Annotated in this window: 50 protein-coding genes and 2 tRNA genes (2 of these 52 running past the window's edge); 27 read left to right on the forward strand and 25 right to left on the reverse strand. The window is 34.8% G+C overall.

All coding sequences use genetic code 11. The features are described 5' to 3' along the window. A protein-coding gene (locus FNJ88_RS13570) for a DUF6526 family protein (protein WP_143853765.1) crosses the window boundary here: on the reverse strand, nucleotides 1-331 show its 5' portion. It extends 107 nt beyond the left edge of the window; 331 of the gene's 438 nt are visible here — the first part of the coding sequence; its start codon is at nucleotides 329-331; the stop codon falls past the left edge of the window. A gap of 217 nt (nucleotides 332-548) precedes the next feature. Further along, on the reverse strand, nucleotides 549-2,099 hold the full coding sequence (locus FNJ88_RS13575; protein WP_143853766.1) for a M20/M25/M40 family metallo-hydrolase: 1,551 nt from the start codon (nucleotides 2,097-2,099) through the stop codon (nucleotides 549-551). Nucleotides 2,100-2,227: 128 nt separating this feature from the next. Here FNJ88_RS13575 and FNJ88_RS13580 point away from each other — a divergent pair, with 128 nt between their 5' ends. The 9 genes from FNJ88_RS13580 to FNJ88_RS13620 all read left to right on the forward strand — a co-directional run bounded on the left by FNJ88_RS13580 (nucleotide 2,228) and on the right by FNJ88_RS13620 (nucleotide 12,307). Further along, entirely contained in the window at nucleotides 2,228-2,572 is a 345-nt protein-coding gene (locus tag FNJ88_RS13580; protein WP_143853767.1) for a phage holin family protein, read from the forward strand. An 85-nt stretch (nucleotides 2,573-2,657) separates the two neighbouring features. Then, entirely contained in the window at nucleotides 2,658-4,520 is a 1,863-nt protein-coding gene (locus FNJ88_RS13585) for a M1 family metallopeptidase (protein ID WP_143853768.1), read from the forward strand. A gap of 11 nt (nucleotides 4,521-4,531) precedes the next feature. Then, complete coding sequence (locus FNJ88_RS13590) at nucleotides 4,532-5,014, forward strand: PH domain-containing protein (RefSeq protein ID WP_143853769.1); 483 nt, start codon at nucleotides 4,532-4,534, stop codon at nucleotides 5,012-5,014. 68 nt (nucleotides 5,015-5,082) lie between these two features. Next, a complete protein-coding gene (locus FNJ88_RS13595) occupies nucleotides 5,083-7,080 on the forward strand; it encodes a S9 family peptidase (protein WP_143853770.1) in 1,998 nt (665 codons plus the stop codon). Between the two features lie 232 nt (nucleotides 7,081-7,312). Further along, the gene (queA, locus tag FNJ88_RS13600; protein WP_143853771.1) at nucleotides 7,313-8,362 is read left to right on the forward strand and encodes a tRNA preQ1(34) S-adenosylmethionine ribosyltransferase-isomerase QueA; all 1,050 of its coding nucleotides are present in this window, start codon (nucleotides 7,313-7,315) and stop codon (nucleotides 8,360-8,362) included. Nucleotides 8,363-8,451: 89 nt separating this feature from the next. After that, complete coding sequence (gene rlmN, locus FNJ88_RS13605) at nucleotides 8,452-9,486, forward strand: 23S rRNA (adenine(2503)-C(2))-methyltransferase RlmN (protein WP_143853772.1); 1,035 nt, start codon at nucleotides 8,452-8,454, stop codon at nucleotides 9,484-9,486. Then, nucleotides 9,486-10,205, forward strand: a complete 720-nt coding sequence (locus FNJ88_RS13610; protein ID WP_143853773.1) for a YoaK family protein — start codon at nucleotides 9,486-9,488, stop codon at nucleotides 10,203-10,205. The genes rlmN and FNJ88_RS13610 overlap by 1 nt, the downstream gene beginning before the upstream one ends. 147 nt (nucleotides 10,206-10,352) lie before the next feature. Further along, complete coding sequence (locus FNJ88_RS13615) at nucleotides 10,353-11,237, forward strand: hypothetical protein (RefSeq protein ID WP_143853774.1); 885 nt, start codon at nucleotides 10,353-10,355, stop codon at nucleotides 11,235-11,237. Between the two features lie 92 nt (nucleotides 11,238-11,329). Further along, nucleotides 11,330-12,307 (forward strand): polyprenyl synthetase family protein, encoded by a 978-nt coding sequence (locus FNJ88_RS13620; protein ID WP_143853775.1) that lies wholly within the window; start codon nucleotides 11,330-11,332, stop codon nucleotides 12,305-12,307. A 51-nt stretch (nucleotides 12,308-12,358) separates the two neighbouring features. On the opposite strand, the gene FNJ88_RS13625 is transcribed toward FNJ88_RS13620, so the two are convergent. The 5 genes from FNJ88_RS13625 to FNJ88_RS13645 form a co-directional block, all read right to left on the reverse strand. Beyond that, the gene (locus tag FNJ88_RS13625; protein ID WP_143853776.1) at nucleotides 12,359-14,881 is read right to left on the reverse strand and encodes a copper-transporting P-type ATPase; all 2,523 of its coding nucleotides are present in this window, start codon (nucleotides 14,879-14,881) and stop codon (nucleotides 12,359-12,361) included. Nucleotides 14,882-14,994: 113 nt separating this feature from the next. After that, nucleotides 14,995-15,555, reverse strand: a complete 561-nt coding sequence (locus FNJ88_RS13630; protein ID WP_143853777.1) for a helix-turn-helix domain-containing protein — start codon at nucleotides 15,553-15,555, stop codon at nucleotides 14,995-14,997. Further along, the gene (locus FNJ88_RS13635; protein WP_143853778.1) at nucleotides 15,539-15,946 is read right to left on the reverse strand and encodes an acyl-CoA thioesterase; all 408 of its coding nucleotides are present in this window, start codon (nucleotides 15,944-15,946) and stop codon (nucleotides 15,539-15,541) included. Before FNJ88_RS13635 ends, FNJ88_RS13630 begins: the two co-directional genes overlap by 17 nt. 15 nt (nucleotides 15,947-15,961) lie before the next feature. Next, nucleotides 15,962-16,720, reverse strand: a complete 759-nt coding sequence (yaaA, locus tag FNJ88_RS13640; protein ID WP_143853779.1) for a peroxide stress protein YaaA — start codon at nucleotides 16,718-16,720, stop codon at nucleotides 15,962-15,964. Between the two features lie 114 nt (nucleotides 16,721-16,834). Continuing rightward, nucleotides 16,835-17,446 (reverse strand): L-threonylcarbamoyladenylate synthase, encoded by a 612-nt coding sequence (locus tag FNJ88_RS13645; RefSeq protein ID WP_143853780.1) that lies wholly within the window; start codon nucleotides 17,444-17,446, stop codon nucleotides 16,835-16,837. 88 nt (nucleotides 17,447-17,534) lie between these two features. Between FNJ88_RS13645 and FNJ88_RS13650 the strand changes: the two genes are divergently transcribed. Together FNJ88_RS13650 and FNJ88_RS13655 are read left to right on the forward strand one after the other, a co-directional pair. Beyond that, nucleotides 17,535-17,607 (forward strand) — tRNA-Met (locus FNJ88_RS13650). Nucleotides 17,608-17,825: 218 nt separating this feature from the next. Next, a tRNA-Met gene (locus tag FNJ88_RS13655) sits at nucleotides 17,826-17,898 on the forward strand. Between the two features lie 128 nt (nucleotides 17,899-18,026). On the opposite strand, the gene FNJ88_RS13660 is transcribed toward FNJ88_RS13655, so the two are convergent. Then, complete coding sequence (locus tag FNJ88_RS13660) at nucleotides 18,027-18,587, reverse strand: helix-turn-helix domain-containing protein (protein WP_228414537.1); 561 nt, start codon at nucleotides 18,585-18,587, stop codon at nucleotides 18,027-18,029. A gap of 319 nt (nucleotides 18,588-18,906) precedes the next feature. Between FNJ88_RS13660 and tkt the strand changes: the two genes are divergently transcribed. The 8 genes from tkt (at nucleotide 18,907) to pgi (ending at nucleotide 28,730) form a co-directional block, all read left to right on the forward strand. Next, a complete protein-coding gene (gene tkt, locus FNJ88_RS13665) occupies nucleotides 18,907-20,916 on the forward strand; it encodes a transketolase (RefSeq protein WP_143853781.1) in 2,010 nt (669 codons plus the stop codon). Nucleotides 20,917-20,969: 53 nt separating this feature from the next. Then, complete coding sequence (locus tag FNJ88_RS13670) at nucleotides 20,970-21,431, forward strand: RpiB/LacA/LacB family sugar-phosphate isomerase (RefSeq protein ID WP_143853782.1); 462 nt, start codon at nucleotides 20,970-20,972, stop codon at nucleotides 21,429-21,431. Nucleotides 21,432-21,577: 146 nt separating this feature from the next. After that, nucleotides 21,578-22,666, forward strand: coding sequence for a transaldolase (gene tal / locus FNJ88_RS13675; protein WP_143853783.1), 1,089 nt, complete (start codon nucleotides 21,578-21,580; stop codon nucleotides 22,664-22,666). A 3-nt stretch (nucleotides 22,667-22,669) separates the two neighbouring features. Continuing rightward, nucleotides 22,670-23,155, forward strand: a complete 486-nt coding sequence (locus tag FNJ88_RS13680) for an HAD family hydrolase (protein WP_228414538.1) — start codon at nucleotides 22,670-22,672, stop codon at nucleotides 23,153-23,155. 139 nt (nucleotides 23,156-23,294) lie between these two features. After that, nucleotides 23,295-24,731 carry an NADP-dependent phosphogluconate dehydrogenase gene (gene gndA, locus FNJ88_RS13685; protein WP_143853784.1) on the forward strand — a complete coding sequence of 479 codons (1,437 nt, stop codon included), beginning with the start codon at nucleotides 23,295-23,297 and terminating at the stop codon, nucleotides 24,729-24,731. A gap of 33 nt (nucleotides 24,732-24,764) precedes the next feature. Continuing rightward, nucleotides 24,765-26,276 carry a glucose-6-phosphate dehydrogenase gene (gene zwf, locus FNJ88_RS13690; RefSeq protein WP_143853785.1) on the forward strand — a complete coding sequence of 504 codons (1,512 nt, stop codon included), beginning with the start codon at nucleotides 24,765-24,767 and terminating at the stop codon, nucleotides 26,274-26,276. A 12-nt stretch (nucleotides 26,277-26,288) separates the two neighbouring features. After that, nucleotides 26,289-27,011 carry a 6-phosphogluconolactonase gene (gene pgl, locus FNJ88_RS13695; RefSeq protein ID WP_143853786.1) on the forward strand — a complete coding sequence of 241 codons (723 nt, stop codon included), beginning with the start codon at nucleotides 26,289-26,291 and terminating at the stop codon, nucleotides 27,009-27,011. Nucleotides 27,012-27,077: 66 nt separating this feature from the next. Next, nucleotides 27,078-28,730 (forward strand): glucose-6-phosphate isomerase, encoded by a 1,653-nt coding sequence (gene pgi, locus FNJ88_RS13700; RefSeq protein ID WP_143853787.1) that lies wholly within the window; start codon nucleotides 27,078-27,080, stop codon nucleotides 28,728-28,730. 349 nt (nucleotides 28,731-29,079) lie between these two features. Here pgi and glk read toward each other — a convergent pair whose 3' ends face one another. The 9 genes from glk to FNJ88_RS13745 form a co-directional block, all read right to left on the reverse strand. Further along, nucleotides 29,080-30,156, reverse strand: coding sequence for a glucokinase (gene glk, locus FNJ88_RS13705; protein WP_143853788.1), 1,077 nt, complete (start codon nucleotides 30,154-30,156; stop codon nucleotides 29,080-29,082). 45 nt (nucleotides 30,157-30,201) lie between these two features. Continuing rightward, the gene (locus tag FNJ88_RS13710) at nucleotides 30,202-31,329 is read right to left on the reverse strand and encodes a hypothetical protein (RefSeq protein WP_143853789.1); all 1,128 of its coding nucleotides are present in this window, start codon (nucleotides 31,327-31,329) and stop codon (nucleotides 30,202-30,204) included. Then, on the reverse strand, nucleotides 31,253-31,951 hold the full coding sequence (locus tag FNJ88_RS13715) for an amidohydrolase family protein (RefSeq protein WP_143853790.1): 699 nt from the start codon (nucleotides 31,949-31,951) through the stop codon (nucleotides 31,253-31,255). The genes FNJ88_RS13710 and FNJ88_RS13715 overlap by 77 nt, the downstream gene beginning before the upstream one ends. Before the next feature lie 401 nt (nucleotides 31,952-32,352). Further along, the gene (locus tag FNJ88_RS13720; protein WP_143853791.1) at nucleotides 32,353-33,921 is read right to left on the reverse strand and encodes a glycoside hydrolase family 10 protein; all 1,569 of its coding nucleotides are present in this window, start codon (nucleotides 33,919-33,921) and stop codon (nucleotides 32,353-32,355) included. Nucleotides 33,922-34,087: 166 nt separating this feature from the next. Beyond that, nucleotides 34,088-35,041 carry an alpha/beta fold hydrolase gene (locus FNJ88_RS13725; RefSeq protein ID WP_143853792.1) on the reverse strand — a complete coding sequence of 318 codons (954 nt, stop codon included), beginning with the start codon at nucleotides 35,039-35,041 and terminating at the stop codon, nucleotides 34,088-34,090. 128 nt (nucleotides 35,042-35,169) lie between these two features. Then, nucleotides 35,170-36,978, reverse strand: a complete 1,809-nt coding sequence (gene typA / locus FNJ88_RS13730) for a translational GTPase TypA (RefSeq protein WP_143853793.1) — start codon at nucleotides 36,976-36,978, stop codon at nucleotides 35,170-35,172. Between the two features lie 502 nt (nucleotides 36,979-37,480). Further along, entirely contained in the window at nucleotides 37,481-38,341 is an 861-nt protein-coding gene (locus tag FNJ88_RS13735; protein WP_143853794.1) for a GLPGLI family protein, read from the reverse strand. Nucleotides 38,342-38,418: 77 nt separating this feature from the next. After that, the gene (locus tag FNJ88_RS13740; RefSeq protein ID WP_143853795.1) at nucleotides 38,419-40,209 is read right to left on the reverse strand and encodes a M56 family metallopeptidase; all 1,791 of its coding nucleotides are present in this window, start codon (nucleotides 40,207-40,209) and stop codon (nucleotides 38,419-38,421) included. Further along, on the reverse strand, nucleotides 40,209-40,574 hold the full coding sequence (locus FNJ88_RS13745) for a BlaI/MecI/CopY family transcriptional regulator (protein ID WP_143853796.1): 366 nt from the start codon (nucleotides 40,572-40,574) through the stop codon (nucleotides 40,209-40,211). Before FNJ88_RS13745 ends, FNJ88_RS13740 begins: the two co-directional genes overlap by 1 nt. A gap of 256 nt (nucleotides 40,575-40,830) precedes the next feature. Between FNJ88_RS13745 and FNJ88_RS13750 the strand changes: the two genes are divergently transcribed. From FNJ88_RS13750 to FNJ88_RS13775, 6 genes are all read left to right on the forward strand, one after another. After that, nucleotides 40,831-41,382, forward strand: coding sequence for a ferritin (locus FNJ88_RS13750; protein WP_143853797.1), 552 nt, complete (start codon nucleotides 40,831-40,833; stop codon nucleotides 41,380-41,382). A gap of 347 nt (nucleotides 41,383-41,729) precedes the next feature. Next, nucleotides 41,730-42,821, forward strand: coding sequence for a redox-regulated ATPase YchF (gene ychF, locus FNJ88_RS13755; protein WP_143853798.1), 1,092 nt, complete (start codon nucleotides 41,730-41,732; stop codon nucleotides 42,819-42,821). A gap of 176 nt (nucleotides 42,822-42,997) precedes the next feature. Continuing rightward, nucleotides 42,998-43,549 (forward strand): NADPH-dependent FMN reductase, encoded by a 552-nt coding sequence (locus FNJ88_RS13760; protein WP_143853799.1) that lies wholly within the window; start codon nucleotides 42,998-43,000, stop codon nucleotides 43,547-43,549. 128 nt (nucleotides 43,550-43,677) lie between these two features. Then, nucleotides 43,678-45,570, forward strand: coding sequence for a DNA topoisomerase IV subunit B (locus FNJ88_RS13765; protein WP_143853800.1), 1,893 nt, complete (start codon nucleotides 43,678-43,680; stop codon nucleotides 45,568-45,570). 32 nt (nucleotides 45,571-45,602) lie between these two features. After that, nucleotides 45,603-46,091 carry a hypothetical protein gene (locus FNJ88_RS13770; protein ID WP_143853801.1) on the forward strand — a complete coding sequence of 163 codons (489 nt, stop codon included), beginning with the start codon at nucleotides 45,603-45,605 and terminating at the stop codon, nucleotides 46,089-46,091. Beyond that, nucleotides 46,091-48,703, forward strand: a complete 2,613-nt coding sequence (locus tag FNJ88_RS13775) for a DNA gyrase/topoisomerase IV subunit A (protein WP_143853802.1) — start codon at nucleotides 46,091-46,093, stop codon at nucleotides 48,701-48,703. Before FNJ88_RS13770 ends, FNJ88_RS13775 begins: the two co-directional genes overlap by 1 nt. Before the next feature lie 222 nt (nucleotides 48,704-48,925). Here FNJ88_RS13775 and FNJ88_RS13780 read toward each other — a convergent pair whose 3' ends face one another. After that, nucleotides 48,926-51,493 (reverse strand): BamA/TamA family outer membrane protein, encoded by a 2,568-nt coding sequence (locus FNJ88_RS13780; protein ID WP_143853803.1) that lies wholly within the window; start codon nucleotides 51,491-51,493, stop codon nucleotides 48,926-48,928. Between FNJ88_RS13780 and FNJ88_RS13785 the strand changes: the two genes are divergently transcribed. Next, nucleotides 51,479-52,207: an RNA methyltransferase gene (locus tag FNJ88_RS13785; RefSeq protein ID WP_143853804.1), complete on the forward strand. Its 729-nt coding sequence runs from the start codon at nucleotides 51,479-51,481 to the stop codon at nucleotides 52,205-52,207. The two genes, FNJ88_RS13780 and FNJ88_RS13785, sit on opposite strands and share 15 nt — an antisense overlap. A 13-nt stretch (nucleotides 52,208-52,220) precedes the next feature. On the opposite strand, the gene FNJ88_RS13790 is transcribed toward FNJ88_RS13785, so the two are convergent. The 4 genes from FNJ88_RS13790 to cmk form a co-directional block, all read right to left on the reverse strand. Further along, entirely contained in the window at nucleotides 52,221-52,718 is a 498-nt protein-coding gene (locus FNJ88_RS13790) for a phosphoribosyl-ATP pyrophosphatase (RefSeq protein ID WP_143853805.1), read from the reverse strand. Nucleotides 52,719-52,722: 4 nt separating this feature from the next. Then, a complete protein-coding gene (locus FNJ88_RS13795) occupies nucleotides 52,723-53,031 on the reverse strand; it encodes a hypothetical protein (protein ID WP_143853806.1) in 309 nt (102 codons plus the stop codon). 77 nt (nucleotides 53,032-53,108) lie between these two features. Then, complete coding sequence (locus tag FNJ88_RS13800; RefSeq protein ID WP_143853807.1) at nucleotides 53,109-53,492, reverse strand: YtxH domain-containing protein; 384 nt, start codon at nucleotides 53,490-53,492, stop codon at nucleotides 53,109-53,111. Nucleotides 53,493-53,598: 106 nt separating this feature from the next. Further along, on the reverse strand, nucleotides 53,599-54,273 hold the full coding sequence (gene cmk, locus FNJ88_RS13805) for a (d)CMP kinase (RefSeq protein WP_143853808.1): 675 nt from the start codon (nucleotides 54,271-54,273) through the stop codon (nucleotides 53,599-53,601). 397 nt (nucleotides 54,274-54,670) lie between these two features. On the opposite strand from cmk, the gene FNJ88_RS13810 reads away from it, so the two are divergent. Further along, entirely contained in the window at nucleotides 54,671-55,975 is a 1,305-nt protein-coding gene (locus tag FNJ88_RS13810) for a DEAD/DEAH box helicase (RefSeq protein ID WP_143853809.1), read from the forward strand. A 109-nt stretch (nucleotides 55,976-56,084) separates the two neighbouring features. Here the strand turns inward: FNJ88_RS13810 and FNJ88_RS13815 are convergent, their stop codons facing one another. The 3 genes from FNJ88_RS13815 to porQ form a co-directional block, all read right to left on the reverse strand. Next, nucleotides 56,085-56,423, reverse strand: coding sequence for a cupin domain-containing protein (locus FNJ88_RS13815; protein ID WP_143853810.1), 339 nt, complete (start codon nucleotides 56,421-56,423; stop codon nucleotides 56,085-56,087). Nucleotides 56,424-56,585: 162 nt separating this feature from the next. After that, nucleotides 56,586-56,771, reverse strand: a complete 186-nt coding sequence (locus FNJ88_RS13820) for a hypothetical protein (RefSeq protein WP_143853811.1) — start codon at nucleotides 56,769-56,771, stop codon at nucleotides 56,586-56,588. Nucleotides 56,772-56,847: 76 nt separating this feature from the next. After that, on the reverse strand, nucleotides 56,848-57,671 hold the 3' portion of the coding sequence (porQ, locus tag FNJ88_RS13825; RefSeq protein ID WP_143853812.1) for a type IX secretion system protein PorQ. Its footprint extends 175 nt past the window's final position; only the last 824 of its 999 coding nucleotides appear in the window; its start codon lies beyond the right edge, outside the window; it ends in the stop codon at nucleotides 56,848-56,850.

Genomic DNA, 57,671 nt, shown 5'->3' on the forward strand with positions numbered 1-57,671 from the left:
CATACGCAAACCTAAGTGCAGCGATTTGGTCAAATTTAAGTTGGTTTTCCACTTCATCAGAACGCTTACCAAATAGTTCAAAATATCTTTGTTTAAATTCTAAACGAACAATTCGATTTTGATTTCCTAATGCATAATGCTGCCGAAGCATCAACGTTAAATATAAAATTAGGAAAGTTAAAATTGAAAATAAAATCCAAATCAACTGATGGGCTTCGTCAGAGAAAATCTTCCAAATTCCAGTCACTTGCAGGATCATAAGCAAGGGCAGATAAATGAAATGATGAGGAGGATAAAATTTAATATGATTTTTATAGTTCTGAGTTTTCATATTTAATCCTTATCAAATAATTAACCAATCTTTAAAATTTTAGCGATTAAAAGATAATTAATGTCTTTTTATTAGTTGTTTTAAGCGTTAAAAAAATATTTAAAAATGAAGGGAATTAAAAAAAAAGCCGGTATATTCGAAACATGTTTACTTAAAATAAGTTACCATTTCGAACGTACCGACTTAACTTTACGAATTAGAAAATAAATTCTATTTTTTACTCAAGGCCACCTTTTCTTGTGGGCTCTTTAACTTCTGGCCATTTCATAGCTTCGCCACTTCTATTATCTATTGGCATTTTAATTCTTTCAGAGGAAGTTTTTTCTGGGTCTTCACTAGCCATATATGTTAAGATTGCAATCGTTGCAACATTACTTTTTAAGTCATCAAAAACTATTTTGTCATACGTATCGCGGTTGGTATGCCAAGTGTAATTAAAATAACTCCAGTTCAATGAACTCAGCATAAATGCCGGAGCTCCTGCTGCAATAAACGACGCATGGTCTGATCCTCCACCGCCTGGAAATCCGGGATAGGATGTTTTAATATCTTTTGTTAATTCTTTTGGAACTGCATTTAACCATCTTCCCATATAATCATAAGAGTTCAGAAAACCTTGACCGCTAATATTTGCGATTCTTCCGGTTCCATTATCTTGATTGAAAACGGCCTGCACATTGGCCATTTGGTCTTTATGATCCCAAACATAACCTCTTGAACCATTCAAACCCTGCTCTTCACTCCCCCAAAGACCAATTACAATCGTTCTTTTAGGATTTGGATAATATTTTTTAAGAATTCTGGCAACTTCCATCATAGTAACGGATCCTGTGCCGTTATCGGTAGCACCTGTTCCTCCGTCCCACGAATCCAAATGTGCAGAAAGGATCACGTACTCATTTGGCTTTTCAGAACCTTTAATCGTCGCAACCGTATTAAAAGTAGGAGCAATTCCCAGGTCTTTTGAATTTGCTTGAATTTTAACTTTTGGAGTAGTTCCATGCTTTATCATTCTGTATAATTGACCATAATCTTCTAAAGCTACGTCAAAAACAGGAATCTTCTTAGTTCCAGCAGCAAATATCTTATTCACACCAAAACCTTGAGACCAATAAGAAGACAAAATTCCCGAAGCTCCTGCCTGTTCTAACTTCTCATTTAAAGTTCTGGATGTTTCACCCGTTGCCTGCATTGATTTTCTCCAGGTCTGTGCATTTTCTTGAGCTTCTTTTTTCATTTTTTCCAAAGATTCCGGCGTTGCAAACTCTTTCCAGTTATACTCAGGCCTTCCAGTTGGTTGATATTGAGAAACCATTACGATCTTACCCTTGATGGTTGTTAACCATTTGGTAAATTCATCTTTGGTATTGAATAATGGCAACATCATAACCTCTGCGGTCAAACCTTTGGATGGAGTAGAAGGGCTCCACGCCAGTTGCATTCCTTCCAGCGATTTTGCGTAAGGGTAAACCATCTCAACAGATGATGTCCCTCTTTCCCAAGATTTCCATTCTCCCCATTTCTCATTTTTAGCAGATATTCCCCAGTTTTCAAAACGCTTCACTGCCCAGTCATGAGCCTGTTGCATTTTTGGACTTCCTACTAATCTTGGTCCGATACCATCCATCAACTCATAAGAAAGGGTTTCCAACTGTGAATTGTTGTAAGTTTCATCCATGATGGATTTTACTACTTGATCTTGGGTTTGCGCATTTAAGCTGACCGCAAAAATGGTAGTGACCATCAATAATTTAGCGTAATTCTTCATTAAGTATAAATTTTGCGATGAAGATAATAAATTTTTAACGATAACCTCCCGTGTTTAGGGCTAAAAAGAAAATCGCGTATATTATTGTTAAATCGTAATATTTTTATAATTTTATAAAAAAATAGATTATGAATTTACTTATTAGACTACTTGTTACCGCAATTGTCGCCTTTCTTCTTACTAAAATTTTGACGGGAGTTCATATTGATGGATTCGCTACAGCTTTGGTATTTGCTTTAATTTTGGGTGTACTCAATTTAATTGTAACTCCCATTCTTAAAATTTTGGGACTACCTCTCACCATTTTAACATTAGGGCTTTTTTCTTTAGTGATTAATGCTCTGGTTGTATTATTGGCTGCAAACTTCGTTAGCGGAATGGCTATAGATGGCTTTTGGTGGGCATTTATTTTCAGTATTTCGCTGTCATTAATAACCTCGTTATTTAACGGACTTATTACTTCTGATAAATAAAAAGTTTTTACGATTGAATTTATAGCGGTTCTGATTTTTTCTGAACCGCTTTTTAATTAAATGATATCTCTTAAAAAAAATAGTCATGTATAAAATTACAAGTTCTTTATTATTCGTCCTCTTTACCACTTTTGCTTTTTGTCAGGAATTATATATGCCTAGAAATATTGTTCAGGCGTACGAAAATAATACAAGATCTTTAGATGGAAAACCGGGAAAGAATTATTGGCAAAACTCGGGCGATTATAAAATTGCGTTTCACGTAGATCCAGTTACCAAAATAGTTTCTGGTACCGAGAATATTGTTTATGAAAACAATTCACCAGATGCACTGAAATCGATTGTTATAAAATTTGTGAACAACGTCCACAAACCTACCTCCCCACGAGCTGCAAAAGCTTCTGCTGATTTTCTTAGTAAAGGATTATCTGTTAAGTCGCTTTCAATTAATGGAAAAAGTTATGAAGTGGACTCAGAAGACTGGGAGACTTTCTATGAACTACCATTAAGCGCAGTCATTCTACCAAAATCTAAAAATATCATCAAGATAGAATGGGATTTTCCCTTATCAAAAGAAAGTGGGAGAGAAGGACAGGTAGACGAAAATACTTTTTTTGTTGCTTATGCTTATCCAAGAATTGCAGTGTATGATGATTACAATGGCTGGGATAAATTGCCACACAATGGTCGTCAAGAATTTTACAATAATTTCAATAATTATGATGTCTCAATTACCGTTGCTAAAAATTATGTGGTATATGCGACTGGAGTATTACAAAATCCAGAAGAAGTTCTACAGCCAAATGTTTTAAATAAATTTAGATCTTCTTTAACTTCCGATCAACTAATACATGTTGCGACGAAAGAAGAAATTGAGAATAATAAAGTCACTAAGCAAGAAGCCTTTAATACTTGGAAATTTAAAGCGGATCATATTACCGATTTTACTTTTGGACTTAGTTCTACTTATGTTTGGGATGCATCAAGCGTACAATTAAAATCCAAGCGGGTGAGCACTCAGGCAACTTATAACGCGGGAACTGCAGACTTTGAAAAATACGTGGACTGGGAAAGATACAGCATCAAATGGTTTTCTGAAAACTGGCCGGGAATTGAATATCCCTTTCCGACAATGATCGGCTTTCAAGGGTTTGCAGATATGGAATATCCAATGATGGTAAATGATACCGCTATTCCTGATAATTTTGAAGATTCCCGCCAGACTGTCGACCATGAAATTGCGCATACCTATTTCCCATTTATGATGGGGACCAATGAAACCCGTTATGCGTTTATGGACGAAGGGTGGGTAACTGCTTTTGAGTACTTAATTGGGGAAGCTGAAAATGGAAAAGAGTTTAACGATAAAATGTATACGGATTTCCGAGTGAAAAGATATATTAATGATCGATCTGCCGAGCAGGATCAGCCTATTATTTCAATGAGCAGTCAGCTGTCCGGAATTGGGTATGGCAGCAATGCCTACATAAAACCGGCGTTTGCTTATTTGGCTTTGAAAGATATGCTTGGTGATGATCTTTTCAAAAAAACGCTTCATCATTATATGGATACCTGGTCAGGTAAACATCCTACGCCATGGGACTTTTTTTACAGCATGAATCTTGGCAGTGGGCAAAATTTAAATTGGTTTTGGAACAATTGGTTTTTCACCAATAATTACATTGATTTAAAAGTGACTGCGTTAAATGATGTAGGTGATAAAGTCAGTGTAGTGATCGAAAATGTAGGTGGTTTTGCAATACCTTTTGAAATGGAAGTAACTTATCAGAATGGAAAAGTTACTAAAAAACACTTTACTCCCAACGTCTGGAAAAACGGTAATCATTATCAACCGGAAATGGAACTGAGCGATAAAGTAAAATCCGTTAAAATTAATGGTGGAATTTTTATGGATTATACTCCAGCCGATAATTTTTGTGAATTATAAAAGATGAAATTATGAATGAATTTAAGACTGCCTCAATGGACGGTACAACAAAAATGATTACGATCGTTATTGTACTTTTCCTTATTATATTTCCGATTTTATCATTTTCTTTTGATCCTCCAAAACCAATAATTTCTATAACAAGTATGATCCTGATGTATGGCGTAATCATCATTTCGTATTGTTTTGTACCTAAAAGAATCGCTTTATCCGACAATCAGGTTTTAATTAAAAATTTATATGGTTCAGTTATCATCAACCTGAGCGATATACAATCATTTGGTAAAATTGAAAAAACGGGTTTAAACTTGCGAACTTTTGGGGTCGGAGGATTATTTGGTTATTTTGGATATTTTAATGGTGGAGATGTTTGGTATGTAACTAATACGCATAAAAAAGTAAAAATCATTTTAAATTCCGGCAAAGTTTATATGATCAGTCCAGAAAGCCCCGATGATTTTTTAACTCACCTTAAACAAAGAATGGAAGAATGATTTTAGGGAAATCATCTTCAATGAAAATCCTATATTTGTATTATGCTAAAAATTAAAATTAAATTCTAATGAAAATAAAAAATACTTTAGTCGCTCTTGCGGCACCTTTTCTTATGAATGCACAAAATGTGATGACGCCCGAGACGTTATGGACCTTGAATAAGATTGGAGTTTCTGCAGTTTCGCCTGACCAGAATTCACTGATCTACAGTATAGGAAAAACGGATTTAAAGACTGAAAAAAACAATAAAAAGAACTACCTCTTTAATATCAAAAATTCCGCAGCAACTGCTTTGGACTTAGGCAAGAAATCTTTAATTCAGTGGGATGATAATGGAATCTATGCACTAGAAGGTGAACAGATTTATCTTTCAAAAGATGCTGGAAGAACCTGGTCCGAATTTTACAAAATCGGAAAAGCAGACAATATCGTGATTTCCCCAGATGGTAAAAAAGTTGCGTTCAGTAAAGAGGTTTTGGTGGAGAAAGTGATGGGTAAAGATAAATATGAAGACACTCCTAAAACCACTGCTCATATCTATACGGACTTGAATCACCGTCATTGGGATTATTTTAACGAAGGAAAATATAATCATGTTTTCTTGGTTGATGTAGCTGCAAACGTAGAAAGCGCAAAAGATTTATTGAAAGGAAAACCTTGGGATTCCCCACAAAGACCTTTTGGTGGAACTGAAGATTTTATTTGGACGCCCGATTCCTCTCAACTGTTATATGTTACTAAGCCATTTAGCGGGGCAGAATATGCTTTCTCTACGAATACTGATGTTTTTGCCTACGATGTCGCTTCTGGGACCATCAAAAACCTTACTGAAAGCAATAAAGGTTATGATGTTTCACCTCGTTTCTCACCGGATGGTAAATATCTTTATTGGTTGTCAATGGAAAGAGATGGATATGAAGCAGATAAAAACGATTTGAAAATCATGGATTGGAAATCGGGTAAAATAACGAATCTTACTAAAAATTGGGATGAAAGTGTAACCGGTTCCGTATTTTGGTCAAAAGATTCTAAGAATATTTATTTCACCAGCGCTTGGAAAGGAGTGAAGCAGTTGTTTGCTTTGGATCCTAAAACGAGTAAAATCCAACAAATTACCAAAGGTGATGTTGATCTTAATGATATTTATGCACTCAACAAAAATTCGCTTTTGGTATCCAGAACAGATATGAATCACAACGCGGATCTATTTAACGTTGATGTGAAAAAGGGTTCTATGGTACAGGTCACGGATGTAAATAAAAAAAATTATGAACATATAAAGCCGTCCAAAACAGAACTTAAAATGGTGAAAACAACGGATGGAAAGGAAATGGGAGTTTGGTTTATTTATCCGCCTAACTTTGATCCTGCTAAAAAATACCCGACGTTACTATACTGTCAGGGTGGACCGCAATCTGCTCTAACTCAAACTTTCAGTACACGGTGGAATTTTGCTTTAATGGCAGCGAATGGTTATGTTGTAGTGGCACCTAACCGCCGTGGAATGCCAGGCTGGGGAACCGAATGGAATGAAGCAATTTCTAAAGATTGGGGTGGACAGGTGATGAAAGATTACTTATCGGCAGCAGATTATGCAAAAACACTTTCTTATGTAGATGGTGACAGAATGGGAGTAGTTGGTGCAAGTTATGGTGGATACAGCGCTATGATGTTAGCTGGTATTCACGAAAACCGTTTCAAAACATTTATCGCCCATGATGGACTTTTCGATATGAAATCCTGGTATTTAACAACAGAGGAATTATTTTTCGCAAAATGGGACCTAGGTGGTTCACCATATGATGAACCAACACCAAAAGCATATACAGAGTTTAATCCATCCAATTATGTAAATAAATGGAATAAACCCATGATGATTATTCAGGGTGGCATTGATTACAGAGTTCCTTACGAACAAGGTCAAGAAGCTTTTCAAGCTGCTAAATTAAAAGGGTTGAAAACTAAATTCCTATATTTCCCAAATGAAAATCATTGGGTATTACAACCACAAAATGGTATTGTTTGGCAAAGAGAATTCTTTGAATGGTTAAAAGAAACCTTATAAATTATGGAAGTTCAGAGTTATCTGGACTTCTTTTTTTTGTAGTAAAATGACAATTCATAATCTACATCCCTTTTTCTTGCTAGTTTAAATTTTTTCTCTAATCAAAAAGTTCCTTAAAAGTCAACATTGTTTTAAAGTGCCTATTTACTTGACTTTGCCTTTTCAATGTCGTATATTTGCAAACCGAAATTTCACGCGTTCGGACTAATTTTTAAACCGTAATTTAAAAAGAATGAAAACATCCCATTTTGACTTTGATCTGCCAGAAGAACTTTTAGCAGAACATCCATCAGAACATAGAGACGATGCGAAACTCATGGTTCTTAACCGTAAGACGCAAACGATTGAACATAAACTTTTCAAAGATGTCGTAGATTATTTTGATGAGAAAGATCTCTTCATCTTCAATAACACGAAAGTATTTCCTGCAAGATTGTATGGAAACAAAGAAAAAACTGGTGCAAAAATCGAAGTTTTCTTATTAAGAGAATTAGATAAAGAAACCCGAGTTTGGGATGTACTGGTAGATCCAGCAAGAAAAATCAGAATCGGAAATAAATTATTTTTCACTGAAGATGAAGGTTTAGTTGCAGAGGTTATAGATAATACTACTTCAAGAGGGAGAACTTTAAGATTCTTATATGATGGCTCCTACGAAGAATTTCGTACCAAATTGAAAGAACTGGGTGAAACTCCACTTCCGAAATATTTCAAAAGAGAAGTTGAACCAGAAGATGCAGAGCGTTACCAAACGATTTATGCAAAACATGAAGGTGCTGTTGCAGCTCCAACTGCAGGTTTACACTTTTCAAGACACTTGATGAAAAAACTTGAAATCAAAGGAATTGATTTTGCAGAAATTACGCTTCATGTTGGTTTAGGGACATTTAATCCAATAGAAGTGGAAGATTTATCGAAACACAAAATGGAATCGGAAGAGGCTATTATTGATCAGAAAAATGCCGATATCATTAACAAGGCTGTGGCAGAAGGTAGAAGAGTTTGCGCCGTTGGAACTACAACCATGAGAACGATAGAAACTTCAGTATCATCAAACAAAAAAATTGGACCTTACCACGGGTGGACCAATAAGTTTATTTTCCCTCCTCATGATTTTGGAGTTGCGAATTGTATGATTACCAACTTTCATATGCCAAAATCTACTTTGATGATGATGGTTGCCGCATTTGCAGGAAAAGATTTCTTGATGGAAGCTTACGCAGAAGCAATTAAGCATAAATACAAATTCTATTCTTACGGTGACGCCATGTTGATCATCTAAGAAATTATAAATGAAAGATTTTAAATTTTAGATTAAACTCACTTCCGTGTTTTTAATCTAAAATTTATCATTTAAAATCTAAAATTATTTTGAAGGACATCCGAACTTTATCACTCGAGCAACTGCAGGAATATTTCGTCTCTTTAGGCGAGAAACCTTTTCGTGCAAAACAGGTCTATGAATGGCTCTGGAGCAAAAATCTGCACTCGATCGAGGAGATGACGAATCTTTCGAAAGATTTACGGGACCGTATTTCAAAAGAATATATCATCAATCCGATTTCGGTAGATCAACTTCAAAAATCAACAGACGGGACTATTAAAAACGGAGTAAAATTACACGACGGACTTTTAGTAGAATCTGTTTTAATTCCAACCGAAACAAGAACTACGGCTTGTGTTTCTTCTCAAGTTGGTTGTTCTCTTAATTGCGAGTTCTGTGCAACAGCACGACTCAAAAGGATGCGAAATTTAGAAGTCGCAGAGATCGTAGATCAAGTGGCACTTATCGATAAGCAAAGTAAATTGTACTTCGACCGACCTCTTTCAAACATCGTGTTTATGGGGATGGGAGAGCCAATGATGAATTATAAAAACGTTGTTGAATCCATAAGAAAAATTACCGAACCTTCAGGTTTAGGAATGTCACCAAGACGAATTACCGTTTCAACATCCGGTATTCCCAAAATGATAAAAATGCTGGCTGATGAAGATATCAAAGTCAAATTAGCACTTTCTTTACATTCTGCTATCGAGAAAAAAAGGAATGACATCATGCCTTTTTCTGATAAATTTCCATTGACGGACATCATGGATTCTCTAAAATACTGGTATGAAAAAACCGGAAATATTATCACTTTCGAATACTGTGTGTGGAAAGGCATTAATGATGAAGATGAAGATATAAAAGCGTTGATACGATACTGTAAGCAGATTCCAAGTAAGGTGAATTTAATACAGTATAACCCGATCGGAGATGGCAAATATGACCAATGTAATAAGGCAGCGGAAGAAAACTATGTTCGACAACTGGAAAAAGCCGGAATTACGGTTCTTATCCGAAGAAGTCGGGGTGGAGATATCGATGCAGCTTGTGGCCAACTTGCTAATAAAAGCAGTGAGTAATGTTTTCTCACGTCGGGAAAACCAGAACTCCAGAACATAATCTTGGCATTGCGTCCTTACTTTCATTTGTTGCAGGATTAGTCAATGTAGTAGGTTTTTTCTCTGTTCAGAAATTAACTACCAACGTTACCGGTCATTTCGCTTTTTTCGTGGATGAAGTTTTTAAACTTAATTTCGAAAATGCTTTTCACGTAGCACTGTTTGTAATTTTCTTTTTCTTGGGAGCTTTCTTTGCCAATTTCATGGTAGAAACCTATTCCCGAATTCGCGAAAGTGAAACCTATATTTTCCCAATCATCACCGAAGTAGTAATTCTTGCAATTGTTGCTATTTTTGGAAACTATCTAATCAAAGAAAACCCTGATGTGATCGCCTACAGTTTACTTTTTGCCATGGGAATGCAAAACTCACTAGTTACCAGTATTTCGAAGTCTATTGTTCGTACAACACACTTAACCGGACTTTTCACCGATATGGGAATTGAATTTTCTCAGCTCTTCTTTTATAAAGATCAGTTTCATAAAAGACGATTAATCAAGTCCATCAAATTAAGACTTACTATTATTTTTATGTTCTTTGTCGGCGGCGTTTCTGGCGGAATTTTGTTTGAACATTTCGGCATAAAAAGTTTAATTTTAGGTTCGGTCATATTATTGGGTGGGTTATTTTATGATTTCATGAAAATTCAGTTTCTACTTTTAAAAAGGCGAAGGAAATAGAGAATTTCAGATTTTATTTGGGCAGACATTTCCGCCTTCCACTCCCGCTTTTTTGTTCCGCTTCGCTACACAAAAAGAGCTCCGCTTAAGTCGGGCTGCGATTTTCGCTTTTTAATAAAGTGATTGCTAATTAATTAAAAATAGTAAATGAATAAGTTTTTCCTTTTAATTTTGATGTTTATTTCATTGGGCTTTTCTGCTCAGCAGGACTACAATTGGTTCAAAATCAATAAATACCGGAGCGCAGTTTTAAATGATTCCATCGGTGAAAATTCTGGACTGGATTTTTTCAATAATCGCTTGTTCACAATTAATGACAGTGGGAATAGTTCCGAAATATTTGAGATCAGTAAGGAAACGGGGAAAATAGACAAGGTTTTTAAAACCGATTTGATCAATAAAGATTGGGAAGCAATTACTTCAGATTCTACCAGTTTATATATTGGTGATTTTGGAAATAATGTTGGTACAAGGAAAGATCTAATAATTTACAAAATCCCTTTTGACTCTGCGTTAGTGGCTCCGAAATCGACTGATACTCAGAATATTTCATTCTATTATCCTGAGCAAAAGGATTTTATACCGAGAAATATTAATAATAATTTTGATGCCGAAGCGATGATTTTCCTTCATGGAAAGATTCACGTTTTTACCAAAGAATGGACTTCAAAATCAACCACTCATTACACGATCGATCCCAATATTGAAGAGAATCAACCAGCTCAAAAGATCGAAACCTATAGAACGGGTTACGTTGTTACCGATGCAGCATTCTTTGACCGTAAATTGTATTTAATTGGTTATACCAAAAAGGCAGAAGTTTTTTTAACAGTTTTTTTCGAATCTGAGTCGGGTCTTTTCTTTAATGTAGCACCCAAAAAGTATTATCTTGGAAGTGTTACAAAGGTCGGCCAGATCGAAGGTATTGCTGTAAACCAAGAAGGAATTTATCTGACTGGTGAAAAATTTCAGCGTTCGATTATTAAAGTAAGACCCTATTTATACCTTATTCCAGCCACAAACCTCAAATAAAAGCACATTCAGAATCTAATCGTTCCAAGATATTCTTTTTTTATAATTATATTTGTGTCTGTTTATCCATTATCATCACCTATAACAAATCCGTGGCAAATATTGTAGAAGAAATAAAGAGACCGATTAATGCTGAAATGAAACTTTTTGAACAAAAGTTTTATGAATCCATGCAGAGCAATGTAGCACTTTTGGATAAGGTTACTCGATTTATTGTGACTACAAAAGGGAAGCAGATGCGGCCCATGTTTGTATTTCTCTGTGCAAAATTGGTTGGTAATGTGAACGAGAAAACATTTCGTGGAGCTTCCATGATTGAACTGATCCATACGGCTACTTTGGTGCATGATGATGTAGTGGATGAAAGCTTCAAACGTCGTAACTTTTTTTCAATCAATGCTTTGTGGAAAAATAAAATTGCAGTTCTTGTAGGTGATTACTTGCTTTCAAAGGCAGTTCTGCTTTCTACTGATCATAAAGATTATGATTTGCTCGCTGTGATTTCCAGAACGATTCGCGAAATGGCTGAAGGAGAATTATTGCAATTGGAGAAAGCGCGAAAATTAGATATTACTGAAGAGGTTTACTACGAGATCATCCGGCAGAAGACTGCGACCTTAATTGCAGCATGTTGTGAAATCGGCGTGCTTTCCGCGAGTGCAGATGAGACTTTAGCCAAGAAAATGATGGAATTTGGTACGCTTACTGGAATAGCTTTTCAAATTAAAGATGATCTGTTCGATTATCTAACTTCTAATATTATTGGCAAACCCGTCGGAATTGATATTAAAGAAAAAAAGATGACTTTGCCTTTAATCCATGCCTTAAAAAATGCCAACGAAAAAGACCGCAAATATTATTTCAATACCATTAAGCGTTATAACAACGACAAAGCTCGTGTAAAAGAACTTATCGAATTTGTCAAGAATTCTGGTGGATTGGATTACGCGATCAGCAGAATGAAAGATTACCAACAGAAAGCCAAGAATATTTTGGATAATTTTCCCGATTCCGAAGCAAAAACATCTCTGCAATTAATGTTGGATTACGTAATCGAAAGAAAGTTCTAGTTTTTTATATCAGTCTTTTTTCATCAAACTAGAACTTTTGTTCCTTAACTTTTATTCTATCTTCAAATTGGTGTTGTTCAATCTCAATGAATTTAAGATCACAGAAACAGAACTGAAGCTCATCGCCGCTGCCGCAATCATTGGACTCGTTAAAATCCCAAAGAAAGGGTAGAGCAGTCCTGCAGCGATCGGAATTCCCAAAATATTATAGATAAAAGCAAAGAAGAGATTTTCTTTAATGTTTTTGAGCAATTTTTCACTTAGTATTTTCGCTTTTGCAACCCCTAACAAATCTCCTTTCAATAATGTAAAGTCCGCACTTTCAATGGCAATATCAGTACCCGTTCCCATAGCGATTCCCACATTTGATTGGGCTAAAGCGGGTGCATCATTAATCCCATCGCCCGTCATCGCAACTATTTTTCCTTCGCTCTGTAATTTTTTAATTTCTGCTAGTTTATCCTGTGGAAGACAGTTTGCAAAATATTTTTCAATTCCCAACTCCTGAGCAACGGCTTTGGCAGTGTGTTCGTTATCACCCGTCATCATCACGACTTCTATCTTGTTTTCTTGCAGGTATTTGATTGCACGTTTGGAGCTTTCCTTGATATTATCCGAAAAAGTAAGCATTCCCAGTACCTGATTTCCTTTGGCTAAATAAGAAATTGTTTTTGCTCTATTTTCATTTTCTTCAATGGCCTGTTTTAAAGAACCCGGTAATTCGATATTAAATTGTTTCAGAAGAGAAGCATTTCCGAGCAAAACAGTTTCACTACCAATCGTTCCTTTTACTCCTTTTCCGGAAATATTTTCAAAATTTTCTACTTTTTTAAAATCCTGATTTTCTTTTTTAAATTCAGTTAAAACGGCATTCGAAAGCGGATGTTCAGAATTTTGATTTAGAGACGCTGCTAATTTTAAAACTAATAATTTGTCACTATGGTCGGCTGGAATCACTTCATCCAATTTTGGCTTTCCTTCTGTTAGAGTTCCTGTCTTGTCGGTAATTACAACATCTACTTTATGCATCTGTTCAAGTGCTTCAGCATTTTTTATCAGGATCCCATTTTTTGCTCCTTTCGCAATTCCTACGGTTAAAGCCATGGGCGTTGCCAAACCCAGTGCGCATGGACAAGCCACAATCAAAACTGCAACTGCGTTGACTAACGCGTAAATCAAAGCATTTTCCCCACCAAATATTCTCCATAAAATAAAGGTAAGAATTGAAATTCCAATCACGGTTGGAACAAATATTTTCGAAATTTTATCTGCTAACTTTTGGATGGGTGCTTTACTTCGGCTTGCGTCGTTGACCATCTTGATGATTTGCGAGAGTAGGGTGTCAGAACCTACTTTTTCAGCTTTCATTAAAAAAGTTCCGTTTCCGTTAATAGTGCCGGAGGTGACTTTCATATCAACGTTTTTCTCAACTGAAATTGGTTCTCCAGTAATCATGCTTTCGTCTATGTTTGAATTCCCTTCCATTATTTTTCCATCAACTGGAATTTTTTCGCCTGGTTTTACCCTTAATAGATTTCCGATTTTTACTTCCGAAAGTGGAATTTTCTTTTCTACATTATCAGTAATTAAATTGGCTTCATCAGGGGAGAGATTCATTAATTCTTCGATCGCTTTTCCAGTTTTTTGATGGGCTCTGGCTTCGAGCATTTGCCCCATGATGACCAAAGTTAAAATAACAGATACCGACTCGAAGTAGAGCGGAATTTTACCACCGTGTGTAATTTCATGTGGCAAAATTTCAGGAAATATTAGGGCAATGATACTAAACAGAAAAGCTGCGGCTGAGCCTAGGGCGATCAAAGAAAACATATTAAGATTCCAGGTTTTAAAGGAAACCCAGCCACGTTTTAGTAAAAACCATCCTGCATAGAAAATCACCGGAATTGAAAGAACCAATTCTAAAATCCCCTGTACTTTATTAGAAAAAGGAAATTCGAACCACATTCCACCCATTGATAAAATGAAAACGGGAATAGTAAATATTAAAGCAATAAGGAATTTATTCCTCAACAATTTATAGGTGTCTTCACCAGAATTATCTTCTCCTTTTTCTGGAATTTTAACCAAATCCATTCCGCACACCGGACAACCAACATTTGAATCATAGACTTTGTCGCCTTCGCAAAACATGGGACAGTAATATTTTCCTGCGTTCTGTGACTGGTCAATAACTGGTTCTGATTTGTTATAATGCAAATGATCGTGATGATGATGGCTGGATGCCGCCACTAAATCCTTGGTTATTTCTTCCAAATGCATTTGGCAAACCGGACATCCTACATCAGAAGGATAAGTTTTATCACTTTCGCAAAACATGGGACAAAAATAATCACCGATTTTATTTTCGAAACTTTCAGGGAGATTCGTCATGGAATAAGTCTGCGGTTTATTTTTGTAATCGGCTCTTTCCTCGATGGGAACGAGATACATATTACATACAGGACACCTTTTCCCCTGCGTGAAATATACTTTTTCACCTTCGCATTCCATGGGGCAATAGTAAACGGAACTTGGTGAGATTCTTTCGGACGGAGGTATATTATTTTGAGACATTTTGTGTAAATTTTATTTACAAATTTCCTGCTTTTTCTTTGAAAGCTGTTATAAAGATAAGGAAGTTTGTTATAAAATTTAGAATAAAATAAGGCGCCGGAAGTTGAGGAAAGCTAAATCTTATCAAGCGAGATCCTGTTTTTGGATTTCAAATTTTTAAAAGAGGTTGGGGTGTAACCTGTAGTATTTTTGAACTGAGTAGAAAGATGCTGTACGCTTCTATAGCCTAATTTTTGAGAAATTTCTGTCAAAGAGAATTCATTATACAGGAGAAGTTCTTTGGCTTTTTCAACTTTTTGTAAAATAAAATACTGTTCCAACGTCATATTTTCGTTCACCGAAAAAATTTTCGAGAGCGAACTGTAGTCTTTTGACAAATTCTCAGCAATGAATTTTGATAAAATAAAATCCTCGGCAATATCTAAATCATTAATCTTTAGAATGATAAGTGTTTTAATCTTTTCAATCTGCATCTTTGTTACATCTTCGAGAATTTGGAATCCTAACTTAGTTAAATGATGATCAAGAATATTGATCTCGTTTTTACTGAGATCATGTTGGGTCACTATTTCACCTAATTCCAGAGTTATTAACGGGATTTTTAAATTATCAAAAATATTTTGAACGGCTGAAATACAGCGGTTACAGACCATATTTTTAATGTTGATTTTCATTTTTGTCTTTCAACCGGTTGGCCACAAATTCTATCTGCGTTTTTCCGTGTTTGGTTGGTTTTCCTTGCTCATCAACACCTACGAAAACTATTTTATCAATATTTAGGATTGTTTGATGCGTCATTTTATTTCGAACATTACATGTTAAAGTGATAGAAGTATTTCCAAATTCTGTCGCTTCGATGCCTATTTCGATGATATCGCCTTGTCTTGCCGAGCTGATGAAGTTGATCTCTGAAATAAATTTAGTCACGCATCTCGGCGTTTCCAACTGAATAATTGCGTAGAGTGCAGATTCTTCGTCAATCCACTGTAGCAATCTTCCACCAAATAAGGTTTGATTAGGATTAAGATCTTCTGGTTTAATCCATTTTCTGGTATGATAGTTCATTTTTATATTTTTAATTTATCTTGTGAAAACAAGTTTTGTTTCCGTACAAAGGCTTTCATCGATGCGATAATTTTCGAGATTGAAACCTTTCACTTCATTTAAAGTTTTTACTTGATTTTGCGCACAATATCTCGCGACTAATCCTCTCGCATGTTTTGTGTAAACCACTATAGTCTTTAGTTTTCCTTCTTTATAATCGTAAAATTCAAAGTCGATGATCGGTGCTTTAACTTTGGTCTTATCAATGACTTTAAAATATTCTTTACTCGCTAAATTGAGAACCAAATCATTAGTTTTCAGTTCATTATTAAGTTGTGCGGTAACTTTGTCTTTCCAGAACTCATAGAGATCTTTATGACCATCGAATTTAAATTTCCTTCCCATTTCCAAACGATAGAGCATGATTCGATCCGAGGGTTTTAGCAATCCATACAGGCCAGAAAGCATTCGGTAATTTCTCTGAAGATATTTAACTGCGTTTTTGTCCAATGATTTTGCATCCAAGCCACGGTAAACTTCTCCTGAGAAAGCCATTAAAGCTGGAGCTGATTCTTTGGAAGAAGGTTTTGATTTCCAGTTTTGATTTCTTTCCCAGTTTTCATCCGCCAGTTTGATGGAAATTTCCATGAGTTCTGAGAGGTATTTTGGTGATTTCTTTTTTAAGGTTGTTTGAATTAAGTCGGCTTCCTCAATAAAATGAGGTTGAGTTAGTTTTAAAAACTCGGTTGAGTTTTCGATATTCATGAGTTTTGCAGGAGAAGAAATGATTTTCATTGGTGAAATTTCAGATAAACAAATTAAACTAAAAAAGGTACTGAATTTAGGGCTTGCTGAAGATGTTAACAGATAGGTTTAGGCTATCACTAAAATATAATATTAAAAAATAATTTATAATTGTCCCTTACCTTGACGTAATATTTCAGGTTCACCGCTTGAGAGATCAACGATTGTGGAAGCAATATTATCACCATAACCTGAGTCAATAACGATATCTACAAAATGATCATATTTTTCTGCTATTAATTCAGGATCAGTAGAATATTCGATTACTTCATCATCATCCTTAATAGAAGTGGATGCAATCGGGTGACCTAGCTTCTCAACAATTAACTGTGGGATGATATGCTCAGGGACACGAATACCAACAGTCTTTTTGCCTTTATAAGCGAGTGGTAAATTCTTGTTGGCTTCTAAAATAAAAGTAAATGGTCCTGGTATATTATTCTTTAAATATCGAAAAATACTGGTGTCGATTGGTTTTGTAAATTCAGAAAGATGGCTTAAATCATTACAAATAATAGAGAAGTGTGCCTTATCTAATTTAATTTTTTTTATTTGAGCCAGTTTTTCCATCGCTCGGATATCAAAAATATTACAGCCTAAAGCATAAACGGTGTCGGAAGGATAAATAATTATTCCGCCATTTTTCAAGGTGCGAACAACCTCATCTATAAGGTTTTCCTGTGGATTGTCAGGATATATTTTTAAAATTTTTGCCATATACAAATTTAGCGAAAATAGATGAATTAATATTTTTTAGAAACAATTTGGAGGTTTAGAGAAAAGTTGTATATTTGCACCACAATAACGCGGGGTAGAGCAGTAGGTAGCTCGTCGGGCTCATAACCCGGAGGTCGCACGTTCGAGTCGTGTCTCCGCTACTAAGTAAAGAGAATCATTTTATATGGTTCTCTTTTTTTGTGGAGTTTAATCGGTTTTTTGGGGAAATTTTTTTTCAATAGGGATTTGGGAATTGATTAAATAACTCAGATAACTTATTCATATAGAGTCCAGAACAGTGTGCTGTTTAAATTATTTGATCATAACAAATATTTTCAAGCTATTTACATAAAATTGTTGTATATTTGCACCATAATAACGCGGGGTAGAGCAGTAGGTAGCTCGTCGGGCTCATAACCCGGAGGTCGCACGTTCGAGTCGTGTCTCCGCTACTAAGTAAAGAGAATCAAGAAATTGGTTCTCTTTTTTTGTGCTCCAATATGGTAGGGATATTAATACCTTCAGCAACACACTAAAGTCTTAATTCGCATACAAGGTTAATCTGTGATCTTCTAATATACTACAAATCCTCCAGGTTTCTCAGGCGTTTCTTTTTTAAACCCTTAAAATAAGTTGGCGTGAGTCCAGTGATCTTTTTAAATTGATTAGATAAATGGGCGACGCTGCTATAATGTAGTTTATATGATATTTCTGTGAGATTCAACTCATTATACATGAGAAGTTCTTTCGCTCTTTCAATTTTGTTGAGAATGATATATTGCTGAATCGTGATTCCTCTCACTTCGGAAAATGTATTGGCAAGATAAGTATAGTCATATCCTACTTTCTCACTAATGTAATCTGAGTAGTTTACTTTGGGTACTTCATCGGAATAATGAACCATTTCGATAATAAGCGCCTTTATTTTTTCGATGATAATATTACGTTTATTATCAAGAATTTCTAATCCGTAAGATCTTAAATTCGCATCAAGCTTCTCCTTTTGGGATTCGGTAATATTCTCTAAGATTTCAATTGTTCCCAGATCTACATTTAAATAATGTAAACCTAGTTTTTGAAGTTCTTGCTTTACAACCATCTTACAGCGCAAGCTAACCATGTATTTAACGTATATAAACATTGGTTTCGTCGATCTACTTTTATAAATTAAAAGAAAGGTAAATATCTTAAATGTGATTTATATAAGTCTTTCTCTACCAGGTATAAAAAAATTAAAGAAAATATTATTACCTTTTGTTAATCCTTAAGGCACATCAGTTTGTGAAATAAAAAATACGGTAAAAAAGCTTATAACAGATATTTTTTTTGGTCTTTCTCTATTTTATAGACTTTTTAAACATACAAAAATCTATCCAATAGTATTATTAGGGATAATTTGTTTAGCTATAAATGAACAAATAATTTGAGAATAAAGTTGATATATTAAAAAGCTATAGAAAATGGAAAATAAAAATTTAATTCAGAAAAGTATTGATACCGTAAGAGTTTTATCCGCCGATGCCGTTCAGAAAGCCAATTCCGGACATCCTGGAACACCAATGGCTTTAGCTCCTTTAGGTCATGTTCTTTGGTCAGAGGTGATGAAGTACAATCCGAAAAATCCTGACTGGGTAAATCGTGATCGGTTTATTCTATCTTGCGGTCACGCCTGTATGTTGCAGTACAGTTATTTACATTTAACCGGTTACGAAATTTATTTAAAGGATATCGAAAATTTCCGTCAGATTCATAGTATTACGGCGGGACATCCAGAATACGGACTCACTCCTGGAATCGAAGTTACCACCGGACCTTTGGGACAAGGATTTGCCAATGGAGTAGGAATGGCAATTGCGCAACAATATATGGCGAAACGTTATAATCAACCGGATTTTAATATCTTCGATTATCATATTTATGCGATCTGCAGCGATGGTGATTTAATGGAAGGAGTTTCCGCAGAAGCCGCCTCTCTTGCCGGTCATTTAGGTTTGGGAAATATGATTTATTTCTACGACAGTAATCACATCACGATAGAAGGTGATACCGATTTGGCTTTCGATGAAGATGTCTCCAAACGTTTTGAAGCTTACGGATGGCATGTTCAAAACCTTCCAGATATTAATGACTTAGAAGCAATTAATGCCGCAGTTAAAAACGCAAAAGATGAAACAACTCGTCCTTCCTTAATTAAAGTTCGAAGCATTATTGGTTACGGAAGTCCTAACAAACACGACACTGCTGCAGCTCATGGTTCGCCTTTAGGAAAAGATGAAGTTCGTTTGGTAAAAGAAAATTTCGGCTTTGATCCTGACAAAAGCTTCATTATTCCTGAAGAGGTGGCAGATTTTTATCATAAAGCTGGAAAGAAAGCAGCTAAAAATGAAACTGAATGGAACGAACTTTATAATAATTACAAGAAACGTCATCCTGAACTTGCCAAAGAATATGAAAATATAACTTCCGGAAAATTACCTGATGGATGGAAGGAAAAACTTCCTGTATTCCAACCGGGTGAAGAATTAGCCACCAGAAAAGCTTCTGGTAAAACTTTGAACGCCATTGCTGAATATTTCCCACAATTAATTGGGGGTTCCGCCGATTTAGCGCCATCCACAGATACAAATCTCGACGCCTACGCATCTTTTTCACCAAAACACCGCGACGGGAGAAACTTTCATTTTGGAATTCGTGAACATGCGATGGGAGCAGTTTTAAACGGAATGGTGCTCAGCAATTATCTGATTCCATACGGCGCAACATTTCTTATTTTTTCAGATTATATGCGACCTCCACTTCGATTAGCTTCGATTATGAAAATCAGGCCTATTATGGTTTATACCCACGACAGTATTGGTTTGGGTGAAGACGGAACAACGCACCAACCGGTTGAGCAATTAATTGGATTGCGAACAGTTCCAAATATGACTGTCATTCGGCCAGCTGATGCAAATGAAACCGCGCAAGCTTGGCGCGTTGCAATCGAACACAAAGATGGACCGGTTTGTATTGTCTTGACTCGACAGGGAATTCCGATCATTGATCAGAAAAAATATACCAGTGCAAAAAATTTAGAAAAAGGAGCTTATATTCTTTCTGATTGTGAAGGCGAACCAGATCTAATTCTCATTGCGACTGGTTCAGAAGTTCAATTGATTTTGTGCGCTCAAGAAGAATTAAAGAAAAGTAAAATTCGATCACGGGTAGTAAGTATGCCATGTTGGAATTTATTTGATGATCAAAATGCGGCCTATAAAGAAAAGGTTTTCCCAAAAAAAATTAGAAAACGATTGGCTGTAGAAGCCGGCTCACCTGTTGGCTGGATGAAATATACAACTGATGATGGAGACGTTATCGGAATTGAAAAATTTGGTGAATCTGCACCTGCAGAAGAAATATTCAAGGAGTACGGCTTTACGGTAGAAAATGTGGTGAAAAGAGCACGGGATTTGCTTTTAAAGAAAGATTAAGATCTATTTAATTTCTTTTCCTTTCATCATTTCTAACGAATTCAAATAAAAAAATGTCCAACGAAACCCTTAAAATAGGAATTTGTGCAGATCACGGAGGTTTTGAACTCAAAGAGAAAATTGTTTCCTTTTTAATAGAGAATAATTTTCAACCGGTTGATTTTGGTGCAAAGCAACTTGATAATTCGGATGATTTTCCGGATTACGTTATTCCGCTCGCGAAAGCGGTTTCGGCTGGAGAAGTTTTTCGTGGAATTGCCATTTGCGGAAGTGGAGTCGGTGCCTGTGTTGCAGCAAATAAAATATCCGGCGTAAGAGCGGCTTTAATTACCGATTATTTTTCGTCGCATCAAGGCGTGGAAGATGATGACATGAATTTAATTTGTCTCGGTGGTCGCGTAACAGGATATGCAAGTGCCGAAGAGTTGGTTTTGGCTTTTTTAAACGCAAAATTTATAGGTGCTGATAGACATTTACGGCGTCTCAAGAAAATTGAAAGCATAGAAAAAAAGTAAGACTTAGTTACAGTTTCCTTTACGAAGTGTAACGCCTTTGCCGACTTAATTAAGCACAATGTTTAAAAAATCTTTGCGAAACTTTGAGTTAAAAGACATTTATAGAAGTTGAGCAAACTCATATAATAATTTTTAAAACAAACAAAATGAATCCTTTAAATCAAATACGAAATTTAGATCAAAGTATATGGCTCGATTTATTAGATCGGGAAATCATGACTTCCGGCAAATTGCAAAGTCTTATTGATAATGACGATCTGGGTGGACTTACTTCCAATCCTTCTATTTTCGAAAAAGCCATCAGCGGAAGTTCAGATTACAACGAAGATATTGGAAATCTGGCGCAAACCAAAACGGATAATTCAGCGATATTTTTCGATTTAGCGATTGCAGATATTCAGAAAGCTGCTGATATTTTTAAACCCGTTTACGATAAAACGAATGGGAAAGATGGTTTCGTAAGTTTGGAAGTTTCGCCTTATCTCGCACGGGATACCGACGGAACGATCGAACAGGCAAGAGAACTTTGGATAAGAGTGGATCGTAAAAATGTGATGATCAAAATCCCGGGAACAAAAGAAGGTTTAATCGCCATTCGGGAATGTTTGCGCGAAGGAATTAACATCAATGTCACCCTGCTTTTCGGACTTCCACGTTATCGGGAAATTACCGAAGCTTTTATGGGCGGCCTGGAAGATCGCCTCGCAGAAGGAAATTCTATTAAAGACGTAGCCTCTGTTGCAAGTTTCTTTTTAAGCAGAATTGATGTCATGGTCGATCCAATGTTAAAAGAAAAAGGCGCAGAAAATTTAAATGGAAAGATCGCGATTGCTTCTGCAAAACAAGCGTATCAGATCTATCTGGAAATGATTTCCTCTGATCGTTTTAAAAAGCTTGAAGAAAATGGTGCCCAAAAACAACGCGTACTTTATGCAAGTACGGGAACAAAAGATCCTTCCTTCAGTGATGTGCTTTATGTAGAGAGTATTATCGGAAAAGATACCATCAACACGCTTCCGATTGAGACGATCGACGCTTTCCGTGATCATGGAAAAGCAGAAGAAACTCTGACAACCAATCTGGAGGAGGCGAAAAAAGCCATGGCTGAATTGAAAGAGAAAGGAATCGACATTGATAAAATTACGCAGAAACTGGAAGATGAAGGAATTGAAAAATTCAATCAAGCTTATGAAAAACTCATCAAAAGTATCGATAATCAAAAACGTAAACTATAAACAATGATTGATTTTGATGTTTCGAAAATTAAGGTAGTTTTCATGGATATCGGCGGAGTTTTGCTCACCAATGGTTGGGATCACGAATCTCGGGAAAAAGCTTCGAAAGTTTTTGGCTTTGATTATACCGAAATGAACATTCTCCACAATTTCATTTATAATGTTTTTGAAATTGGCAGTATTTCTCTTGAAGAGTATTTGGATACCGTTTTATTTCATCAACCCAGAGATTTTTCAAAAGTCGATTTCAAACAGTTTATGCTCGCTGAATCTCTGGAATTACCCGAAATGCTCGAGTGGTCAAAATCCTGGAAAGAGCAAACTAATTTAGCCCTGTTTGCGCTAAGTAATGAAAGCGAGGAACTTAATGATTACCGAATTAAGACATTTAAATTACACGATCTCTTCGACGGATTTTTTTCCTCCTGTTATTTAAAAATGCGAAAACCTGACCCCAGAATTTACAAAAGAGCGATGGAAATTGCATAGGTTAAACCCGAAGAATGTGTTTATTTAGATGACAGACCCATGTTGATCGCTGCAGCTCAAAAATTAGGCATGAATTCTATCCTTCATCAGGATTTTGAATCATCAAAAAATGTTTTAGAAAACTTTATAAGAAAATAAAATGATGAACGAAAATAAAAACCAAAACGCTTTTGGAATGATCGGTTTGGGAACAATGGGTTCTAACCTTTTACAAAATATTGCAGACCACGGCTATCGCTGTGCTGGATACGATAATAATACGAAAACCGTTGACAATCTCAACAATTTAAAAAATGAAAACATCTATGGATTTTCGAATTTAAAGGAATTTACAGAAAGTCTTAAAAGTCCGAAAGTTGTCATGATGTTGGTTCCAGCCGGCGAAATAGTAGACAGCGTGATCAAAGATTTACTCACCGTTTTAGATAAAGGAGATATCATTATCGATGGTGGAAATTCACATTTTACCGATACTGAAAGACGGTATTTGGAACTGGAAAAAGAAGGTTATCATTTCGTTGGAATGGGAGTTTCTGGTGGTGAAGAAGGTGCGAGAAGAGGTCCAAGCATGATGCCGGGTGGAGATAAAGATGCCTATGAAGTTTTGAGGCCGATCCTTGAAAAAATTGCCGCTCATGTCAATGGAGAACCAACTGTTGCTTTTATGGGAGAACGTTCTGCCGGACATTTTGTAAAAATGGTTCACAACGGAATTGAATATGCGATCATGCAACTGATTTCTGAAACGTACGAGATCATGAAGAATGGGCTTGGAATGGAGAATGATGAAATTCAAAAAGTGTATAAAAAATGGAATGAAGGCAAATTAAAATCCTATTTAGTAGAAATTACGAGTGATATTTTCGACTACAGAAATGAAGGTGAAAAAGATCTATTATTAGACAGTATTCGTGATCAGGCGAAAGCAAAAGGAACGGGTAAATGGACTTCTCAGGCAGCGATGGATTTACATCTTCCGACTCCGATTATCGATATTGCGGTTTCCATGCGGGATCTTTCGAGCTTAAAAGAGTTACGTCTAGAAGCTTCCAAAATATATCCGGATTCTACGGAAATGCATTACAAAACGAACAACGGGGATTATTGCAAAAAGTTGGAAGAGGCGTTCTATTTTGCCACGGTATCAGCTTATGCACAAGGAATGCATTTGCTTTATCAGGCGAATATTGAATTTAAATATAATTTGAATTTAGATATCATTGCAAAAATTTGGCGTGGTGGCTGTATTATCCGGTCTGAATTTTTAGAAGATATTTACGCAGCTTATAATAGAAACCCCGAATTAAAACATTTGCTTTTAGATGATAAAGTTGCACAGGACGTTAATTCCACTATTCCAGCGGTTCGTGCTATCGTTTCAGATGCAGTGATTCATGGGATCTCAACTCCTGCATTTTCTGCGGCCTTAAGTTATTTTGATGATTTTAGAAATGAAAATATGCCGACCAATTTGATTCAGGCACAACGCGATTATTTCGGATCTCATACCTATGAACTGAAAGCGAAAGAGGGCGTTTTTCACACCAAATGGATGATGGAAAACATCAAGGAGTAAATTCTTTTTTAATATTTAGATAAACATTAAACAATGCCAAACACAATCAACATACAACATCCGACCGTTCTCATTATTTTTGGAGGTAACGGAGATTTAACAAAAAGGAAGATTATCCCAGCTTTATATAATCTTTTTCTTGAAAAGCGATTGCCTGACAAATTTGCGATTATTGGAACTTCAAGAACGAAATTCACCGATGAAAAGTATCGCAGTATGCTATTGGCAGGAATCAATGAATTTTCCCGAACAGGTAAAGCAAAGAAAGAAGATTGGGCAATATTTTCTGCGAATATTTCTTACCAGGCGGCGAATATTAAAGACGTTGCTTCCTACAATGATTTTGAAGCAAGCATCACTAAACTCAAAGAAGAGTGGAAAGAAGATCCTGCTATTTTATATTACTGCGCAGTTTCGCCCGATTTATTTTGCACCATCGCAGAGAATGTTTCAAAAAGTAAATTAGAAAATAATAAAGAAACAACACGCATCATCATCGAGAAACCATTTGGTCGTGATCTCGAATCTGCAAAAACTTTAAACGCCAAATTGCTTACTATTTTTGATGAAAAGCAGATCTACAGAATCGATCATTATCTAGGAAAAGAAGTCGTTCAAAATGTAATGGCTTTCCGTTTTGCAAATACAATTATGGAACCTTTGTGGAACCGTACTCATATTGAACATGTGCAGATTTCGGTTACGGAACAAATCGGTGTTGAAGATCGCGGAAGTTATTTTGATCATGCCGGAATTTTGCGCGATATGATTCAAAATCACTTGCTTCAATTGTTGTGTATTATCGCGATGGAACCACCTGTGAACTTTGATGCAGATCTCGTACGTGATAAAAAAGTGGAAGTGTTAAAAGCGATTCGCAAAATTATTCCGGGAATGATCGATAAGATTGCAGTTCGTGGTCAGTATGGTGCTGGTTGGGTAGAAGGAAAAGAAGTTCCGGGTTATCGAGTCGAAGTTGATGTTGATCCAAATTCCAATACAGAAACGTACGCCGCTATGAAATTTTATGTTGATAATTGGCGTTGGCAAGGAGTTCCGTTCTATTTGCGTACTGGGAAAAGATTATTTAAGTCGGCTTCTCATATTATCATTCAGTTTCGGGAAGTTCCACATAATATGTTCAATCACAAAGAAGAAAATCTGCCAAAACAAAATCGATTGATTATCAGTATTCAACCCGATATGGCGATCAAATTTCAACTGGAAAGTAAAACGCCAGGTTTGGAAATGACGTTGAATACGGTAGATATGGTTTTTGATTATTCCGGAAAAACAAAAATAGATTCGCCCGAAGCGTACGAAACGCTTTTACTGGATGTAATTTCGGGAGATCAAACATTATTTATGCGGGCAGATCAGGTAGAAGCTGCCTGGGAAGTGGTGATGCCGGTTCTTGATTATTGGGAAAATAATAAGATGCCCGATTTTCCTAATTATCCTGCCAATTCCTGGGGTCCGGAAAATGCCGAAGCTTTGATTGCAAAAGATGGTTTTCACTGGATAAATTTACCCGATAAAAATTAAAAAAAAGTAAGGATGAATTTGAGAATTTATAAGAATATTGACGACGTAATATCTGCTTTGGCAGAAAATATTTGCGAAGTTGCCAAGGAATCAATTCAAGCGAGAGGACAATTTAATTTTGTACTTTCAGGTGGAAGTTCACCCAAGAAATTATACGAGTTACTCGCTTCCGATTCTTTTAAAAATAAAATCGATTGGGATAAAACCTATTTTTTCTTTGGTGATGAACGGTTTGTTCCTGCCGATGATTCTCAAAGGAATTCTGTCATGGTGGAAGAAGCTTTATTTAAACCTTTAAAAATTAATAAATCGAATATTTTTAAAATTGATACCACTGGTTCGCCCGAAGAATCTGCGCAGAAATACTGGCAATCAATTTTGAAACATTTTGATGGGAAACCGGTGAAATTTGATTTCAATCTTTTAGGTTTGGGTGATAATTCCCATACCGCTTCACTTTTCCCAAATACCTCAGTTCTAAAGGAAACTGAAGCGACCATTAAATCTATTTTTGTAGAAGAAGTTGATATGGATCGAATTACGATGACGGCACCTTTAATTAATGATTCCAGACATATTGCATTTTTAGTTTTCGGGGAAGGAAAAGCAGAAGCGGTTTTTCATGTTTTAGAAGATCAGTCGGGTTCTGCAACTGAATATCCAGCTCGTTTAATTACAAAGGACGAAAATAAAGTTCAGTGGTTTTTAGATGGAATGGCCACATCTCGATTATAGAAATTGAATTATTGTTAAAACATGAACGCTGATAAATGTATTTTTAAATATTTAAAGAGTTAAAAAATGTTCCCTAAAATAAACCCAACTGAAACGACTGCTTGGAAAGAATTAATTGCTCACCAAGCGGAAATGAAAAAAGTGCAAATGACAGACCTTTTCAAAAAGGATACAAAAAGGTTTGAGAAAATGAATATTCAGTTTGATGATATTCTTTTTGATTATTCTAAAAATATTATGAATGACGAAACGTTGCAAAAACTTTTGAATTTGGCGGAAGATTGCAAGGTAAAAGAGGCGAAAGAAGCAATGTTTGCCGGAGAAAAAATAAATCAGACTGAAGATCGTGCCGTGATGCATACTGCCTTAAGAAATTTTTCAGTAGAGCCCATTATAATTGATGGCCACGATATTATGCCTGAAATTCGTAAAACCCGACAAAAGATGAAATCTTTTTGTGAAAAAATTCACAGTGGAGAATGGAAAGGATATTCAGGAAAGAAAATTAAAAATATCGTCAACATTGGAATTGGAGGAAGTGATCTCGGTCCAGTAATGGTGACTGAAGCTTTGAAACCTTATTGGATTGAAGGAATTGAAGCACACTTTATTTCGAATGTAGATGGTACTCAAATTGTAGAAACGCTCAAAAGTTTAAATCCCGAAGAAACGCTTTTCACCATTGCCTCAAAAACATTTACGACTCAAGAAACAATGACCAACGCTCATACAGCGCGAGATTGGTTCTTGCAAACGGCTAAAGAAGAGAAATTTATCGTTCAACATTTCGTGGCACTTTCTACCAATGAAAAAGGAGTGCAAAAATTTGGAATCGCACCCGAAAATATGTTTGTATTTTGGGATTGGGTAGGAGGTCGTTACAGCATATGGAGCAGTATTGGGCTTTCTATCGCGCTCACGATTGGCTATGACAATTTTGAGAACTTATTGAAAGGAGCTGAATCAACCGATAAGCATTTCCAAAATACCGATTTTAAGGAAAATATTCCTATAATCATGGCACTGATTGGTATATGGTATACTAATTTTTTCGGTTCAGAAACTGAGGCGATTTTTCCATATGATCAGTATATGCATCGTTTTCCAGCTTATTTTCAACAAGGTAATATGGAAAGCAACGGTAAACATACCGAGCGGAATGGGAGATCGGTGACTTACAGTACAGGACCAGTAGTCTGGGGAGAGCCTGGCACGAATGGTCAGCACGCATTTTATCAGTTAATTCATCAGGGAACTCATTTAATTCCGTGTGATTTTATTGCTCCCGCAATCAGTCATAATCCGATTGGTCTTCATCATCAAATTTTAATTTCTAATTTTTTTGCACAAACAGAAGCGCTGATGAATGGAAAAACTGCAGAGCAGGTATTTTCTGAATTGATAGAAGAAGAAATAAAGAAATTAGAAATGGAACAATTGATTCCATTTAAAGTATTTACAGGAAACAAGCCGACGAATTCTTTTTTAATGAGAAAAATTACACCATTTTCTTTAGGAGCATTGACAGCACTTTATGAACATAAAATCTTTGTTCAGGGGGTTATATGGAATATTTTTAGTTTTGACCAATGGGGTGTTGAGCTGGGTAAACAGTTAGCCCAAAAAGTTCTTCCTGAACTACAAAATAATGAACAGGTAGAATCTCATGATGCTTCTACAAACGGATTGATTAATACTTACAAAAGATGGCGCGTATAGTATATTTTTAAAAGATTTAAAATTTAATAAAAAGTTTATTTAAATCAGAACTACTTATTTGTGCATTTTTTGATGTATATCCGAAAATCGTCATTATTGTATTTTCTCTGCGAACTTTACTCAATGAAATGCCTTTGCAAAGCTCAAAAAAGCGTGTAAAAACAGAATTTTTTGTAATTAAATCTCTCGAACTTCGCGTTTAAAATTTGCAACAGGATTGAAAACGGATTTACATTATTCTTTTTAATTATATTAAATAATACAAAATATTTCATTCACATTTCATAGAATTTGGCTAGAATGAGCAGTATAAAGTAAATTTATTGCTGGTGAAATAACAGATATTAATTTAATTTGAAATCCCCATCGCAGCGTAATATGCTGCACCCATTAATGCTGTTTTATCATTGAGCACAATTTTTACGGGAATTGTTTTTAGCAAATGTTTCATTCGGCCAACGTTGGTGAAGTTTTTATAAAATTCATTTTTATCTATCAAATCGAGAACTTTCGGAGCTATTCCCCCGCCAATATAAATCCCACCCGTCGCTTTTGCTTTTAAAGCGAGTTGCGCTGATTCTGTTGCGAGATATTTTAAGAATAATTTGAGCGTTTCCACACAGGTGGAATCTTTATTTTCTAAAGCTGCGGAAGATATTGCAATAGCTGCATCTTCATTTTTGATTTGTTCTGTGAGCCATTCCGGTTCTTTCTCACCTTTGTACTTTCTTAAAAATTGATAGATATTTTTTATTCCCTGTCCGGAAACAACTCTCTCCCAACTTACATGATCAAATTCATCGTTTAAATATTCCCATAATTTCATATCCAGATCATTGCTTGGACCAAAACTGCAATGCCCGCCTTCTGTTGCATAAGGATGATATTTCGAACCATCCCAATACATTCCTGCTTCGCCGAGTCCTGTACCAGGAGAAATGATTGCGGCATTTCCTTCTCCTTTTTTGTCTTCAGTTAAAACGATAAAGTCAGATTCTTCGAGTGCTGACAATCCAAAAGCATTAGCCTCCAAATCATTGATAAGAAGAATACGTTTAATATTTAACTCCTTTTCCAGCTTTGTAGCATCTATTTCCCAGGCAAAGTTGACTCCATGTACTTTATTTCCTTCTACTGGTCCTGCAACCCCAAAACAAGCACAGTCTATAGTGGATATTTCATCGCCGTAGAATGCGCGAAATGCATTAATAAAAGAGTCATGATCACTGGTTGGGTAGCGTTCAATTTTGATAGAAATCAATTGACCATCTTCAATTTGGAAAAGAGCAAGATCAGTTTTAGTCCCGCCCACATCCGCAGCCAAAATAGTACCAGAGCTTGGTAAGCTATTTTCACGAGAAGGGTAGGCCATCGCTAATTTTAGGACTCTAATATCAGGTAAGGAAATTGTTTTGTAATTTTCCATAATTATTTGGTTCTGTAGTCAACACTATTTATTTTCAATCAATTTCTATAAAGCTTTCTCCAGAAATCTACCATATTTTTGGGATTTCGCATAGTTATCGATAAACTTTTCATTTTCAAAAATGGTCTTTCCTCCAACTAAAACTCTTGAGACAACACCATTATTTCTATTCACTAACCGTTCATAATGACCAAACTCTTCTATAGGTTCAATTTCGACATTTTCAGTAATATTGTTAAATTTAGTAGGATCGATGATCACTAAATCTGCTATTTTTCCTTTAGCTAAGTAGCCACAGTCCAAATTAAACCAATCTCCCTGTTCTTTGGTCAATCTCCAAATGCACTTTTCCATGGTCATTATAGGAGTTCCTTTGTCAATAGACTCTTGTACTGTTTTTATCATTTTCAAAGGAAAGTTGTAGAAAGCCATATTGTTAAGATGTGCACCAGCATCTGAAAAACTAATTAAATTGTAAGGAAAGTTATATAGTTTTTTATACTTCTCTTTTCTGTCATTAGCAATAGTTGTGGTCCACCGTATTTTTTTATCATATTGAATAATAGTGTCTAAAAATACATCCACAGGATGCATATTTTTTTCTTCTGCTATTTCATAGAAGTTTTTTCCTATTAAACTCGCATCCGGAGAATCGATAATCACCGCTTTACTTAAGTCTTTATGCCATACTTTAGGAGCGAATTTTCTCTTTATTTCCTTTTTAAAATTCTCGCGAAACTGTGGATTTTTTATTAATACATTTCTTTTTTCAAGCTCTTTTGCTAGATCTCTAAGCGCTTCACCACTAGGAAATTCCTCAAACATTACAGAATCTACACCGTCATAATAAACCGTAAAGGGACAAGGTGGCGATTGCATTCTAAAATCGGCCTTTCCCAATACATTAATTCCCTTTGAGGCAAATGCGATAATGGGATATATATACCGATCCCCAATTAAGTCCATCATTGCGATCATGGTCGTTTTTAAAGGTTTTCTAAAGAGACCGGTACTTGCCAGCATATAATTAAATGCATTAATTCTCGTTACCAGATTAGGAGCACCTTGAAGAACTGCATCTCTCTTTCGAAGTAGTTCAATTAAACTCTTTCTTTCTTTCTTTCCAGGAAGAGTAAAAAGATGGGGTTTTATGCGACCAATATTTATCTCCATCCATTTTGTCCCACGGGTTGTCCATGGTTGAAAGTCCTATAAAACCCTCATCCAGAGCATCGTTAAGCATTTTAAGCATCAACTCCTCTTCTTGTTTGGTGGCTGTTTCACCATCTTTCAAAGAACGCTTAATCCCCATTGCCTTCATTCGAATATCGGAATGACCTACAAAAGAAGCGATATTGATTCCTAACGGTAATTTATTGATATAATCTTTCCACTCTTTTGGGGAATTCCAGGTTTTTTCTTTTTCCAGTAAAGGAAGCATTACCTCTCTGGGAATTGCTTCTACTCGGGTAAAGGCATCAGCGGTATCTTCTGGATTATTAAATATAGCAGAAACGGAACAGCTTCCTAAAATTATCGTCGTAACACCATGTCTTGCCGACTCTTTGAGGCCGGGAGAAGCAATAAGCTCCGCATCATAATGCGTATGTGAATCGACAAAACCAGGAACGACCCATTGTCCTTCCGCATCAATGATCTCAAAGCGCTCATCAAAACGTATATCTGAAGCTATTTCTTGTATTCGGCCATTGTCATCAATTAATAAATCCTGTTTAATCGCTTTTTGATTTGGCAATCCAGAAAAAAATAATCCATTTTTGATAAGAGTGCTCATGATTTCATTTATTAATTTGTGTATGGCTAAAGTTTATTCTATTGCTTAATAGATTTAGCAACTAAATTACTAATAACAAATCATATTTAAATATGTTATCTGTAAACCTTTTAAATATTACGATGGATAGCAGTTAAACAGCGTCTTTTTACTCTAATAGTATAAAACGCTTCTTAGATCCTATAAATCAAAGTTATGTGATAACTAGAATAAATATTGATATTTTGGATTGATATTTTTTATTAAAAATAAATCGTATCATCTTATTTTTAAAAAAAACGGTTGGTATATTGACATAAAGAAAGGAATTCCGATTCTGGAATTCCTTTTCATTTACTGAAAATTGTATTTTAAAAAACTTCTTTATAAGAAAGTATTGAAATATTGGAAAATACTAATTCCTACATTTTTTTAGATTCATAGTCACTTTCATTTCCTAAACGATCAACTGACTTTACCGCAATGTTATTTAGTTTTTTACCATTCTTAGTTACAGGTAAAATTTTGGAATTCATCGTTTCATCTAAAATTTCAGTTTCCCAAGTCTCTCCATATTTTAGGTACAGGATCCACTGAAATACTTTCTTAGGCTGTGGAGAATTCCATTTTAAATTAATTGAATTACTGCTGCTTTCTGCAAAAAGAATTGGTTTCACTAAAGGATCCGTTGTAATCCAAGGAGTCAGTGGGGTTAGCGCTTTGGTTTTATAAATGTTTTTAACAGCATTGTACATGTTCATATTTTTTGATAAACCGTCTACACTATAGTGAATTGTCCCAGCATTATCTTTTAAAGTATTTCGGGTAGTGTTAATCTGACTTACAATTTCTGCAGGACGATCGGATACATCGCGCATTCCAATCGTATTTAAGCCAGGCCACAGATGACGCTTCATTGTGTTTTCACTTTTCCACCAACTGAGTAAAGCATTAAAACTTTGTGGACCATCATTTTTCCAATACAGTTGTGGTGAGAAGTAATCTACCCAACCTTGATTCAACCATAACTTAGCATCCGCAAACAGTTCATCATATTGTGATGACCCTTTAATTCCTTCTGGAAAACCCGGTTTCCAAATTCCAAACGGACTGATTCCGAATTTCACATAACTTTTTTCCTGTTTAATTTCATCATGAATTCTCTTGATGAATTTATTTACGTTTGCTCTTCGCCAATCTGCTCTGGAGAGATTTCCTCCTCGTTTAAGATAGTCATTCCAGGTTCTGTTATCTGGAAAATCTTTACCACCATTATATTCTTTATACGGATAAAAATAATCATCAATATGAATGGCATCGATATCATATCTTTTTACCAAATCTTTGATTACAGCTGCCGTATGATCTTGAGTTTTCTGGTCAGAAGGATCCATCCAGTACATTCCGTTGCGGAGCTTGATAATTTGGTCCGGCATCTTTGAAACGATAGACTCTTTTGTAATCGGTCCGCCAGTCGTGTGATGGGCTCTATATGGATTTAGCCAAACATGCAATTCCATTCCGCGCTGATGAGCTTCCTTAATCCAAAATTCTAAAGGGTCATAAAATGGGACAGGTGCTTTGCCGATCGCACCCGTCAAGAAATACGACCAGGGTTCCAAATCACTTTTGTACATGGCATCTGCTGAGGGGCGCGCCTGAAAAATTACTGCATTAAAATTGGCTTCTTTCAATAAATCTAAGATTTTGATCGCTTCATCTTTTTGTTGTTGCGACGTTAGGTTATTTTTTGACGGCCAGTTGATATTTGCTACCGTCGCAATCCAGGCAGCACGAAATTCACGATCTACTTCTGGCAGATTAAGTTTCGTTTCAGGTTTTTGAATAATCGGTTTTTGAGGAGTAGGTTTTGTAGTTACTGGTGGTTTTTTTGAAATTTTAGCAACCTCTTTTTTGGTGGCACAAGAAGTAATGAAAAGGGAAAGAATTAGTAAATATATAGTGGTTGCTTTTGCAAAGGAATATTTCATAAGTAAAATTTAAAAGAAAAATAAATAACGTTTTAATATTATTAAAATTGTCTATTTAAGTTAAGAAGCTTAATTTAATAATCTAAAAAATGACAGTCGCAAATATATAAAAAGCAATGTGAAGAAAGATTTCAGTTAAAGATATAAAAAACAGGACTTTCTAGTATTAGTCCTTTAGCCATTTGTTGATTTCTTCAAAAGTCTTTTCGGGTTGTTCTATCCAAGGGAAATGACCGGATTTATCAATTAAAACTAATTTCGAATTCGGTAAATTTTTATGAAGTTCATCGGCATATTTTGGTGGGTTGTTAGTGTCAAATCTGCCATTTATGATCAGGGTTTCGATGTTTAAGTTTTTAAATTTAGTTTGAACATCGAGGTATTTTTGCCTTTGGTCAGGCGTTTCAAAATAATATTTGCCATTAATAGGTTTTCTTCTTCCTGCCTCGGAAATTAACCTTGTGATCGGAATTACTTTTTGAGAGCTTTCTTCATCATAAGTCCACCATTTTATTGGTGCATTAGATAAGTTTCTTCCACTTTTATCGATGTATGTTTTATTCACGTACATATATTCCCAATCTTCCACAACTTGTGAAAACCATTCAGATTCACTTTTTCTTTTATTTTCAGAATCTCTTTTGCGTCGTATCGTTTCATCCATATCCCCAATAAAACTCGTTCCGGTCAAAATTAAACCTGACACATACTCAGGATACTCAACCGCATATTGCAAAGCTACTGCACTTTGATCAGAATGTCCAAAGATCCAAATTTTAACAACACCTATTTTTTTACGTAACAAATCGATTTCCTTTGTAAATTGATCACTATTATAATCTTCTAATTTCTTTGGTGCTTCGGATTTACCAGTTCCACGAGAATCATAATAAACCATAGTGAATTTATCTTCAAGAGGTTTTAAAGTCATTTCATATCCAATTTTTCCTGAATTTGGATGTCCAACAAGCATTACAGGTCCACGTCCTTTTACAGTATAATTCAGAAAAATTCCATCAATTTTTTCATAGAAATCGCCGTGCTCAATTTTTGTTTTTGATGTGCAAGAAGTTAAGATTACGAATATGGTAATTGAGAAAATTACGAAATATTTTTTCATAGATGAATTTGAATTTCTTTTAATTATTACAATACTAATCTAACAAAAATAAAAAAAAGAGTTCCAAATTTATTTGGAACTCTTTTATAACCGGCTAATACCTATTTAATTTAAATCAAATTAAAAGTTTAGCTTTTCGCACCTCTTTCAATTCTTTTTCTTTCGTTTTCTGAAAGTACTTTTTTACGCATTCTGATAAAGTTCGGAGTTACTTCAATCGCTTCATCACCTTGGATGTATTCCATACATTCTTCCAGAGAGAATAATTGTTTTGGAGCGATGTTACCATCTTTATCTTTTCCAGAAGCACGCATGTTGTTCAACTGTTTTGCTTCCACGATATTCACTACTAAATCTCCTGGTTTGTTTTGCTCACCAATGATCATTCCTTCGTAAATTTCTTCACCCGGATCAACAAAGAACTTACCTCTGTCTTGTAATTTTGCGATAGAATATTCAGTTGCCGGTCCTTGACCTTTGCTGATTAATACCCCAACTGATCTTCCTGGGATTGAACCTTTGAAAGGTTTATAGTCAGTGAAACGGTGTGCCATAATAGCTTCACCTGCAGTTGCTGTCAACATTTGAGAACGCAATCCGATCAATCCTCTTGAAGGAATTTCAAATTCCATGTGTTGCATTTCACCTTTCGTTTCCATGATATGCAAATCACCTTTACGCTGCGTTGCTAAGTCAATTACTTTAGAAGAATATTCGTCTGGTACATCAACAACCATTGTTTCATAAGGCTCACATTTAACGCCATCAATTTCTCTGATGATCACCTGTGGCTGACCAATTGTCATTTCATAACCTTCTCTTCTCATCGTTTCGATCAAAACAGAAAGGTGAAGAATACCTCTACCAAATACTAAGAAAGTGTTGGCATCTTCGGTAGGTTCAACTTTTAAGGCTAAGTTTTTCTCTAACTCCTTATATAACCTTTCTTTCAAGTGATTTGAAGTTACATATTTACCATCTTTTCCGAAGAAAGGAGAGTTGTTAATAGAGAACGTCATATTTAGAGTAGGCTCGTCAATAGCTGTTCTTGGCAATGGTTCTGGATTTTCAAGATCAACGAATGAATCTCCGATCTGGAATTTATCAAACCCTACAATCGCACAGATATCTCCGGCCTTCACTTCCTGAACTTTTTTCTTTCCTAAACCTTCAAAAACGTATAATTCTTTTACTTTTCCTCTGATTACTTTACCGTCTTCCTGCGCTAAACCAATTGTTTGACCTTCTTTAATAGAATTTCTTCTGATTTTTCCGATCGCAATTCTACCTAAGAAAGAAGAGAAATCTAATGAAGTGATCTGCATTTGCAAGCTTCCTTCGAAAGTTTCCGGTTCTGGAACATATTGAATGATACCATCTAATAAAGGAGTAATATCATCAGCAACCTCTAAACTTGTGTTGAACCAACCTTGTTTAGATGAACCGTAGAATGTTGGGAAATCTAATTGCTCTTCTGTCGCTTCAAGATTAAAGAATAAATCAAATACCTTGTCATGAACTTCATCAGGACGGCAGTTTGGTTTATCAACTTTATTAATTACTACGATTGGCTTCAAACCTAATTCTAAAGCTTTGTGTAATACGAAACGAGTCTGTGGCATTGGACCTTCAAAAGCATCTACTAAAAGTAAAACTCCATCGGCCATTTTTAAAACTCTTTCTACTTCACCACCGAAATCGGCGTGACCTGGAGTATCGATTACATTAATTTTGTAATCTTTATACTGTACCGAAATATTTTTCGATAAAATGGTAATTCCTCTCTCACGTTCCAAATCATTATTGTCCATGATCAGGTCACCTGAATCTGCCTGATTTTCACGGGCAATAGTGGTTGCGTGGATGATTTTGTCAACCAAAGTCGTTTTTCCGTGGTCAACGTGCGCAATAATTGCGATATTTCTAATGTTTTGCATAATCATTTTTTGACGGTGCAAAAGTAATCTTTTTTCGTGAAAAAATAAGAATAGTTTCGGAATTTAATAAAATTTTATCTTAATATTTATAGAAAAAATAATTTTAGATAGAACAACGTTAGATCGGGTTCTTTTTAAATACAAAATAAAGAAGGAAGTTCTATCTAATCAATCAGTTATTTATGGTAATACTTAAGTATAATTCAATGAATAACTGCGCAGAAAAATTTTATAATCAGGAATCAATATTTTTAGAGGTTATTCGAAACTGAGGATTGAAACAAAAATTAATCTTCTATTGAATGTTCAATGTAATTATCGTCATTGATTTTGAGATGGATATAATCTTCTTCAAAAACAGAAATTAATAGAATTCCTTTATTAAACCTATTTCTCTACATATGCTTACAATGAAAAAGACAGCTAAAAATGCCGTCTTTCTATTCCTACCAAATGTAATCTTATAGATTTGCATTAATTATACTATCAAAAATAGGTTTCGTTATTTCAGCAAATCGAGTTCGAGAGGATTGTTATTCTTCTTACGGTCTTCTACACTTTTTAATTGTCTCTGTCTTAAAACTTCTGATAATTTGATTTCATTTCCATCTGCACCCATTATTTTAACATTAACATTACTTCTACTTACTAATTGTCTCAATGATTTTGTGGGATCAGAAAGTTGTTCCAGATATAACTTTTTATATTTAGGATAGTCAATGGTCACTTCTTTAAAGTAATTGTTTTTTTCCTCCAATTCTAATTTATGGATGTCTACATATGCGCCAATACCTTTCAATATAAACGAATGCGTTTGCTTTTCATCTTCAATTTTTACAATTAGCCCTGGTAATCCTTGAAATTTATATGGACCGTCTGGAATTGGCAGGTCCGTCGCAAACCAAGCAGTCCACTTTCTCCCAAATAAATTGGTAACGGCTTTCTGAACTTCAAAATTCTCAATATTTTGTTTTTCGCTACTGATCGTCCAGTCGGGTTTTCTATTATCAAGAACTTTGTATGGGTCTGTTCCAACTTTTGTATGCAAAAATGTTTCAAATTTAGGATAGCTTTTAGATATGGTGTAAAGTATTTTTCCTTTATAAGTTTCTTTAACATTGATAATATCTGAACTAGAATTTGCCATTTTTTGGAGTTCAGCATGTTGCAGTGAATCAGATTTAAATTTATTTAGACTATAAAATATTGATCCATTAGGACTTACATCTAGAACGACCAATTCTTTCTGTGCACCGGTCATATTGGTAGAATACATAATATACGAGTATTCGTAGGTAAAGCGCTTATTTTGAGCAGATAAAAAGATCGTGGTCAATAGCGACAGTACAATTAGTTTTTTCATAATTTTCGTGTGAAGATAAAAAATATTTGTAAAACTAGCAGGGGTATAAATCAATTACAAGGAAGTGGTGAAAAAAATTATTTTTGGAGCTTAATTTGTATTTCATCCGTCTTCTTTCCTTGGTACCCTTTTTTAAAGACATGCATTGATTTAATACTGGATGGTTTTAAATTTTGCATTTCTGCATTGGTCGATATTTTTCCATCAATAAAAATATTTATTTCTCTGCCTAATAAAGTTTCCGGTTTCTGTGGCTCTATCGCAATGATTTCCGCGCCTTCTATATTCTGTTTGAATTCTGAATATTTTAACTTTTGCTCAGCTTCGTTCATCTTTATTTCTGTTTCTTTCATTCTCTTCTGAAACTCCGGAGAATTAAAATTTCTTTCAGCGGCTTTTATTTTTTCTTCCGCAACTTTCATTTTCTTCTGATATTCTGGAGAATTAAATTTCTTTTCGGCTGCTTTGATTTTTACTTCTGCATCTTTCATTTTCTTCTGATATTCTGGAGAATTGAATTTCCGTTCAACTTCTTTTGCTTTCAATTCGATCGCTTTCATTTTTAATTTGAAATCATTCGAATTATAGTATTGATCGATTTTTGAATAGAGTTGATCTAATTCACCATAATTTTTATCAACGATTTTCATTTTATTTTTAAAATCTTCGGTGTTGAAAATTGCATCGATTTGAGTACCTAGGGAATTCATTTGTTCTTCAAGTGCTTTGAATTTTGGATTGTCAAAATCTTTATTTTTACTAAGTTTCTGAAGTTCTTTACTTTTTGCATTCATTTCTAAAGTCAGTTTTCCAGCTTCTTTTTGCTTTGCAGTTAGGCTTTCCTGCAAAGGTTTCAATACTTTCTGTTTTTCATCAATCTGACTTTGAATTGAATGGAGGTCAGTATTAATTCCTACATTATTCTCTGTTTTTGAATAAGGTTGAATGGTGTCAGATTTCAGGTTAGAAACCAATTTTTCAATTTCCTGATTGGTATTTTTTATTTCTTTGTTTTTCGCATTAATTAAATAAACGAATGAAAGAATAAATAAAAGAGGCAACGCAAATATTCGTCGCGCATAACTGAATTTTGTTTTTGATTTTTTAAGCATTGTTAATCTTTTTTTGAGGTTAGAACTAAGGAACGGACTCGTTGCAGGAAACTGTTTTCCGGAAAAGTGACTTGCCAAAAGCATCTGCGCAAATGCTTTCGTGTCCGAGTTTTTTAAGGCTTTTTTATCAGCCAGATATTCGTGTATTAAATTGATTTCTTTTTTGATCAAATAAAAGAAAGGATTAAACCAAAATAGGGAAGTGGTGACTTCGATAAAAATTTTGTCCCAGGAATGTTTCTGTTCAATGTGAACCATTTCATGTCTTAAAATCTGACGACCCAAATCGGACTGAATTTCAATAGAGTTTTTCCAGAATAAATTTTTGAAATAGGAGAATGGTGCTTCTGCCAAATCAGTTTGATAAAAATTGATTCCTTCGAAGTTTTCTTTGTTAAATTTCTGTTTTAAAAGCTGAATTTTAACCAGTCCGAACATTAATTTCGTTAGAAAAAAGACAGCAACCAGTCCAGTTAGAAAAGCACCAGTTTTAAAATAATTGAAATCATCATTTAAATTATTAGGTAAACTTAGGTTTTGCAATCTATTAATTAATAAATAGATATCACTGTTTACTTCAAGTGTAAAATAACTTACTTTCAGTAAAGGCAATAGCAAACTAATCACGACAGCCGCGAGCAAATAGAATCGGTTGTAATGATGAAAAGTCTTATCTTTCAAAAACAGCTTGTAATAGAAAAACAGTATTGCTGAAGTGAAAACAACTTTTCCGAAATATAAAAATAGGGTTTCCATCAGTCTTTATTTTTTAATTCATTTAGTAACATCTCCAAGTCTTCAACACTGAGTTCGTTTTTTTCAACCAGAAAGGAAACAGCGTTGGTATAAGATCCTTCAAAGTAATTTTTCACTAAACTTTTCATCGATTTTCCACTGTATTTTTCTTTAGAAACCAGGGGGGAATATTGATGCTGTCTCCCGAAAACTTCGTAATCAACGAAATCTTTTTCTTTCAAAACTTTGAGGATGGTTGAGACCGTATTGGTATGCGGTTTCGGTTCTGGAAATTGCTCAAGAATATCTTTAAGAAACGCTTTTTCAAGATCCCAGAGATATTGCATTACCTGTTCTTCAGCTTTTGTTAATTGAGAAATTTTCATATCACTATTTGTTTAGTGATACAAATGTAGAAATAAATTTTAATCATACAACTATTTTTATAGTGATAATTCTAAATTTTATTAAAGTACTGATTATCAATAGAAATAATTGTAATTTTATAAAAGAGACTTACAATTAAAAAAATAAAATACATTTGAAATGAAATAAATCATTAAATTAACCTTCATAATAAAGTTAAATTAGACAAAGGAATTATTCTTGCTATTAAATATCTAATCATTAAAAATTTTAATTATGAACACTAAAAGACTATCAGCTGCGTTGGAAAAAGCGTTGAGCGAACAAATGAATGTAGAATTATACCAATCACATGTTTACTTATCGTATGGGATTTGGGCAAGTGATGAAGGTTATGATGGAATAGGAAATTTTTTATTTCGCCACTCTTTAGAGGAACGCAATCACGCCATAAAATTCATGGAATATATTTTAAATAGAGGTGGAAAACCAACCGTAACTGCTTTGAAAGCGGCTGATAAAGATCCTAAAAATTTAAAAGAATGTTTTGATCGGGTTTTTAAACATGAAGTTGAAAACACAGAGAAAATATACAATTTGGTCAATATCGCTTTTGAAGAAAAAGACTGGGCAACCTGGAATTTCTTGCAATGGTTTGTGAAAGAACAAATTGAAGAAGAAACGTTGGCGATGGATCTTATTGATAAATTAAAAATTGCGGGCGGAAATGAAGCAAGTGACGAATCGTTATTTAACTTAGATAAATACTTAGGACAAGCTCCCGACGACGCTGAACTGGCAAGAGACGCAACTTCTGAAAAACCATAATATCTGAGAATTTTCCAACCACAAAGTCACAAAAGAATCAATTTTCACTACGAAATTCGGCACTACACAAATTTGAAAATCTTTGATTTTCCAAACTTTTGTGAAATTTAAAAAATATTTTTCACAAACTCTAACAATATTTTTTAATAAAAACTTTTGTGACTTTTGTGGTTTAAAAAAGACAGATAATATGTTCAAATTTATAAAAGACTATTAAAATCTGCTTTGTCAAAAGGCAGATTTTTTTTATTCCATAACTCACTCAAAATCTTTATCTTTGCCAACTCTCAATTTAATGGGTTTAAAGACGACTTTAAACCTTCATTTATAAACTTTGAACTAAAGATATGAAATGTGGAATCGTAGGTTTACCCAATGTAGGTAAATCAACCCTTTTTAACTGTTTAAGCAATGCCAAAGCGCAATCTGCCAACTATCCTTTCTGTACGATCGAACCAAACATTGGAACCGTTTCTGTACCGGACGAGCGTTTGTTTGAACTTGAAAAATTAGTGAAGCCTGAAAGAGTTTTGCCAGCAGTCGTAGAAATTGTTGATATTGCAGGTTTGGTAAAAGGTGCCAGTAAAGGAGAAGGTTTAGGAAATAAATTCTTGGCGAACATTAGAGAATGTGAAGCGATTATTCACGTTTTAAGATGTTTTGAAAATGGAAACATTGTTCACGTTGAAGGTTCTGTAGATCCCATTAGAGATAAAGAAATTATCGATATCGAACTTCAGTTAAAAGACATTGAAACCTTATCAAAGTCTGTTGAGAAAGCAAAAAAGTTCATTAAATCTGGTAAAAAAGATGATGTGATGACTTATGAAACGCTTCTTAATCTTCAGAAATTTGTAGAGGAAGGGAACAACGCGCGTGAGTTCCCTATGGATGATTTTGCTGAATCAATTATTTCGGAAATACAGTTACTCACTAACAAGCCAGTTCTTTACGTTTGTAATGTTGATGAAAATTCGATTAAAAACGGAAATGAATGGATTGCTAAGATCGAGGAAATGGCTGCCAGAGAAAATGCAGAAGTTGTAGTTTTAGCCGCTCAGATCGAAGCTGATATTAATGAGTTAGAAACTTTCGAAGAACGGGAAATGTTCTTAGATGAATTAGGACTAACTGAGCCGGGTGTAAACCGATTGATCAGAAAAGCCTACGATTTATTGAAATTGCAAACCTATTTCACTGCGGGAGTTAAAGAAGTTCGTGCCTGGACTATTGGTCGCGGCTGGACTGCACCACAAGCTGCAGGAGTTATTCACACTGATTTCGAAAAAGGATTTATTCGTGCGGAAGTAATTAAATATGAAGATTTCTTAAAATTTGGCTCTGAAGCTAAAGTGAAAGAAGCTGGTAAACTTTCCGTAGAAGGAAAAGAATATATTGTTCAGGATGGTGATATGATGAATTTCAGATTCAACGTATAAAGGATGGACGAATGGAGATGTTTTAAAATGGCTGTCTCCACCCAATTTATAAAGCGGACTTTGGTTCGCTTTTTTTATGACTTTATTATTCAAATAAAACTTAAATTACTGTTAAAGCCACACAGGATTGGGTTAAAAAGAAATTCAATTTGTAACTTTATATTTAAATAAAATAAATGACAAAGAAAGTAGCAATTATCATAGGAAGTTTAAGAAAAGAATCTTTCAATAGAAAAGTAGCAAAAGAATTCATGCGAGTTGCACCAAAAGGTTTAGAGCTGACTATTGTAGAAATTGGTGACTTGTGCATGTTCAGTGAAGATATAGAAAATAATCCACCGCAGGAGTGGATCGATTTTAAAGGGAAAATTGTAGAATCTGATGCAATACTTTTTATTTCGCCGGAGTATAACAGAACTATTCCAGGAGTTCTAAAAAATGCCATGGAAATTGGAGCCCGGCCTCCAAAGAACAATTCATGGAAAGGAAAACCTGGAGCAGTAGTTACGGTTTCCTCTGGTGCAATTGGCGGGTTAGGAGCAAACCAAACAATCAGAAATGCCGCCGTCTCACTTCACATTCCGATGATGCAACAACCGGAAGCATACATAGGCGGAATTAAAGATCGCTTATTGGAAGATGGGATTACCGTAAATGAGAAAACAGAAAAATTCCTGAAAGATTTTTTGGAGGCCTTTGAAAAATGGATTAATAATTTAACAGATTAGGCTTTTTTTAATCGCAGAAAAGTTTGCAAATTTTAATATGGGGTAAAATTTTTGCGCAAAATTTTAAATATCGATTTGCTTTCGCTATTTTTGTGAGTTACTGAATTTTAAAGTACTTTCAAAAATATATGAGCGATAACTCTACTGTAAATTATTCTGAAGATAATATAAGAACCCTCGATTGGCAGGAACATATCCGCCTTCGACCGGGAATGTATATCGGGAAGTTAGGAGATGGTTCTTCGGCTGACGACGGAATCTACATCTTGCTCAAAGAAATCATCGATAACTCAATCGATGAATTTGTTATGAAATCGGGGAAGCGAATCGAAATAAAAATTGATGATGGCAAAGCTATTGTTCGGGATTATGGTCGTGGAATTCCACTAGGGAAAGTAGTTGATGCGGTTTCTAAAATGAATACCGGTGGAAAATATGATTCAAAAGCATTTAAAAAATCAGTGGGTCTAAATGGAGTAGGAACCAAAGCAGTTAATGCGCTATCCGAATTTTTCAAAGTTAGATCTATTCGTGATGGAAAAATGAAAATAGCGGAATTTTCAAAAGGATTGATCACAGAGGATTTCAAAGAAGCTGAATCTACCGATCGAAACGGAACTGAAATCACATTTATTCCTGACACTTCCATTTTTACCCATTTTAAGTTTCGAAAAGAGTACATCGAAAAGATGCTTAAAAATTATTGTTACCTAAATCCTGGGTTAAAAATAATTTTTAATGGAGAGACCTATTTTTCTGAAAACGGATTAAAAGATTTGTTGCAGGAAGAAATAGAAGGAGAGATCATCTATCCGATCGTTCATTTAAAGGATGAGGATATTGAGGTCGCAATTACCCACTCAGACAAATCACAGTCAGAAACTTACTTTTCATTTGTTAACGGGCAAAATACTACGCAAGGTGGAACGCATTTAAATGCATTTCGTGAAGCGTATGTGAAAACGATTCGTGAATATTTCAATAAAAACTTTGAAGCGACAGATATTCGCAAATCTATTATTGCGGCAGTTGCTATAAAGGTGATTGAACCGGTTTTCGAATCACAGACCAAAACGAAATTAGGATCGAATGAAATGGAACCTGGTAAAGAAACCGTCCGGACTTTCATTACCAATTTTCTCAAAAATAAACTCGATAACTTTCTACATCAAAATTCAGAGATTGCTGAAGCAATTCATCGAAAAATCATTATTTCTGAAAGAGAACGGAAGGAACTTTCTGGTATTCAGAAACTAGCAAGAGAAAGAGCAAAGAAAGTGTCTCTTCACAATAAAAAACTGAGAGATTGCAGACAGCATTATAACGATCAGAAAGCTTTGCGAAAAGGCGAGACAATGATTTTTATCACCGAGGGAGATTCTGCATCAGGTTCGATTACAAAATCTCGCGATGTGGAAACTCAAGCAGTATTTTCTTTAAAAGGTAAACCTCTGAATTGTTATGGACTTACCAAAAGGGTAGTTTATGAAAATGAAGAATTTAACTATTTACAGGCGGCCTTAAATATTGAAGATTCTCTGGAAGATTTACGATATAACCACGTAATTATCGCTACTGATGCGGATGTTGATGGAATGCACATTCGTCTTTTGATGATTACCTTCTTTCTGTCTTTTTTTCCAGATCTTATCAAAAACGGGCACCTATATATTCTGCAAACTCCTTTATTCCGGGTAAGAAATAAAAAAGAAACACGGTATTGTTACTCAGAATTAGAACGCGTGAAAGCACTTGATGAGCTGGGTAAAAATCCTGAAATCACCCGATTTAAAGGGTTAGGTGAAATTTCTCCAGATGAATTCAAACATTTTATCGGAAAAGATATTCGTTTGGAACCGGTTGTACTTGGAAAAGATCAAACGATAGAACAATTATTAGAGTTTTATATGGGTAAAAATACGCCAGACCGTCAATTATTTATTCTTGAAAATTTGGTAGTAGAAAATCCAGAAATAGAAAATAAAGAAATATTTGTTGATAGCGAATTAGAAGAAGACTAATAAGAAAAACACAAACACAAACACAAACACAGATGAGATTAAATAACAGAAGTAAAGTAGGCCGCTTTAATTTTGTTTCGACCGTAGTATGTATTTTGATGGTTTTGGCCATCGTTCTTTTTATAACGGATCGATACAAGCTTAATTTAATGGGAAACAGCAGCTATTTAATACTGATTTTTCCCACTATTATTGCGATAATCTATTATTTACGGGGAAGGCAGATTTTTGAATATGACAGTGAGGGTGAAGCACTTAATTTCAAAAATCAAAATGTAGTTTTATTTTTTGATAAACCAGTAGTTCATGAATTTCCAAAATACAAATTACTGGAATATGAAATTGTAAATGCGGTAGTTTTAAAAAGATTGTATATTACCATTTCCAGCAAAAAAAGTGGAACAGTAAAGCTAAAGTATGACGTTTCCTATTTAACAAAGAAAGAATTACACGACCTTAAAATTTCCCTTAGCCGAGTGATCAGAAATAACAGAGAAAAAAAGATTGAGACGATAATTTAATGGAAGAGCAAGAAAATCATCAGGAAGATTCCCTGAGAAAAGTTTCCGGTCTGTATAAAGATTGGTTTTTAGATTACGCGTCCTATGTAATTTTGGACAGGGCAATTCCTTCTATTTTTGACGGATTTAAACCGGTACAGCGAAGAATTATGCACTCCATGCGCGAGCTGGAGGATGGAAGATATAATAAAGTAGCTAATGTAGTTGGAAATACCATGAAGTACCACCCACACGGTGATGCGTCAATTACAGATGCTATGGTACAAATCGGACAGAAAGAACTCCTTATTGACACTCAGGGAAACTGGGGAAATATCTATACCGGTGATTCAGCCGCAGCAGCACGATATATCGAGGCAAGACTTACCCCTTTTGCTTTAGAAGTAGTTTTCAACCCGAAGACAACAGAGTGGGCAAAATCATATGATGGCAGAAATAATGAACCAATAGACCTTCCAGTGAAATTCCCCTTGCTTTTAGCACAGGGAGTTGAAGGAATTGGAGTAGGACTTTCTACGAAAATTATGCCTCATAATTTCAATGAATTGATCGACGCTTCTATCGCACATTTGAAAGGAAAGAAATTTCAGATATTTCCAGATTTTTTAACAGGAGGAATGCTTGATGTTTCTCACTACAATGATGGGGAACGTGGCGGAAGAATTCGGGCGCGAGCAAGAATTATTCAAAAAGATAAAAATACACTTTGTATTACAGAACTTCCTTTCGGAAAAAACACAAGTGATCTAATTGATTCTGTTATTAAAGCGAATGAAAAAGGAAAGATTAAAATCAAAAAAATTGAGGATAATACTTCTGATCAGGTAGAAATAAACATTCATGTAAGCAATGATGTTTCACCGGATAAAACCATTGATGCCTTATATGCATTTACTGATTGCGAAATCCCGATTTCGCCGAATGCTTGTGTAATTGTAGGAAATAAACCGATGTTTCTTAACGTTTCAGAAATTCTGAGACAAAATACGGATCATACCGTTTCTCTTTTAAAAAAAGAACTTCAGATTGAACTGCATGAATTGCAGGAAAACTGGCATTTTTCTTCCTTAGAAAGAATTTTTATTGAGAACAGAATCTACCACGATATCGAGGAAGTGAAATCTTGGGATGAAGTTATTCTAACGATTGATAAAGGACTGAAACCACATACGAAGCATCTTTTACGAGCTGTAACAGAAGAAGATATTTTAAGATTGACAGAAATTCGAATCAAAAGAATCTCACGTTTTGATCTTGATAAGTTTAAAGAAAATATCTTGGCGCTGGAAGGTAAAATAGAGTTGGTAAAATACAATCTGGAACACTTAATTCCTTACTCAATTACCTATTATACTAATATTCAAAAAAAATACGGTAAAGGAAAAGAACGAAAAACAGAACTTCGAATTTTTGATACTATCGATGCCAGCAAAGTTGCTGTAGCAAATGAGAAATTCTATGTCAATCGCGAGGAGGGTTTTATTGGAACTTCGCTTAAAAAAGACGAGTATCTGTTTGACTGCTCAGATATCGATGATATTATCACTTTTCAGAAAGATGGAACGATGAAAGTGGTAAAAGTGGAACCGAAAACTTTTATTGGTAAAAATATAGAACACGTTGCCATTTGGAAAAAGAATGATAAGCGCACGGTTTACAACATGATTTACCGTGAAGGTAAAGAAGGTCCGTATTATATGAAACGTTTTTCAGTTACCGGTGTTACTAGAAATAACGATTATAAGTTAGCTTCTGATAAAAAAGGATCCGAAATGCTTTACTTCTCCGCAAATCCTAATGGCGAGGCAGAGAAAGTAAGCGTACTGCTAAAACCAAATGCCAGAGTCCGTAAAAATAAAATAGACATTGATTTCTCAGAACTAGCGATTAAAGGCCGTGACTCCAAAGGAAATGTTGTTACAAAATATACCGTTAAAAAAGTTGATTTAAAAGAAGAAGGGATTTCTACTTTAGCTCCCAGAAAAATCTGGTTTGATGATACGGTACGAAGATTAAATGCTGATGCCAGAGGAACATTACTTGGTACGTTCAAAGGTGATGATAAAATATTAACGATTAATTCACAAGGAGAAGCGAAGTTGATTACTTTCGATTTAAGTAATCGGTTTGATGATGAGTATTTAATCCTTGAAAAATGGAATCCTGAACAGCCGATCACCTGCATCTATTTTGATGGCGAAAAGCAGATTTATTTTATCAAAAGATTCCTGCTCGAGAATACGACCAATGTACAACAATTCATGCCTTCTGACCATCCAAAATCATTTGTAGAAAATATTTTGGTTGCGAATAATGCGACTGCAGAAATTATTTTTGTCAAAGTAAAAGGAATAGAGAAAGATCCGGAAATCATTAATATAGATGAATTTATTTCTATTAAAGGTATTAAAGCAATTGGTAATCAATTTATTAAGGATAAAGTAAAATCTATTAACATCATAATTCCAGAACCAGAAGAAGAAATTCATGAAGGATTTGATGTGGTAGAAGCTACGGAAGGACATATTAGTTTTATTGATGAAGATGTAAAAGACGAAGATTTTCCAGAAGAAGGAATGATTGGTGATTTATTTGATGTTCCGGAAGAATAAAAAATTACTTTCTTGTTTACAAACCTATAAAATGACGGAATCATTCTCTATCAGAATAATTTATGTTCTATTTTCTAGAAAAGGTAGTAAACAAAGATTATTTTAAAAATTTATAGATATATCCACATATCATCATTATTGTATTTTCTCTGCGAACAGTTCATCGATTTATTCTATTTTTAGTTAAACTAAAAAATAGCAGTTCAAACTGCGATTTTATTTTTAGAAAGGGTATCCGAATGCAAAATTAAGAACGGGTTTTAGAGGTTGCCATTTTTCAATGACCCAACGATTTCCCATCGGTTGGTTGGGATCGTACACTTTATAAGCAGCATCTAATCTCAAAGTGATGTACGCAACGTTGATTCGTACGCCAACTCCAGTTCCAACTCCCATTTGAGAAATGAACTTGTTAAACTTAAATTCATCTCCAAATCCATTATCTTTTAAACTCCAAATATTACCGGCATCCACAAAAGCTGCTCCTTCAAACATTTTACTAAACGGAACTCGATATTCGATATTGGTAGTTAATTTTACATTATCCATGATATAAGAACGGACTTTCTCATCTAATTGCGAATCAGATGGTCCTAAGCCACCAAACACTCGCCAGGCACGAATATCATTAGATCCCCCATTAAAATAGGAACGTACAAAAGGCATTGTAGATGAATTACCATAAGGAATACCAACACCGATAAATTGCCTCAGAGCAAGAGTATGCTTATCGTTGAAAAAGGTAAAATATTTTCTGACATCAAAATCGAATTTCACAAACTGAGAATAAGGGATATTAAATATTGTTTTAGAAGGCCCGCTTATTACTCCATCTTCTTTTTTCCTGTTATTAAATATTCCAAAAACATTCCCTGCCAATTCAAATTTTGCATTAAAATAGAAAGGGTTAGGTCGGTCTTTTTTACCAATTTCATTATAAATAAAATTATAAATCATTGACGATATTAAAATATCCTGCGTTTGCCTGTCTTTGTTAATTAAGGATTGGCGAAACGTATTTAATGTTCCTAGTTGATCGCCGGTTAGAGACTCTTGAAATGGGATGTCTCCTATAATTCTAGATGAAACATAGTCGGAAGTTACCAGTCCATTCTTAAAGTCTTGATATAAAGAAGGGGAGTAAATTTGAAACATTTGATCACGAAATTCTGCGTCCCGAGGGAAATATTCATAGTACCTGTCTTTATTTCTGGTGAAACTAAGCTGGGTATTAAAAAGAGAAAGACGATGAGATACAATATCATTCACATTGGCGAAATAATTTAAACTACCATTAACACCAATTCTACCAAGACCAATATTATTTTGAACAGAAGTACCTAAAATAACAGAAGAAGTAGGAGAGTACCGTTTTGGAATCAACTTCCACGTTTTGAAGGGCATCATTAAACGGGGAACACTTAAGGCTGCCTGCGCCGATATCTCATAGGCAATAATTCTTTTGCCAGTATCTTTTGAACTGACTACAGAACCAAATATCCCAGAAATACTTGTCGTTAAATTTTCTGCACCTCCAAATATATTTCTCGTTGTTAAATCAACGGATGGTGAAACGCCTAAATTTAAAATTTGAGAATAATTTATATCTGTAGCTGCTTTGAAATCATATTTTGAGAGTGGTGCCAAATAGTAACTAACATCTAAAATACTGTCACTTCCTTTTCGAAGAATCTCATCATATTTAATAATGCTAAAATTATTCATCGAGGAGATATTTCTTTTAGTTAAATCTAAATTACTTTGATTATATTTCTCGCCATTTTTTAAAATAATCGGACGCCATAATGACATGGTTTTGTATTGATTACCCAGTTTATAAAAATTAATTCCAAAAAGAGAGTCTTTTTTGGTTTGGGCAGTATCTGCTAATTTTTCTAAAACATGAACTTTAATTTTCCCAACGGTAGTGATTTTATAATCAGAATCAATTGAATCTTTATGGATATCCATTGTTAGTGGAACATTTTTTCTGCTTTGTAAAGTATCTGCGGTGAAGTATATTTCTTCGTTGGAATTATTGAACTTATAATATCCTGCATCTTTCATCAAGTCATTAATCCGTTTCACCTCTTTTTCTAGATCAGCTTGATCCAAGACTTTTTTGCCACGAATTAAACTTCTGCTTAAGTCCTGCTCATAGATATTCTTAATTGCAGGATCAGGAATATTATAGTAATAATCGCTGATATAGGTTGGATCTTTATGTGTAATTAAATAATTGACCTTTGCTTTTTTTGCTGCTGAATCTAAATCGTGTGTAAATTTCACATCCGTATCCCAATATCCACGATAAACCAAATATTTACGAATTGAATTGGCACTGCTTTCCGTTTTACTCTGGTCCAAAATCACAGGGGGTTGACCTAAATTCTGGAGGAATCTTTCGTAGAAGAGACTTTTCCCGACATATTCTGGGTGCTTGTATTTTATAAATAATGAATCGCGGAGCGCTTGATCTCTTACTTCATTAGGATAGGTCATGTACTCTGCAAGAATCGAATCATATTTTGGATTCGTAGCATTGTATAACCATAAGCCAACCGGCAAAATAAAAAGTTGTTTTTTATTTGGTTTTTGGCTCACATGATCGGGAACCTGATCGTCATGAACTTTACCATCCTCATATCTATAATTATTCTTGGTGAGGAGATAATCACCATCAGGAACTTTTTTTGTGGTACTACACGCATATAAAAAAAGAATCGTGATTGCAGATGAAAAAAATAAGTAATACTTTTGAAAATATTTTGAATAATGCTTACGGCTCATAAAATAAAAATTTTACAGTCTCTTGAAAAAAAGAAGTTCAGACAAAAATACAATTTGTTTTTGGTTGAAGGGAATAAAACCATCAAGGAAATCCCAAAATCTAAATATAAGATTAAGGAACTATACTGCCTCAATCCCCATGATTTTGATAATAAGGATTTAAATATTGTAGAAATTACTACTGATCAACTAAAGAAAATTAGTTTTCTGCAGAATCCTAAAGATTCAATTGCTGTTTGTGAACTAATAGAACATTGTATCAATCCACATGATGAAGTACAGCTCATTCTGGACGGAATTCAAGATCCTGGAAATTTGGGTACGATTATAAGATTGGCTGACTGGTTTGGAATTGACCAAATTATATGTAGTGAAGACACTGTGGATTATTATAACCCAAAAGTGATCCAGGCAAGCATGGGATCGTTCCTGCGTGTGAACATTGCTTATACCTCGCTCGAAACCTATTTTGCTGAGAATGACACCCCAATAATTGGTACAGACATGGTTGGCGAAAATATGTATCAATACAAATTTCCCCAAAAATTTAGTTTGGTTCTTGGCAATGAAGGAAATGGAATCCGCCCCGAAATGAAAAATTTACTGACAAATCGTGTAACAATTCCACGGTTTGGAAATACAAAATCTACAGAAAGTCTTAATGTAGCGATGTCTGCCGGAATAATTCTCAGCAAGATTTTTTCCAATCGATAAGAAAGATTATTCTTTAAATTAATTGTTCGAAACTGGAAGTAGTTTGATTCTTTTGATATGCTTCAATCTTTTTTCTTACAAATCTCAATGCAATAGGAGCCAAGTAAATAAGCGCCAAGCCAATCAGTTTCTTTTTCCAGCTTTTGTTTTGGATACTTTTTCTAGCAAAATTGCCGATAAGAGAAACTGCACCAATTTTTAATGTATTTTGAAATACATTTAACCCTGCATCACTTTTTGCAAAACCTAAAACAGCATTTTTATTAAAAAAAGAATCTTTGACATGATTGCTAATTTCTTTAACAATCTCGTTTCTATTTAAACTTATTGTTGATTCTCCTTCTAAATTAGGCTCTTCCTGTAAAAATCTATCTGTAAATCCATGAGTAAGTGCACTTAAGCTTTCTTTGGTATTATCAAAAGTAATTAAATCCTGTAAATCAGAAACTTCCGTTTTAAGTAATTCCTTTTTTCTCCTAAGTTCTTCTAAACTGTTATATTTTGTACTCATTTTCTTAAGAATTTATTAATTTAATAATTTTATCTGCCACGGAATTTTTAATCATTTTTCTAGACAGGAATGTTATCAATATAATCAATAAATAAAGCCCTGCAATTATCAAAATTCCATAGGCGTAATTACCAAGCCAGTGACCAATTAATAAGCCCAAGCCAATATTAAATAAAATGATAAAAAATAAAGCTGCTACAGAGACAATCACAAGAAAAGTAAGTGTACCCGCAGTTAGCGCAGACTTTTCCGTCGCTTCCATTTTTAGCAAGTCTAATTTTTTAGTGGCAAATTCTTTTATTATTTCTACCATAGTATTTTTTTTAAAGTTACAAAAAAAGGAACTTAAAATAAGTTCCTTTTTTTTTGAGGAATTAGTTAGAACAGAAATTAAGATTTCATTCCGTCTAATTTATTTTCTACATCTCCAACAACTTCTTTAGTTGTTGCAACTGCTTGATCTTTATATTTGTCATAACCATCTTTTACAGAAGTAATCACTCTGTCTGCAGTATCTTTCACCTGAGAAGATATGTTTCCGTATTGATCTTTTACTTTCCCAGATACTTCTTCGTACTGTTCTTTCGCTTTTTCAGAAACTTTTCCATACTGATCAACAGCCTGATCTTTTAGATCATTTGCTTTTGATTTAATTTTCTTTCTTGTTTCAGCACCTTCTTCTGGAGCATAAAGCATTCCTAATACTACACCTGCTGCAGCACCTGCAAGAAGACCTGCCAAAACACTCGCTGCGTTATTACCTTTTTTAGACATTTTAGTTAATTTTTAATAGTTAATAAATTTTACGTCCTGGATTTCTCCATTATAGTGAAAGTTGCAATTTATATACCAATCAAAAAATAACACTCTTAAAATTTTGTTAAAAAGTCTGTATATGTGATAAAATCAGTTGAATCGTCTCTAATTTTGATAAATTCGAATTATCAATGACAATTGCATCATCAGCTTTACGTAAAGGTGCAAATTCTCTCTCACTGTCAATTTTGTCACGTTGAGTTAGATTCTTCATTACCGTATCCTCATCTGCTTCTATTCCTAAACGCTGTAACTCAAGAAAGCGTCTTTTTGTCCGTTCTTCAATACTTGCTGTCAGGAAAAATTTAAAATCTGCATCTGGTAGGATCACCGTGCCGATATCACGTCCATCCATGATGATACCACCATTCTTGGCAGCAGCTCGTTGAGTTTCCATTAAAAAATCCCGGATTTCTTTTTGTCGAGCAATCAGGCTTACGGTCTGAGAAATTTTATTGGTGCGAATCTCTTTTGATATATCTATTCCATTTAGAAAAGTGACTAAATCATTATTTATTACTTTAAATTCAAGCTTTATTTCTGATAGCCTTCGAAATAAATGAGGTAAATCAATTTGATTGTCAGCGGTAGTACAATTATTCAAAGCAAATAGAGTAATTCCGCGGTACAAAGCACCTGTATCTAAATGAACCAGTCCAAGTTCATGTGCAATGATCTTTGAGATGGAACTTTTTCCGGTAGAAGAATAGCCGTCGATGGCGATAACAGGTTTTCTCATAACGCAAATTTGTTGATTATTTTTGAATCTAAAAAATTGTAACGGAATAAAAGTTTATATATCATTAGGCATCGGCTCATTTTCAGTCAATTGCATTTGATAGCAAATAACTAATGCTTTGAAATAAAATGACCTACTGAACTTCTAGTCCCGATTGAAACGGCATCCTTTTTTGAGGAGGAACGACGATAAAAAGATAGAGTGGAAAGCGGGTCCGGATGTTTTAAGAAGCGATAGTCTAAATACTGCATAAACGGTTCCCCATTTTTGTGTTTTAAAATATAATCTATTTCAAAGATTATTAGTTTCTCCGCACAAAGTTGAATAAATATTCTTTTAATACCGCGAGATTTAGCTATTGAAGAAAACTGTAGTTATCTTTGTAAAAAAAATAAAGATGTCCAGACTTATTTCCGACTTAGGGATTATTCATCCACTTCAAAAAGCATTAACTGACTTAGAAATAAGTGTTGCCACTGATATTCAGGAACAGGTTATTCCCATCATTTTACATCAAAATGAAGATATAGTTGCTCTGGCCAAAACTGGAACCGGTAAAACGGCAGCTTTCGGGTTACCTCTTTTACAGCTGGTAAATGTCGAAAATAAGAATATTCAGACCTTAATATTGGCTCCTACCAGAGAACTCAGTACGCAGATTTATCATAATCTGACCACTTTTGCGAAATATATTCCAGACGTTTCCATCGTACTATTAACGGGTGGAAATACGGTAAAATCCCAAGTAGAAGAACTGAAAGCTGGTGCTCATATTATTGTGGCGACACCAGGCCGATTCTTAGACTTGTTAGAGAAAGGGGAGTTGGATGTAAAATCTCTAAAACATTTAGTTTTGGATGAAGCCGACGAGATGTTTCAGGCCTTAAAGGACGATCTAATGCCGATATTGAAAGCATTGCCAAAAGATCACCGCACCTTTTTATTTAGTGCAACAATGCCCGGTGAATTGAAAGATATCGTGCACAACTATATGTCCAAGAACGCAATTTCTATTGATTCTGACATGGCTACAATAGGGCATGAAGGTATTATTCATCAATATATTGTGGTAGAACCAATAGAAAAATTAGACGTGCTTTTGCACTTTTTAAATTCTCAGGGAACTGGCAGAGGAATTATCTTCTGTAAGACTAAAGCTGCGGTAAATAAATTAGCAAAAAATCTTGCAATTCGTAAAATTTCATCAGGAGCTTTACACGGAAGTTTAACACCGGGAATTCGCGATCGAATTATGGAGCAGTTCCGTGAAGGATATATAGATATTCTGGTTGCGACAGACTTGGTTGCCAGAGGAATTGACGTAAAAGAGCTAGCCTATATTGTGAATTATCATTTACCTGATACCCATGAAGCATACGTGCACCGTAGCGGACGAACAGGTAGAGCAGGAGCAAAAGGCCTTTCTATGACGATTATTCAGGAAGAGGAAGTAAAAGAAATTGCCGGTTTTGAAAAGGAACTCGGAATCCACTTTGAGCCAGTTTCGAAAGCAAATGCAGAGGATATTGAGTTGAACAATACGTTGGTGTGGGCCAAAAAAGTTTTTAAAACAAAACCAAACCGCGAGATTCCAGAAGAGGTCAGACAACAGGTAAAAACGATTTTCCACCATTTAACGAAAGAAGAACTAATAGATAAAGTAATTGCCAACTATTTGGCAGAACACAATAAGCAACTTTAAGCTTCAATAAGCAATAAAAGAAGCGGCCTCTATTTGAGTTTTTATCAAATAAAGGCCGCTTTAATTTTATACCTGTTTTTAGAGTTGGCTTTGAAGCCGAGGATTAGTTTTACTCAACTACCTTTTCAACCCGTTCTACATTGTCGAATTTTGACAAAGTCAATCGAACGATACTATCTTCCTGTGCTAATAGATCATGTGGAACATTAGCTTCTAGAGAAATCAGATCACCTGCTTTTAGTAGCATTTTCTCTCCTTTAACTCCAAAGTCAATGGCACCTTCGTGAATTTCCACTGTAATAGGGAATCCAGCTTTATGCTCTTTCATTGTTTGTCCTTTTCTGAACAGGATCCGAATTTCTTTTGATGATTCGGTCTCCATCATTACCGTAACTGCTACTTTATCTTCGTTGTAATTAAGCTCGCTTCTTAAAGATGCTGTTTTCATAATTCACTTTTTATATTATTCTTCAATTTACCAATTTTTTTGGTATAATCTCCTTAGTTGTTACTTGGATTGGTAGAAGATGAAAAGAATCATATCTGATCTATTTTAAGTTTCTTCTACTTAACTCTTTCTCAAACGCTTTTTTGTTTGCTCTATTTTTAGCTAACATCGGTAGAAAAAGCAAAGGAAAAAGGTAAGAATTCCAAAACCGTTTTTTACCGTACTGTAGGTTGCTATTCCCACTATTACTCCAAAAAGCACTGCATGAACGATTGAAGTAGATTTTATTTTTTTCGCTTCATCAAAGAGCTCTTGATCTGTTAGTTCTAATACCGGTTTTTGTGTCATTTTTTATGATTAGATTATTTCGTACTTAAAACAGTTATAATTACCGCGAAATATGGATTTTAATTTTGAAGTCTATTTACCTACGATTCCCCGAAACTTCCACTAAATCTAAGGTAATGCCAAACATATTGACATTTGATGCATTATGATATCTTACATGGGCGTAGTCAAATCGAAAACTGGAGATTTTAATTCCAAAACCGGCAGAAAGTCCGGCAAAACTTCGTTGATCTAAGACTGCCAACTCATTTCCTCTCTTTACATTGTATCCTAAACGAATATTAAATGCTTGCTGTGGAAAAAGTTCTGCGCCCAAAGAAAGATGATCGGCGATCTTTCGTGACCAGTTAATTTCCTGACCATTATTATTGAAATCTTGTGAAATATTTAATTTTTGTAAATCATGTGCAGTGATGGTAAAAGCCAAAGGAAAGTCATCTAAAATTCTGGTATATCCTAAATCAACCCGAAAAGCAACATTCTCACGAACCCCGTTAAATGATTTAAACTGGTAACCGAAGTTTCGAAAAACCAACGCAATAGTTTCATTCGTCATTGTATTATGATACGTTACCCCTGCCGTTCCCAACACTGCCATAGAAGTGTAATTATCAATTTTTGAGGTTACGAAGCTGGCGCCACCTGCAATTGTAAAATCTTCATCAAATTGGTAAGCATAAGAAAGTCCCAATGCTGCATCCATGGCTCCAAATTGGCCATTAATCTCTGCACTTTCATCAGTTCGAGGGATATTTCCGTAATCCATATATCGAGCATTAATTCCCACTAAATGACCTTCTTCCAAATCTTTTACATAACTGATTGTCCCATATTGTGAGCCTGCGAGAAAAGATGCATAATTTACGGAGATCATTTTATCTTGCTCCACATTCATCAAAC

The sequence above is a fragment of the Chryseobacterium sp. SNU WT5 genome (genome assembly GCF_007362475.1).
Taxonomy (GTDB): domain Bacteria; phylum Bacteroidota; class Bacteroidia; order Flavobacteriales; family Weeksellaceae; genus Kaistella.

Coding starts and splice junctions, on each gene's coding strand:
- FNJ88_RS13575 (WP_143853766.1), bottom strand. CDS start 2,099: ATGAAGAATTACGCTAAATTATTGATGGTCACTACCATTTTTGCGGTC.
- FNJ88_RS13580 (WP_143853767.1), top strand. CDS start 2,228: ATGAATTTACTTATTAGACTACTTGTTACCGCAATTGTCGCCTTTCTT.
- FNJ88_RS13585 (WP_143853768.1), top strand. CDS start 2,658: ATGTATAAAATTACAAGTTCTTTATTATTCGTCCTCTTTACCACTTTT.
- FNJ88_RS13590 (WP_143853769.1), top strand. CDS start 4,532: ATGAATGAATTTAAGACTGCCTCAATGGACGGTACAACAAAAATGATT.
- FNJ88_RS13595 (WP_143853770.1), top strand. CDS start 5,083: ATGAAAATAAAAAATACTTTAGTCGCTCTTGCGGCACCTTTTCTTATG.
- queA (WP_143853771.1), top strand. CDS start 7,313: ATGAAAACATCCCATTTTGACTTTGATCTGCCAGAAGAACTTTTAGCA.
- FNJ88_RS13610 (WP_143853773.1), top strand. CDS start 9,486: ATGTTTTCTCACGTCGGGAAAACCAGAACTCCAGAACATAATCTTGGC.
- FNJ88_RS13615 (WP_143853774.1), top strand. CDS start 10,353: ATGAATAAGTTTTTCCTTTTAATTTTGATGTTTATTTCATTGGGCTTT.
- FNJ88_RS13625 (WP_143853776.1), bottom strand. CDS start 14,881: ATGTCTCAAAATAATATACCTCCGTCCGAAAGAATCTCACCAAGTTCC.
- FNJ88_RS13630 (WP_143853777.1), bottom strand. CDS start 15,555: ATGAAAATCAACATTAAAAATATGGTCTGTAACCGCTGTATTTCAGCC.
- FNJ88_RS13635 (WP_143853778.1), bottom strand. CDS start 15,946: ATGAACTATCATACCAGAAAATGGATTAAACCAGAAGATCTTAATCCT.
- yaaA (WP_143853779.1), bottom strand. CDS start 16,720: ATGAAAATCATTTCTTCTCCTGCAAAACTCATGAATATCGAAAACTCA.
- FNJ88_RS13645 (WP_143853780.1), bottom strand. CDS start 17,446: ATGGCAAAAATTTTAAAAATATATCCTGACAATCCACAGGAAAACCTT.
- FNJ88_RS13660 (WP_228414537.1), bottom strand. CDS start 18,587: ATGTTTATATACGTTAAATACATGGTTAGCTTGCGCTGTAAGATGGTT.
- tkt (WP_143853781.1), top strand. CDS start 18,907: ATGGAAAATAAAAATTTAATTCAGAAAAGTATTGATACCGTAAGAGTT.
- FNJ88_RS13670 (WP_143853782.1), top strand. CDS start 20,970: ATGTCCAACGAAACCCTTAAAATAGGAATTTGTGCAGATCACGGAGGT.
- tal (WP_143853783.1), top strand. CDS start 21,578: ATGAATCCTTTAAATCAAATACGAAATTTAGATCAAAGTATATGGCTC.
- FNJ88_RS13680 (WP_228414538.1), top strand. CDS start 22,670: ATGATTGATTTTGATGTTTCGAAAATTAAGGTAGTTTTCATGGATATC.
- gndA (WP_143853784.1), top strand. CDS start 23,295: ATGATGAACGAAAATAAAAACCAAAACGCTTTTGGAATGATCGGTTTG.
- zwf (WP_143853785.1), top strand. CDS start 24,765: ATGCCAAACACAATCAACATACAACATCCGACCGTTCTCATTATTTTT.
- pgl (WP_143853786.1), top strand. CDS start 26,289: ATGAATTTGAGAATTTATAAGAATATTGACGACGTAATATCTGCTTTG.
- pgi (WP_143853787.1), top strand. CDS start 27,078: ATGTTCCCTAAAATAAACCCAACTGAAACGACTGCTTGGAAAGAATTA.
- glk (WP_143853788.1), bottom strand. CDS start 30,156: ATGGAAAATTACAAAACAATTTCCTTACCTGATATTAGAGTCCTAAAA.
- FNJ88_RS13710 (WP_143853789.1), bottom strand. CDS start 31,329: ATGGAGATAAATATTGGTCGCATAAAACCCCATCTTTTTACTCTTCCT.
- FNJ88_RS13715 (WP_143853790.1), bottom strand. CDS start 31,951: ATGAGCACTCTTATCAAAAATGGATTATTTTTTTCTGGATTGCCAAAT.
- FNJ88_RS13720 (WP_143853791.1), bottom strand. CDS start 33,921: ATGAAATATTCCTTTGCAAAAGCAACCACTATATATTTACTAATTCTT.
- FNJ88_RS13725 (WP_143853792.1), bottom strand. CDS start 35,041: ATGAAAAAATATTTCGTAATTTTCTCAATTACCATATTCGTAATCTTA.
- typA (WP_143853793.1), bottom strand. CDS start 36,978: ATGCAAAACATTAGAAATATCGCAATTATTGCGCACGTTGACCACGGA.
- FNJ88_RS13735 (WP_143853794.1), bottom strand. CDS start 38,341: ATGAAAAAACTAATTGTACTGTCGCTATTGACCACGATCTTTTTATCT.
- FNJ88_RS13740 (WP_143853795.1), bottom strand. CDS start 40,209: ATGGAAACCCTATTTTTATATTTCGGAAAAGTTGTTTTCACTTCAGCA.
- FNJ88_RS13745 (WP_143853796.1), bottom strand. CDS start 40,574: ATGAAAATTTCTCAATTAACAAAAGCTGAAGAACAGGTAATGCAATAT.
- FNJ88_RS13750 (WP_143853797.1), top strand. CDS start 40,831: ATGAACACTAAAAGACTATCAGCTGCGTTGGAAAAAGCGTTGAGCGAA.
- ychF (WP_143853798.1), top strand. CDS start 41,730: ATGAAATGTGGAATCGTAGGTTTACCCAATGTAGGTAAATCAACCCTT.
- FNJ88_RS13760 (WP_143853799.1), top strand. CDS start 42,998: ATGACAAAGAAAGTAGCAATTATCATAGGAAGTTTAAGAAAAGAATCT.
- FNJ88_RS13765 (WP_143853800.1), top strand. CDS start 43,678: ATGAGCGATAACTCTACTGTAAATTATTCTGAAGATAATATAAGAACC.
- FNJ88_RS13770 (WP_143853801.1), top strand. CDS start 45,603: ATGAGATTAAATAACAGAAGTAAAGTAGGCCGCTTTAATTTTGTTTCG.
- FNJ88_RS13775 (WP_143853802.1), top strand. CDS start 46,091: ATGGAAGAGCAAGAAAATCATCAGGAAGATTCCCTGAGAAAAGTTTCC.
- FNJ88_RS13785 (WP_143853804.1), top strand. CDS start 51,479: ATGCTTACGGCTCATAAAATAAAAATTTTACAGTCTCTTGAAAAAAAG.
- FNJ88_RS13780 (WP_143853803.1), bottom strand. CDS start 51,493: ATGAGCCGTAAGCATTATTCAAAATATTTTCAAAAGTATTACTTATTT.
- FNJ88_RS13790 (WP_143853805.1), bottom strand. CDS start 52,718: ATGAGTACAAAATATAACAGTTTAGAAGAACTTAGGAGAAAAAAGGAA.
- FNJ88_RS13795 (WP_143853806.1), bottom strand. CDS start 53,031: ATGGTAGAAATAATAAAAGAATTTGCCACTAAAAAATTAGACTTGCTA.
- FNJ88_RS13800 (WP_143853807.1), bottom strand. CDS start 53,492: ATGTCTAAAAAAGGTAATAACGCAGCGAGTGTTTTGGCAGGTCTTCTT.
- cmk (WP_143853808.1), bottom strand. CDS start 54,273: ATGAGAAAACCTGTTATCGCCATCGACGGCTATTCTTCTACCGGAAAA.
- FNJ88_RS13810 (WP_143853809.1), top strand. CDS start 54,671: ATGTCCAGACTTATTTCCGACTTAGGGATTATTCATCCACTTCAAAAA.
- FNJ88_RS13815 (WP_143853810.1), bottom strand. CDS start 56,423: ATGAAAACAGCATCTTTAAGAAGCGAGCTTAATTACAACGAAGATAAA.
- FNJ88_RS13820 (WP_143853811.1), bottom strand. CDS start 56,771: ATGACACAAAAACCGGTATTAGAACTAACAGATCAAGAGCTCTTTGAT.